This is a genomic window from Myxococcus sp. RHSTA-1-4 (assembly GCF_020037125.1).
Taxonomy (GTDB): Bacteria; Myxococcota; Myxococcia; order Myxococcales; family Myxococcaceae; genus Myxococcus.
Genome location: NZ_JAIQDG010000052.1, coordinates 1 through 56863 on the forward strand (window position 1 = coordinate 1; position 56863 = coordinate 56863).

General features: G+C 72.5%; 2 protein-coding genes. Both read left to right on the plus strand.

The genetic code is table 11. The features are described from left to right. The coding region (locus K8638_RS41165) for a non-ribosomal peptide synthase/polyketide synthase (protein ID WP_223760249.1) at positions 1-31557 on the plus strand (31557 nt) is incomplete at its 5' end. A gap of 599 nt (positions 31558-32156) precedes the next feature. Further along, positions 32157-56863, plus strand: a 24707-nt coding sequence (locus K8638_RS41170; RefSeq protein ID WP_223760250.1) for a non-ribosomal peptide synthase/polyketide synthase, incomplete at its 3' end; no start/stop codon positions are given.

The window sequence follows — 56863 nt, forward strand, 5'->3', positions numbered from 1 at the left end:
ACCCAGGTGTACGTGCTGGACGAGACGCTGCGGCCGGTGCCGGTGGGCGTGCCGGGTGAGCTGTTCATCGGCGGCGATGGCCTGGCCCGGGGCTACCTGGGCCAGCCGGCGCTCACCGCCGAGCGCTTCGTCCCCAATCCCTTCGCCTCCACTCCGGGTGCCCGCCTGTACCGCTCCGGGGACCGGGTGCGCTGGAAGCAGGACGGCACGCTGGAGTTCCTGGGCCGCGTGGACTTCCAGGTGAAGGTGCGCGGCTTCCGCATCGAACTCGGCGAGATCGAGGCCGCCCTGCGGGGCGTGCCGTCCGTTCGCGAGACGGTGGTCGTGGTGCGCGAGGACGTGTCCGGCGACAAGCGGCTGGTGGCCTACGTCACGCCCGCGGACGTGGACAGCGCCACGCTGCGCGAGCACCTGCGCCGGCACCTGCCGGAGTACATGGTCCCCGCCGCGTTCGTCGCGATGGAGTCCCTGCCGCTGTCGCCCAACGGCAAGGTGGACCGCAAGGCCCTCCCGGCGCCGGACTTCTCGTCCGCGTCTCCGGAGGCGATGGACATCAGCTCCCTGCCGCTGCCCCAGCAGCAGCTCGTGTCGCTGTTCCGGGAGGTGCTCAGCGTGGATCGCGTCGGTCCGCACGACGACTTCTTCGAGCTGGGCGGCCACTCGCTGCTGGCCACGCAGCTCGTCACGCGCATCCGGGCACAGTTCGGAGTGGAGCTCCCGCTCCGGACGCTGTTCGAGGCACCCACCGTCGCGCAGCTCGCGGAGCGCATCGAGGCGCTCCTGCTCCATGCGTCGCGCGCGGACATGCCGCCGCTGCTGCCCGTGCCTCGCGAGGAGGCGCTGCCGCTGTCCTTCGCGCAGCAGCGCCTGTGGTTCCTGGAGCAGCTCCAGCCGGGCCAGGCCGTCTACAACGTCCCCATCGCCCTGCGGCTGTCCGGCGCGCTGGACGTGGACGTCCTGGGACGCACCTTCGCGGAGATCGTCCGCCGGCACGAGGCGCTGCGCACCACCTTCGTCACGCGTGACGACCAGCCCCAGCAGCGCATCCACTCCGCCCCCGCGCAGTGGCCGCTGCCGGTGGAGGACCTGAGTACGCTGGACGCGTCCACGCGCGACGCCGTCCTGAAGAAGCGCCTGGCCGAGGAGGCCAACCGTCCGTTCGACCTCGCCACGGGTCCGCTGCTGCGCACGGTGCTGCTGCGCACCGGTGACTCCGAGCACGTGCTGCTGCTGAGCATGCACCACATCGTCTCGGACGGCTGGTCCATGGGCGTGCTGGTGCGCGAGGTCGCGGCGCTGTACGCGGCCCTCGCCGAGGGCAAGCCCTCTCCGCTGCCGGAGCTGCCGGTGCAGTACGCGGACTTCGCCACCTGGCAGCGCCGCTGGGGCCAGTCCGAGGGCATGAAGGCGCAGCTCGAGGCCCTGAAGTCGCGCCTCCAGGGCGTCCCCCCGCTGGAGCTGCCCGCCGAGGCCGGCCGGCCCGCGACGCGGACCGTTCGTGGCGCCAGCCAGTTCTTCACCCTGCCCGAGGAGCTGGTCCACGCGCTGGAGAAGGTGGGCCGAGAGCAGGGAGCCACCCTCTTCATGGTGCTGCTGGCCGCGTACGAGGCGGTGCTGTCGCGCTACTCGGGCCAGAAGGACTTCGCCATCGGCAGCCCGATTGCCCAGCGCACCCGTTCCGAGCTGGAGCCGCTCATCGGCTTCTTCGTCAACACGATGGTGCTGCGCTCCCGCCTGGAGGGAGACCCGACGTTCGCGGAGCTGGTGGGCCGCGTGCGCGAGGAGTCCCTCGCCGCCTACGTCCATCAGGACGTGCCGTTCGATCGGCTGGTCGAGGCGATTGGTGGGGATCGCGCGGAGGGGAGCACGCCGCTCTTCAACGTGATCTTCGCCTTGCAGAACGCGCCCATGCAGCCTCCGTCGCTGCCGGGTGTCCAGGTGGAGATCCTGCGGAGTGTCACGGACACCGCCCGGCAGGACCTGAGCCTCGCGCTGATGGAGCGTGGCGGGGCCCTGGAGGGACAGCTCGAGTACAGCCTGGACCTGTTCTCCCCTGCCTCCGCCGAGCGGCTGGTCCGGCACTTCGTCGTCCTGCTGGAGGCCGTGGCCCGGAACGCCACGGCCCGTGTCAGCCAACTGCCGCTGATGGACGAGGCCGAGCGCGCACAGGTGCTGTCCGCCTGGAATGGCACCGCGGTGGACTACCCGCGTGACGTGCCCGTGCACGCGCTCTTCGCGCGGCAGGCGGCCCGTGCGCCCGATGCCGTGGCCCTGGGGGGCGCGCGCGCAGTCACGTACGGGGAGCTGGAGACGCGGGCCAATCAGCTCGCGCACCACCTGCGCACGCGTGGCGTGCGTCCGGGAGCCCGCGTCGCACTGTGCGTGGAGCGCTCGCCGGAGCTCATCGTCGGCATGCTCGGCATCCTCAAGGCCGGCGCCGCCTACGTGCCGGTGGATGCCCACCACCCCGTTGAGCGCATCTCGTGGGTGCTGCGCGAGGCCGGCGTCAACGTCGTCCTCACCCAGCAGGCGCTGATGGACTCGCGGAGCGGAGCTGGCACCGTCGCTCAGCCGTCCGTGGCGGGCTCGGCGAGTGCAGCCGGCGCCGTCACCCAGCAGTCCCTCGGGGACGTGCTGCGCGAGGCTGGCCGCTCGTGCGTCCTGCTCGACACCGAGTGGAGCGCCATTGCCTCCCAGCCTGGCACCGCGCCCGACGTGCGCGTGGACTCGGACGCGCTGGCGTACGTCATGTTCACCTCGGGAAGCACCGGCCGCCCCAAGGGCGTGTGCGTGCCCCACCGGGGCGTGGTGCGCCTGGTGCTGGGCACCCGCTTCATCCGCCTCGGCCCCGACGAAGTCGTCCTCCAGCTCGCGCCTGCCGCCTTCGACGCCTCCACCCTCGAAGTCTGGGGCGCGCTGCTTCACGGCGCCCGCCTGGTGCTGGCCCCGGCCGGACAGCTCTCTCTGGAAGACCTCGCCGCCCTGCTGGTGAAGGAGCGCGTCAGCACCTTGTGGCTGACGGCCGCCCTCTTCGAGCAGATGGCGCTGCACCAGGGCGCGGCCCTGGCCAGGGTGCGCCAGGTGCTGGCCGGCGGCGACGTGCTGCCCGTCCAGCGCGTGCGCGAGCACCTCTCCCGCCTGCCCTCGGGCGCGCTGCTCGTCAACGGCTACGGCCCCACGGAGAACACCACCTTCTCCACCACTCACTCCCTCTCGTCCTCGGACGACGTGGGCCGCTCGGTGCCCATTGGCCGCCCCATTTCCAACTCCACCGCGTACGTGCTGGATGCCTCCATGCAGCCGGTGCCTCCGGGAGTCCCCGGTGAGCTGTACGTCGGCGGTGACGGCCTGGCCTGGGGCTACCTCAACCGCGCGGACCTCACGGCCGAGCGCTTCGTCCCCCACCCCTTCTCCTCTGCCCCCGGTGCTCGCCTGTACCGCACCGGCGACATGGTGCGCTGGAAGGCTGACGGCTCGCTGGAGTTCCTCGGCCGCACCGACTTCCAGGTGAAGGTGCGCGGCTTCCGCATCGAGCTGGGTGAAGTGGAGGCCGCCCTCCGCCAGTTCTCCGGCCTCCAGGAGACGGTGGTGGTGGCCCGCGAGGACGTGCCCGGCGACAAGCGCCTGGTGGCGTACGTGGTGCCTTCGACTCCGGGCGTGGACTCCGAGGCCCTTCGCGCCTTCGTCCAGCGGCAGTTGCCCGAGTACATGGTGCCCTCGGCCTTCGTCGAACTGGCCGCCCTGCCCCTCAACGCCAACGGCAAGGTGGACCGCAAGGCCCTCCCCGCGCCGGTGGCTCCAAGTGCCTCGGCACCCGCCGTCCCCGAGCGCATGACCCCGTTCCAGCAGCGGGTCGCGGGCCTCTTCCGCGAGCTGCTCCGGGTCGACCACGTGGGTCTGCACGACGACTTCTTCCGCCTGGGTGGCCACTCGCTGCTGGCCACGCAGCTCGTCTCCCGCCTGCGGTCCACCTTCCAGGTGGAGCTGCCCCTGCGCGCGCTCTTCGGCGCCCCCACCGTGGCCCGCGTCACGGAGTTCGTGGAGGAGCAGTTCCTCGTCCGCACCCCTGAGGCGTCGAAGACGCCCCCGCTGCGTCCGGTTCCCCGCGACGGTGACCTGCCCCTGTCCTTCGCGCAGCAGCGCCTGTGGGTGCTCGACCAGGTGCAGCCCGGCGGCACCAACTACAACATCGGCGCCGCGCTCCGGCTGGAGGGCGCGCTCGACATCGAGGCGCTGCGCCGCGCCCTGGAGCACCTCGTCGCACGCCACGAGTCCCTGCGCGCGACGTTCGCGATGAAGGACGGCCAGCCCGTCCAGGTCCTCCACCCGCTCACCGCCTGGACGTTGCCCGTCACCGACTTGGAGGCCACGCCCCCCGAGCAGCGCGAGGCGGAGGCACGCCGGCTCGCCAACGAGGAGGCAGGCAAGCCCTTCGACCTGACCGCCGGGCCCGTGTTGCGCACGCGGCTCCTGCGGCTGGACGCGGAGCACCACGTCCTGCTGCTCGTCATGCACCACATCGTCTCCGACGGGTGGTCGCTCGCGGTCATGGTCCGCGAGGTGGCCGCGGCCTACGAGGCCTTCGCCGCCGGCAGGGCCCCCATGCTGCCGCAGCTGCCGGTGCAGTACGCGGACTTCGCCGCGTGGCAGCGCCAGTGGCTCCAGGGAGACGTGCTCGCCCGCGAGGTCGAATGGTGGAAGGGACAGCTCGCCGGGGCCCCACAGGTCCTGGAGCTGCCCACCGACAAGGCGCGGCCCGCCATCCGCACTCCGCGCGGGGCGATGCTGCCCGTCCATCTGCCGAAGGAGCTCGTCTCGCGCCTGCTGTCGCTCGCGCGGAACGAGGGCACCACGCCCTTCATGGCCCTGCTGGCCGCGTGGCAGGTGGTGCTGTCGCGCTACAGCCGCCAGGAGGAGCTGCTCGTCGGCTCGCCCATCGCCGGCCGCCGCCATGGCGAGCTGGAGGGGCTCGTCGGCTTCTTCGTCAACACGCTGGTGCTGCGCGCCCGCGTGCGTCCGGGGGACTCGTTCCGCGCGCTGTTGCGCCAGGTGCGAGAGACCACCCTGGCCGCGTTCGAGCACCAGGACCTGCCCTTCGAGAAGCTCGTCGAGGAGCTGAGTGTCGCGCGCGACCTGAGCCGCAACCCGCTGGTGCAGGTCATCTTCGCCCTCCAGAACACGCCCACGGAGGAGATGCGCGTACCGGGCCTCACCCTGCGCCCCATCGACGTGGACAACGCCACGGCCCGGTTCGACCTGGGCCTCACGCTGGGCGAGGCCCCCGACGGGCTGCGCGGCGTCATCGAGTACAGCACCGACCTGTTCGAGGCCCCCACCGTGGCCCGCCTCGCCGGTCACCTCCGCACGCTGCTGGAGGCCGCCGTCTCCACGCCGGACCGTCCGCTGGCCACCCTGCCCCTCCTCACGCCCGGGGAGCGCCAGCAGGTCCTGGTCGAGTGGAACGACACCGTCCGCCCGTACCCCTCCAACGTCACCATCCCCGAGGCCTTCTCGCGGCACGCCACCCACCGCCCGGACGCCATCGCGCTCGAGTGCGGCGAGGAGCGCGTCACGTACGGCCAGCTCGAGACGCGGGCCAACCGGCTGGCGCACCTGCTGCGCTCGCACGGCGTGGGCCCCGAGACGCGCGTGGCCGTGAGCCTGGAGCGCGGCGTCGAGCTCATCGTCTCGCTGCTGGCCATCCTCAAGGCGGGCGGCGCGTACGTCCCGCTGGACGCGGCGTACCCCGCGCAGCGGCTGGCCCACATGCTGGAGGATGCCCGCCCGAAGCTGCTGCTCACCACGCGCACCGTGCGCGGGCTGCTCACCCTGCCGGACGATGCACCGCCGAGCCTTTTCGTGGAGGAGCTGTCGCTGGAGACCCAGCCCGCCACGCCTCCGGCCTCCGGCGCCGGGCCGCGCGATGTGGCCTACGTCATCTTCACGTCGGGCAGCACCGGCCGGCCCAAGGGCGTCGCCGTCGAGCACCGGGGCATCCTGCGCCTGGTGCACAGCGAGCCCTACGCCAGCTTCGGCATGAAGGAGACGGGCATCCTCCTCGCGCCCATCTCCTTCGACGGCTCGGTGATGGAGATGTGGACTCCGCTGCTGCACGGCGGCCGGCTCGTCATCCTCCCCGCGCAGGCCGCGGCGGGGGACCTGGACGCGCTGGGACAGGTGGTGGAGCGCCACGGCGTCACCTTCATCCACCTGCCCGCGGGCCTCTTCGCGCAGCTCGTGGACTACCGGCCCGACATCCTGGGCCGCGTGCGGGAGATCCACGTCGGCGGTGACGTCCTCTCCGCGCCCCACGCCCGCCGCGCGCTGGAGTCGCTCCACATCCCCATCACCAACGGCTACGGCCCCACCGAGGGCTCCGTCGTCGCCTCGTCCTTCCGGATGGAGAGGCCCGAGCAGGTGGGGAGCTCCGTTCCCATCGGCGGGCCCCTGGCCAACACGCAGACGTATGTGCTGGACGGGCAGCTCCAGCCCGTGCCGGTGGGCGTGGCCGGCGAGCTGTTCATCGGCGGCGACGGCCTGGCGCGCGGCTACGTGTCGCGTCCGGACCTCACGGCCGAGCGCTTCATCCCGAACCCGTTCGCCACCACGCCCGGCGAGCGCCTCTACCGCACCGGCGACCTCGTGCGCTGGCGCGCCGACGGGGCCCTGGAGTTCCTGGGCCGCGCCGACCACCAGGTGAAGGTGCGCGGCTTCCGCATCGAGCTGTCCGAGGTGGAGTCCGCCCTGCGCGCTCTGCCGGGCGTCCACGAGGCGGTCGCCGTGGTGCGCGAGGACGTGCCCGGCGACAAGCGGCTCGTGGCCTACGCCATGGCGCGCGAGGGCCAGACGCTCGACAACACCACCCTGCGCACCGGGCTCCGCCAGCGGCTGCCCGAGTACATGGTGCCGTCCGTCTTCGTGGTGCTCCCGGCCCTGCCGCTGAACACCAGCGGCAAGGTGGACCGCAAGGCACTGCCGGCGCCGGACGCCGCGTCCACCGGCCGTCAGGGCCGCTTCGTGGAGCCCGCAAACCCGCTGGAGCAGCAGCTCGCGGCCCTCTACGCCCGCGAGCTGGGCACCGGCCGGGTCGGCGTGCACGACCACCTCTTCGAGGAGCTGGGCGGCACGTCGCTGTCCGTGGTCCGCATCGCCGCGCGCCTTCGCGAGGAGCTGAAGCGCGAGGTGCCCGTGGTGTGGCTCTTCGAGCACCCCACCGTCCATGACCTCGCCCAGCGCCTGGAGCGCGAGGCGGGCACGGCCACCGAGGCGAATCCGCCGAAGCCCGCGCCCGGCCACCAACCGCGCCCGGTGACGGCCGCCCCGTCCGGGTCAGGCGCAATCGCCATCGTCGGCATGTCCGGCCGCTTCCCCGGCGCCGGCTCCGTCCAGGAGTTCTGGCGCAACCTGCGCGAGGGCATCGAGTCCATCTCCCACTTCTCCACCGAGGAGCTGGAGCACATGCCGGGCCTGCCGGACGGCATGGAGCTGTGGCAGCACCCGGACTTCGTCGCGGCGGGTGGTGTGCTGGAGGGCGTCGAGCGGTTCGACCACGCCTTCTTCGACATGTCCCTGCGCGAGGCGCAGTGGATGGACCCGCAGCAGCGGCTGTTCCTCCAGTGCGCGTGGAGCGCGCTCGAGGACGCCGGCATCGACCCGGACCGGTTCCCCGGCGCCATCTCGCTGTACGCGGGCGCCATGGACTCCGGCTACACGGACGCGGTGCGCTCGACGGTGCCGCTGGATGCCGCGGCCCTCTTCGAGTTGTACGGCACCGCCACCCACGTGAGCCTGGCCACGAAGACGTCCTACAAGCTGGGGCTCACCGGTGAGAGCACGCTCGTCTACACCGCGTGCTCCACCGGCCTGGTGGCCATCCACCTCGCCTGCCAGAACCTGCTGGCGGGCCGGTCCGACGTGGCGCTGGCCGGCGCGACGCGCATCGCCGTGCCGCAGCGCACGGGCTACGTCTGGCAGGAGGGGATGATCTTCTCCCCGGACGGGCACTGCCGCGCCTTCGACGAGAAGGCCCAGGGCACCGTCTCCGGCAACGGCGTGGCCTCCGTGGTGCTCAAGCGGCTGGAGGACGCGCAGCGCGACGGCGACTCCATCTACGCGGTCATCCGGGCCACGGCCACCAACAACGATGGCCGCAACAAGTCCGGCTTCACCGCGCCCAGCGTGCAGGGCCAGGCCGCCGTCGTCAGCCAGGCGCTGGCCCTGGCCGGCGTGGAGCCGAAGAGCATCAACTACGTGGAGACCCACGGTACCGCCACGCCGCTGGGTGACCCCATCGAGGTGGCGGCGCTCCAGCGCGCGTACGGCCTCGGGGCCGAGCACCGGGGCACCATCGCCCTGGCCTCGCTGAAGACCAACGTCGGCCACATGGACACGGTGGCGGGCCTCGCTGGCGTCATCAAGGTCGCGCTGTCGCTGCACCACGGAGAGATTCCTCCGAGCCTGCACTTCGAGCGCCCCAACCCGCAGATCGACTTCGATTCCGGTCCCTTCTTCGTCAATACATCCCTGCGGCCGTGGCCGAGGGGCGAGACGCCGCGGCGCGCGGCGGTCAGCTCCTTCGGCATTGGCGGAACCAACGCCCACGCCGTGCTCGAGGAATCCCCCATGTCGTCTCAGAGCGGCTCCACCCGGCGCTCCCATCAGCTCGTCACGTTGTCCGCACGCTCGCCCGAGGCGCTGGAGGCTGCCTCCCGGCAGCTCGCCACGCACGCGGAGGCCAGTGCCGCGGACCTGTCCCTGGCGGACGTGGCCTTCACGCACGCCGTGGGCCGCAAGGTCTTCGAGCACCGCCGTGCCGTCGTGGCGGCGGATGCGGCGGACCTCGTGAAGCAGCTCCGCAAGCCGTACACCGCGGTGAAGGTGAAGGACGAGGCGCGCCGCCGCCGCGTGGCCTTCGTCTTCCCGGGCCAGGGCGCCCAGCAGATGGGCATGGGCCGCGAGCTGTACGAGGCCGAGCCCGCCTTCCGTGCGCACGTGGACGCGTGCCTCGCGCTGCTGGACGAGCCGCTGCGCACCAGGGTGAGCACGTTGCTGCGGGCCGAGCCGGGGGCGAAGGACGCGGAGACGGCCGCGCTGCTGGCGGACACCCGCGTGGCACTGCCGGCGCTGTTCACGGTGGAGTACTCGCTGGCGCGCACGTGGATGGACTGGGGCCTCGAGCCCCACGCCGTGCTGGGCCACAGCTTCGGTGAGTACGCCGCCGCGTGCCTGGCGGGCGCGCTGCCGCTGGAGGACGCGCTGAAGCTGGCCGCCGCCCGCGGCGAGCTGATGCACCGCATGCCCCCGGGCGCCATGCTCGCGGTGGCCACGTCCGAGTCGCAGGTGCTGCCGCTGCTGTCCGGCCGCCTGGAGATGGCCGCGATCAACGCGCATGACCGCTGCGTCGTCGCCGGCCTCGTGGACGAGGTGGAGCGGCTCCAGGAGGAGCTGAAGCGCAGGGGTATCGGCGCGGTGCGCATGCCGGCGCCCCATGCCTTCCACTCGGCGGACGTGGAGCCGCTGATGCCGGAGCTGGAGCGGGTGGTGGCGTCGCTGCGCCGCTCCGAGCCCACGGTGCGCTACGCGTCCAGTGTCACGGGCACCTGGGCGAAGCCGGGCGCCCTGGCCGAGCCGCGCTACTGGGCGGACCAGATGCGCCAGCCGGTGCGCTTCTCCGAGGCCGTGGGCGCCCTGCTGGAAGAGGGCTGCAGCCTCGTGCTGGAAGTGGGCCCGGGTCAGGACCTCACGCCGCTGGTGCGCTCGTGCCTGGGACAGGACCGTGAGCGCGTGAAGGCGCTGGCCACGCTGCGGCGTGGCGGGTCCACCACGGAGCACGCGGGCTTCCTCCAGGCCGTGGGCGAGCTGTGGACGCTGGGCGTGGAGGTGGACTGGTCCGCCTTCTACGCCCACGAGCAGCGCCTGCGCCTGCACCTGCCCACCTACCCGTTCCAGGAGAAGCGCTGCTGGGTGGACGCGAAGCCGGCGCAGGCGCAGCCGAATGTGCAGCCGGCGCAGGCGCTCACGCCGGGCAGCGGGGCGCGCGTGGCCCAGGGCAGCATGGTGGTCACGCCCGCCGGTCATGCGTCCGCTCCCGTGTTCACGCAGTCTCCGCAGCCGGGCGCGGTCGCTCCGACTCCGAGCCCCTCGTCGGCGCCCGTGTTCGCCCAGCCCGTGGTGCCCCAGGGCACCATGGTGGTCACGCCCGCGGGCCATGCATCCGCTCCGATGTTCACGCCGCCGGGCATGGTCGCTCCGACGGCTGGCCCGACGTCGGCGCCCGTGTTCGCCCAGCCCCTGGTGCCCCAGGGCCGCGTGGCCGTCTCGCAGGACGGACAGACCTCGGGGGCTGGCCTCACGTCGCCAGCGGTGATCGCGTCCCCGGCCCCGGGCGCTCCAACGCAGCCTCCGGCGCTTCCGCCGGTCCAGGCAGCCGCGACGCTTCAGCCGCGGGGAGACACTGCTCCCGTGTCCCCGCGGACGGCGCCGGTCCATGCGTCCGCGCCCGTGCCGCAGGCGCTGCCGCCGCTCCAGGCGCCCTCGACGCTGCAGCCGCGTTTGGCCTCCGCTCCCGTGCAGGCACCGGTGGCCGCCGAGTCCGCCCCGGACGTGCCCGTCCGTGAGGACGCGCCGCGCGGCGCCACCGAGGAGCGCGTGGCCGCGATGTGGCGTGATCGCCTCGGTCTGGACTTCGTGGGCCGCGACGACAACTTCCTGGAGATTGGCGGCAACTCGCTGATGGCCGCGCAGTTGCTCAACCAGCTCCGCGACACCTTCGGCGTGCAGCTCCCCCTGGCGGCCCTCTTCGAGGCCCCCACGGTGGCCGGCATCGCCGAGCGCCTGGAGCCCCTGCTGCGTCAGGCCGCGCCCGTGGAGCAGACCCGCGAGCTGCCCCTCGTCCCGCTCCCGCGCACCCAGGAACTGCCTCTCTCCTTCGTCCAGGAGCGCGTGTGGCGCCTGGAGCAGCACCTGCCCGGCCTCTCCGCGTACACCATCCCCTTCGTCCTCCGGCTCGAAGGGACCGTGGACCTGGACATCCTGCACCGGAGCATCCAGGAGATCGTCCGCCGTCACGAGGCGCTGCGCACCACCTACGACGTGGTGGACGGCCGTCCCGTGCAGCGCTTCCACCCCGAGTTCCACATCCCCCTCGACGTGGTGGAGGTCTCGGGCTCGCCCGAGCAGCGTGAGGAGGAGGCCATGCGGGTCGCTCGCGAGGACGCGGCGCGCCCGTTCGACCTGGTGAAGGGCCCCGTCATGCGGACCACGCTGGTCCGGCTGGACGAGAAGCTCCACATCCTGGTGGGCACCATCCACCACGTCGTCTGCGACACGCTGTCCATCGCCCTCTTCGTCCACGAACTGGGCCAGCTCTACACCGCCTTCCGCCAGGGCCAGCCGTCTCCCCTGCCCCCGCTGCCCGTGCAGTACGCGGACTTCGGCGCGTGGCAGCGCCGCACCGTCGCCGAGCGCCTGCTGCCCGAGCAGGAGCAGTGGTGGCGCAACCGCCTCGCCGGGATGCCGCGCCGCATCGACATGCCCACGGACCGGCCGCGCCCGGAGCGCTGCCCGCTCACCTCGAAGCGCATGACGGTGGACCTGCCTTCCGCGCTGGCGCGGGAGGTGCTGGCGTTCGGCAAGCGTGAGAACTTCACCGCGTACATGACGGTGCTGGCCGCGTGGAAGACGCTGCTGCACCGCTACAGCGGGCAGGCGGACATCATCGTCGGCACGCCCATCGCCAACCGCACCCGGCCGGAGCTGCTGCCGCTCATCGGCTACGTGGCCCACTCGGCCGCGTTCCGCACCAGCTTCGCGGGCGACCCGACCTTCCGCGAGCTGCTCGGCCGCGTGAAGCAGGAGGTCTCCGAGGTCCAGTCCCGTCCGGACGTGCCCTTCGAGTTCCTGGTGGAGGAGCTCGTCCCGGGCAAGGACATCGGCAGGGATCGCATCACCGACTCCGTCTTCGTGTACCACGCCGTGGGCGCGGCCGGCCCGCAGGCGCTGGAGCTGTCCGGCGTGCGGGCCTCGCTGATGGAGATCCGCAATGCGCCCGTGCAGTGGGGCGCCACGCTGTCCGAGCTGACGCTCGTGCTCTCCGAGGACAACGGCCGCATCGTCGGCGCGCTGGAATACGCCACCGAGCTGTACGACGAGGCCACCGCCCGCCGCCTGGTGGAGCACCTCTATGTCCTGATGGCCGCCGCCGTGGCCCGGCCGGACGAGCGCATCTCGCGCCTGCCCCTCGTCACCGAGGCGGAGCGCCGCGCCTGGCCCGCGCCCCGTCCCACGCTCCCGTCCGCCGCCGTCCCCGCGCTGCTGGCCGAGCGTGCCCGCCGGAGCCCGGAGGCCGTGGCCACCGTCCAGGGTGCGCAGTCGTGGACCCGGGCCGAGCTGTCCGCCCGGGCTCACGCCGTGGCCGCGCGCCTGCGGACGCTCGGGCTGGGTGAGGGGCAGCCGGTCGCGGTGTGCCTGGAGCCCTCGCCCATGAAGCTGGCCGTGCTGTGGGGCGTGATGGAGGCCGGCGGCGCCGTGGTGACGCTCGGCCCCACCGACCTGGGCGGCCTGTCCGCCTACGCGCCCGAGGGTGCCGCCTCGCCGCTGCTCGTCACGTGGCGCGGGGTCGCCACCGCGGCCCGGCTCGAGGCCGCGCGGGTGCTGTACGTCGATGACCTCCGCGACGTCTCCGGCCTGGAAGTCCCGTCGTCCGCCGGAGCCGGCTCGCTCGCGTGGCTGCTGCCCGCGGGCGCCGGCAGGCCCGCGTGGACGCTCGACCACACCGCGCTGGCGGAGCTGTTCGGCGAGATGGACGGCCGGCTGCGCCCCACCGAGGGTGGCACCTGGCTGGCGGCCGTCGATTCCTCGACGGAGCGCTCGGAGTTGGAGTCGGTGTGGGCGCTCTCGCGCGGCCTGCGCGTGGTGTTCCCCTCCGAGAAGGTGCGCGCCCGGCTGGTGCGCCTGAGCGGCGGCGGTCCGCGCACGCGTGCCCTGGACCTGAGCCTGCTGTACTTCGCCAACGACGAGGACACGCTCACCGGTCCCAAGTACGAGCTGCTGGTGGAGGGCGCGAAGTTCGCGGACGCCAACGGCTTCCACGCGGTGTGGACGCCCGAGCGCCACTTCCACGCGTTCGGCGGTCTCTACCCGCAGCCCGCCGTCGTGGCCGCGGGCCTGGCCACCGTCACGCGCAACCTGGGCCTGCGCTCCGGCAGCGTGGTGCTGCCGCTGCATGACCCGCTGCTCATCGCCGAGCAGTGGTCCGTGGTGGACAACCTCTCCAACGGCCGCGTGGGCCTGTCGGTGGCCACGGGCTGGCACGTGCAGGACTTCACCTTCAACCCGCCCGCGTACGAGGACCGGCGCAACATCCTGATGCGCAACCTGGAGACGCTGCGCGCCATCTGGCGCGGCGAGAAGCAGCGGCGTCCGGGCGGCGCCGGCACCACCGTGGAGGTGGGCCTGCGCCCGAAGCCGGTGCAGAAGGAGCTGCCCGTGTGGCTCACCGCCACGTCCAGCCCGGAGACGTTCCGGATGGCGGGCGAGATTGGAGCGGGCCTGCTCACGGGCCTGCTGGCGCACTCGCTGGAGGAGATGAAGCCCAAGGTGGCGCTCTACCGCGAGGCGTGGCGCCGCAACGGCCACCCGGGCCGGGGCCACATCACCTGCATGGCGCACACCTTCATCGGTGACGACGAGCAGGAGGTGCTGCGCACGGTGCGCAAGCCGCTGCTGACGTACTTCCGGGGCTCGGCGGACATCATCGCCAGCCTGCTGTCGGCGCAGGGCTACAAGGGGGAGGTCGACAAGCTCTCCGAGGACGACATCAACGCCATGCTCGAACACTCGTTCGAGAACTTCGCGTTGGCCACGGGCCTCATCGGCACGGTGGAGAGCGGCCTGAAGCGGCTGCACGCCATGCGCGACGCGGACGTGGACGAGGTGGCCTGCCTCATCGACTTCGGCGTGGACACGCCGGTGGTGCTGGACAGCCTGCGCCGGCTGGCGAAGCTCCGCGAGCGCATGGAGGCCGAGGCGTCCGTGCACCAGGAGCAGGTGCTGGTGGAGGGTGAGCAGGGCGTGGGCGAGCTGCTGGAGCTGGCGCGCGAGTCCCGCGCGGTCGTCCTGCACGCCTCCGCGCGCCTGGCCCGCACGCTGGTGGAGATGCCCGGCGCCCGCGAGTCGCTGGGGAGCGTGGGAGCCCTGGTCCTCGATGGGGCCTCGGCGGAGCTGGCCACGGCCCTGCACAAGGCCGCGGGCGTGGAGGTGCTGCTCGCGGGTGGCGCCACCGAGGGCGCCCTGCTGCCGAAGGGCCCGGGTGAGCGCGTGCCCGCGGGCCTCCAGGCCTGGGTGCTGGACGAGGCCGGCCAGCCCGTGCCCCTGGGAGTCGTCGGTGAGCTGGCGCTGGAAGGCGCGGGCCTGCCGCGGGGACTCTGGCGCGCGGCCGAGGAGGAGCGCCGCCGGCTGGTGCCCCACCCGCTCGGTGCTTCGCGCAAGCTCTACCGCACGGGCCGGTACGCCCGCCTCCGCGCGGACGGCCGCGTGGAGACCGTGAACCCGCCGGCCGCCAAGGCGCCCATGCCTTCCGCGCCGGCCGCGAAGACGCCCGCGCCCCAGGCGCCGCGTCCGCCCGCCCCGGCGGCTCCCGCGCCGCGCACGGCCACCGCACCGGGCGCGCCGCCGCCCATTCCGCGCGCGCCGAGGAATGGCCCCCTGCCGCTCTCCTTCGCGCAGCAGCGGCTCTGGTACCTCCAGCAGCTCGAGCCGGGCAACACGGCCTACAACAACGCGGCCAACTTCCGGCTCCAGGGCCCGCTGGACCCCGCGGCGCTCCAGGCCGCGCTGGACGAGCTGGTGCGCCGTCACGAGGTGCTGCGCAGCACGTACACCCTCACGGACAGCGGCGCCGCCGTGCAGATCATCCATCCGGGGGGCAGCCTGCCCATGCCGCTGGAGGAGGTGCCCGGTGCCACGCGTGAGGAGCGCGAGGCAGCGGTGGTGCGGATGTGCCAGGAGCACTCCGCCCTGCCCTTCGACCTGGAGAAGGGCCCCGTGGTGCGCGCGAAGCTGCTGCGCCTGGGCGCCGAGGACCACGTGCTCAGCCTCATCCTCCACCACGCCGTCTCCGACGCGTGGTGCAACATGGTGCTCGCGCGTGAGCTGACGGTCCTCTACGCCTGCTTCGGCGCGGGCCTGCCCTCGCCGCTGCCCGAGCTGCCCGTGCAGTACGCGGACTACGCCGCGTGGCAGCGCAACTACCTGGAAGGCGCGGTGCTGGACGAGCAGCTCCGCTGGTGGAAGGACCAGCTCCTCGGCGTCCCGGCGCTGGAGCTGCCCACCGACAGGCCCCGTCCCGCGGTGCAGTCGTACGCGGGCGACCTCTACCGCTTCGAGTGGCCGAAGGACCTCGCCGAGCCGCTGCTGGCGCTGGGCCGCCGCGAGGGCGCCACGCCCTTCATGGTGATGATGGCGCTCTACCAGCTCCTGCTGGGCCGGTACTCGGGCCAGGAGGACTTCGCCATCGGCACGCCCATCGCCGGCCGCTCGCGCCCGGAGGTGGAGGGGCTCATCGGCTGCTTCCTCAACACGCTCGCCTTCCGCACGCGGCTGTCCGGGACGCCCAGCTTCCGCGAGCTGCTGGCCCGCGTGAAGCAGCAGGCGCTCGGTGCCTACGCGCGCCAGGACGCGCCCTTCGAGCGGCTGATGGAGCTGCTCCAGCTCCCGCGCGACCTGAGCCGCACGCCGGTGTTCCAGGTCATCCTCAACGTCATCAACACGCCCGAGGCGGACGCCACCTCGCAGACGCTCCAGCTCAGCTCGGTGGAGGTGCCCGTCAACTCCGCCAAGTTCGACCTGGGCCTGGAGATGTGGGAGCACCGCAACGGGATGACCGTCCGCTTCGAGTACTCCACGAGCCTCTTCGACCGGGCCACCGTGGAGCGCATGGCGGAGCACCTCACCCTGCTGGCCCGCACCGTGGTCGCCTCGCCGGACCTGCCGCTGCCGCTCCTTCCGCTGCTGACGGAGGGCGAGCGCCAGCAGGTGCTGGTGGACTGGAATGACACCGCCTCCGACTACCCGCGCGAGGCGTGCATCCATCACCTGTTCGAGCAGCAGGTCTCCCTGCGCCCGAACGCCATCGCCCTGGAGTTCGGTGAGCAGCGCCTGACCTACGCGCAGCTCGACATGCGCGCCAACCAGCTCGCCCACCTGCTGCGGCTGCACGGAGTCGGCCCGGACGCGCTGGTGGCCGTGTGCCTGGAGCGCTCGGTCGAGCTCATCGTCTCGCTGCTGGCCATCCTCAAGGCCGGCGGTGCGTACCTGCCGCTGGACGCCTCCTATCCGGCACAGCGGCTGGCCTTCATGCTGGAGGACGCGCCGCCCCGGATGCTCATCACCTCGCGCGCGCTGCGCACCGGCCTGCCCGTGCCGGAGCCGGTGCCGTGCCTGCTGGTGGAGGACATGCACCTGGACATGCTGCCGCGCTCGCGGCCGGTGTCCGGTGCCACGTCCCGGCACCTCGCCTACGTGGACTTCACGTCGGGCAGCACCGGCCGGCCCAAGGGTGTGGCGGTTGAGCACCGGGGCGTCATGCGCCTGCTGCACGGCGCGAAGTACGCGCACCTGGGGCCGGAGGAGACGTTCCTCCTCATCGCCCCCATCTCCTTCGACGCCTCCACCCTGGAGGTCTGGGGTCCGCTGCTCTTTGGCGGTCGGCTCGTCGTCTTCCCGCCCCAGTCGCCCAGCGACCTGGAGCTGCTGAGCAGCGTGCTCCAGCGCCACGGGGTCACCACGCTCCACCTCACCTCGGGTCTCTTCTCCCAGGTGGTGGACTTCAAGCCCGAGGCGCTGCGCGGCGTGCGCCAGCTCCTCACCGGCGGCGACGTCGTCTCGGCGCCGCACGTCCGGCGCGTGGTGGAAGGAATGGGCATTCCGGTGACGGCCTGCTACGGCCCCACGGAGTCCACGCTCTTCACCTCCACGTACCGCATGTCACACGCGGCCCAGGTGGGGGCCTCCATTCCCATCGGCAGGCCCATCGCCAACACCCAGGTGTACGTCCTGGACGAGCACCTGCAGCCCGTGCCCTCGGGCATCCCCGGCGAGCTGTTCATCGGCGGCGACGGCCTGGCGCGCGGCTACCTCTCACGCTCGGACCTCACCGCCGAGCGCTTCATCCCCAACCCCTTCAGCACCACCGCCGGTGAGCGCCTCTACCGCACCGGCGACAAGGCGCGCTGGAGGACGGACGGGGTGCTGGAGTTCCTCGGCCGCATCGACAACCAGGTGAAGGTGCGCGGCTACCGCATCGAGCTGGCCGAAGTCGAAGCGGCGCTGCTGACGCACCCGGGCGTGCGTGAAGCGGTGGCCGTGGTGCGACAGGACACCCCGGGCGACAAGCGCCTGGTGGCCTACGTCACCGGCGACGCGGGCCCGCTCGACTCCACGGAGCTGCGCAACCATGTGCAGGCGAAGCTGCCCGAGTACATGGTGCCCTCCGCCGTGGTGCACCTGGGCGTGCTGCCCCTGACGGCCAACGGCAAGGTGGACCGCAAGGCCCTGCCCGCGCCGGACGCCTCGGTGGCGCAGCGCGGCCGGTACGTGGCCCCGAGTACCCCCACGGAGCAGACGCTGGCGGACCTGTTCGCCCAGCTGCTGGGAGTCAGCCGCGTGGGCACGCAGGACAGCTTCTTCGAGCTGGGCGGCCACTCGCTGCTGGCCACGCAGCTGGTGGCCCGCCTCCGCGCCACCTTCGGAATGGAGCTGCCCCTGCGCGCCCTCTTCGAGGCGCCCACCGTGGCCGCCCTCGCCGAGCGCCTGGACTCCCGCCAGGGGCAGGCCACCGGCGCCTCGCGCGCGGTGCCGCCGCTGACCCGCGCGGACCGGTCTTCCGCGATGCCCCTCTCCTTCGCCCAGCAGCGGCTGTGGTTCATCGGCCAGCTCGGCGCCGGGGCCAGCGCGTACAACATCCCCATGGCCATGACGCTGGAGGGCACGCTGAATGCCGGCGCGCTCCAGCAGAGCTTCGACGAGCTGGTGCGCCGCCACGAGGCGCTGCGCACCACGTTCCGCGCGGAGAATGGTGAGCCCTTCCAGGTCATCCACCCGGCGACGTCGCTGCGCATCGAATCCGTGGACCTGACGCGCCTGGACGCCTCGCTGCGTCAGCCCGAGGCCCAGCGGCTGGCCACGGAGGAGGCCCGCCGCCCGTTCGACCTGGTCAACGGCCCGCTGGTGCGCGCCCTCCTGGTGAAGGTGGAGGAGCAGCGTCACCTGCTGGTGCTGAACCTGCACCACATCATCTCCGACGGCTGGTCCACGGGCGTGCTGGTGCGCGAGATGGCCGCCCTGTACGCGGCCTTCAGCCAGGGCCAGCCCTCGCCGCTGCCGGAGCTGCCGGTGCAGTACGCCGACCACGCGGTCTGGCAGCGCAACTGGCTCCAGGGCGAGGTCCTGGACGAGCAGCTCGGCTACTGGCGGAAGCAGCTCGCGGGCGCTCCGGCGCACATCGAGCTGCCCACGGACAAGCCGCGCCCGCCGCGGCAGTCCTTCCAGGGCGCGCCCCTGCTGCTGAACCTGTCCCGCGAGCTGAGCGAGGCGCTGGAGGCCCTGGCGAAGCGAGAGGGCGCCACGCCCTTCATGGTGCTGCTGGCCGCCTTCCAGGAGCTGCTGCACCGCTACTCCGGGCAGGACGACGTCTCCGTCGGCTCGCCCATCGCCGGCCGCCGCCATGCGGAGGCCGAGGCGATGATCGGCTTCTTCGCGAACACCCTCGTGCTGCGCACGCGCGTGAAGGACGGGGCCTCGTTCCGTGAGCTGCTGGCCCAGGTGCGCGACACCACCCTGGGCGCCTACGAGCACCAGGACCTGCCCTTCGAGAAGCTGGTGGAGGACCTGCAGCCGGCGCGCGACCTCAGCCGCACGCCGCTCGTGCAGGTCATCTTCGCCCTCCAGAACGCGCCGATGCCCGAGCTGTCCCTGCCCGGGCTGACGATGCGCGCCCGTGAGCCGGACCACGGCCTCACCCGCTTCGACCTGGAGCTGACGTTCCAGCGCACCGCGGAGGGCTTCCACGGCGGCTTCAACTACGACACGGCGCTGTTCGAGCGGTCCACCATCGCCGGCATGGCCGAGCACCTCCGCGTGCTGCTGGAGGCCGCCGTCGCGTCGCCCGAGCTGCCGCTGTCCCGGCTGTCCATGCTCACCCGCGAGGAGCGGGCCCAGGTGCTGTCCTCCTGGAATGACACCGCGGTGGACTACCCGCGTGACGTGCCCGTGCACACGCTCTTCGCGCGGCAGGCGGCCCGTGCGCCCGATGCCATGGCCCTGGGTGGCGCGCGCGCAGTCACGTACGGGGAGCTGGAGACGCGGGCCAATCAGCTCGCGAACCACCTGCGCTCGCGTGGCGTGCGTCCGGGGGCCCGCGTCGGCCTGTGCGTGGAGCGCTCGCCGGAGCTCATCGTCGGCATGCTCGGCATCCTCAAGGCCGGCGCCGCCTACGTGCCGGTGGATGCCCACCACCCCGTTGAGCGCATCTCGTGGATGCTGCGCGAGGCCGGCGTCAACGTCGTCCTCACCCAGCAGGCGCTGGTGGACTCGCGGAGCGGAGCTGGCTCCGTCACCCACCAGCCTGTGGCGGGATCGCCCAGCGGAGCCGGTACCGTCAACCATCCGTCCGTGGCGGGCTCGCTGAGCGGAGCTGGCACCGTCGCTCAGCCGTCCATGGCGGGCTCGCGGAGCGGAGCCGGCGCCGTCACCCAGCAGTCCCTCGGGGAGCTGCTACGCGAGGCCGGCCGCTCGTGCGTCCTGCTCGACACCGAGTGGAGCGCCATCGCCTCCCAGCCCACCACCGCGCCCGACGTGCGCGTGGACACGGACGCGCTGGCGTACGTCATGTTCACCTCGGGAAGCACCGGCCGCCCCAAGGGCGTGTGCGTGCCACACCGGGGCGTGGTGCGCCTGGTGCAGGGCACCCGCTTCATCCGCTTCGGTCCGGACGAAGTCGTCCTCCAACTGGCCCCTGCCGCCTTCGACGCCTCCACCCTCGAAGTCTGGGGCGCGCTGCTTCACGGCGCCCGGCTGGTGCTGGCCCCGGCTGGCCAGCTCTCGCTGGAGGACCTCGCCTCGCTGCTGGTGAAGGAGCGCATCAGCACCCTGTGGCTGACGGCCGCCCTCTTCGAGCAGATGGCGCTGCACCAGGGCGAGGCCCTGGCCAGGGTGCGTCAGGTGCTGGCCGGCGGCGACGTGCTGCCCGTCCAGCGCGTGCGCGAGCACCTCTCCCGCCTGCCCTCGGGCGCGCTGCTCGTCAACGGCTACGGCCCCACGGAGAACACCACCTTCTCCACCACGCACTCCCTCACGTCCTCGGACGACGTGGGCCGCTCGGTGCCCATTGGCCGGCCCATTTCCAACTCCACCGCGTATGTGCTGGCCGGGGACATGCAGCCGGTGCCGCCGGGAGTCCCCGGTGAGCTGTACGTCGGTGGCGATGGCCTCGCCTGGGGCTACCTCAACCGCGCGGACCTCACGGCCGAGCGCTTCGTACCCCACCCCATCTCCTCTGCCCCCGGCGCTCGCCTGTACCGCACCGGCGACATGGTGCGTTGGAAGGCAGACGGCACGCTGGAGTTCCTCGGCCGCACCGACTTCCAGGTGAAGGTGCGCGGCTTCCGCATCGAGCTGGGTGAAGTGGAGGCCGCCCTCCGCCAGTTCTCCGGCCTCCAGGAGACGGTGGTGGTGGCCCGCGAGGACGTGCCCGGCGACAAGCGCCTGGTGGCGTACGTGGTACCTTCGACTCCGGGCGTGGACACCGAGGCCCTTCGCGCCTTCGTCCAGCGGCAGTTGCCCGAGTACATGGTGCCCTCGGCCTTCGTCGAATTGGCCACCCTGCCCCTCAACGCCAACGGCAAGGTGGACCGCAAGGCCCTCCCCGCGCCGGTGGCCCCGGTGGCTTCCGACGGCCAGGACGTCGCGCCTCGCAACGAGCTGGAGACGCGGCTGGCCGCCATCTTCGCGGAGGTGCTGCACCTGGAGAAGGTGGGCATCCACGACGACTTCTTCCGGCTGGGAGGCCACTCACTGCTGGCCACCCAGGTGGTGTCGCGCATCCGCGCCGCGCTGGACCTGGAGCTGCCGCTCAGTGAGCTGTTCTCCTCGCCCACCGTGGCGGGCCTCGCCGCTCGCCTGGGCTCCGCCCGGGGCACTCGCGCCCCGGCGCTCACTCGCGCGGCTCGCACGGGCGCTCTGCCGCTGTCGTTCGCGCAGCTCCGGCTGTGGTTCATCGACCAGCTCCAGCCGGGCAACTCGCTCTACAACGTCCCGCTGGCCCTGAAGCTGGAGGGCACGCTGGACGAGACGGCGCTGCAGCGCAGCTTCGACGAGCTGGTGCGCCGCCACGAGTCGCTGCGCACCACCTTCCGCTCCGTGGCGGGCCAGCCCGTGCAGGACATCCGCCCGGCGCTGCTGGTGCCGCTGCAGAAGGTGAACCTGTCGAAGATCGAAGAAGACGACCTGCGGCAGGCCGAGGCGGTGCGCCTGGCGACGGAGGAGTCCCGCAAGCCCTTCGACCTTGCCCGGGGCCCGCTGCTGCGCACGCTGCTGCTGAAGCTGGGCGCGCGGGAGCACGTGCTGGTGCTGCACCTGCACCACATCGTCTCGGACGGCTGGTCCATGGGCGTGCTGGTGCGCGAGCTGACGGCGCTGTACGAGGCCTTCCGCCGCAACCAGCCCTCGCCGCTGCCGGAGCTGCCGGTGCAGTACGCCGACTACGCCGTCTGGCAGCGAAACTGGCTCCAGGGCGAGACGCTGGACAAGCAGCTCGCCTGGTGGAAGCAGCAGCTCACCGGCGCGCCCCACGCGCTGGACATCCCCACCGACAAGGCCCGCCCGGCCGTCTTCACCCACAAGGGTGCGACACTCCAGGTGCGCCTGCCGCTCGGGCTGACGCAGAAGGTGGAGGCCATGGCCCAGCGCGAGGGCGTGACGCCCTTCATGCTGCTGCTGGCCGTCTTCCAGACGCTGCTGCACCGCTACTCGGGCCAGGACGACCTGCTGGTGGGCTCGCCCATCGCCAACCGCAACCAGGGGGACACCGAGGGCCTCATCGGCTTCTTCGTGAACACCCTGGTCCTGCGCGCCCGCTTCTCTCCGGCGCTCACCTTCCGCGAGCTGCTCGCGCAGGTGCGAGACATCACCCTGGGCGCCTTCGAGCACCAGGCCGTGCCCTTCGAGAAGCTGGTGGAGGAGCTGCAGCCCACGCGCGACACGAGCCGCACGCCGCTGTTCCAGGCGATGTTCGCCATGCAGAACGCCCCGGTGCCGGAGCTGGTGCTGCCGGAGCTGTCCGTGCGTCCGGCGGACGTCGAGGACAACGGCGTCGCCCTGTACGAGTGGAGCCTGGACCTGTTCCGGCCCGCCGAGGGCTTCGTCGGAACGCTCAACTACTGCACCGACTTGTTCGAGCGCGCCACGGCCGAGCGCTTCTTCGAGCACTTCCGCCAGTTGCTGGAGGGCGTGCTGGCGCGGCCGGATGCCCGGGTGGACGGCCTGCCCCTGCTCGCGGCCGAGGAGCGCCAGCGGCTGCTGGTGGAGTGGAACGGCACGCGCGAGGAGCTGCCCCGCGACGCCCGCATCCACGCGCTGTTCGAGGCGCAGGTGGCGAGGACGCCGGAGGCCGCGGCCGTGGTGGCCGGCGGCACGACGGTGACGTACCGCGAGCTGGACGCCCGGGCCAACCGCCTGGCGCACCGGCTGCGGGAGCTCGGCGTGGGTCTGGAGACCCGCGTGGCCGTGTGCGTGGAGCGCTCGGTGGAGCTGATGGCGGCGCTGCTCGGTGTGCTCAAGGCCGGTGGAGCCTACGTGCCGCTGGACCCGGAGTACCCGGCGGAGCGGCTGGGCTTCATGCTGGAGGACAGCGGCGCGCGCGTGGTGGTGGCGCGCAATGCGTTCCGCCAGAAGCTGGGCGACGCGCCGGGACGCGTCTGGGTGGACGTGGACGCGCTTCCGGAAGCGGGCAACCTGCCCGTCACCGGAGCCGTGGTTCCTCCCGAGGCGGCGGCGTACGTGCTCTACACCTCCGGCTCGACGGGACGTCCCAAGGGCGTGGTGGTGCAGCACCGCTCGCTGGTGAACTTCACCCGCGCGGCGTGGCGGGCCTTCCCGGTGGAGCCGGGAGACCGCGTGCTCCAGTTCGCCTCCATCAGCTGGGACACCAGCGCGGAGGAGATCTACCCGTGCCTCACGCGCGGCGGCACGCTGGTGCTGCGCACGCCGGAGATGCTGGACGTGCCGGACGCCTTCCTCGCGAAGGTGGAGGCGGCGGGAGTGACGCAGCTCAACCTGCCCACGGCCTTCTGGCACGAGGTGGTGGCCAGCCTGGACGAGGGCAAGGCGAAGCTGCCGGCGGGCCTGAAGTGGGTGGTCATCGGCGGTGAGCGGGCGGTGCCCGAGCGCGTGGCGCAGTGGCGCCGCCGCGTGGGCAGCGCGGTGCCGCTGCTGAACACCTACGGCCTCACCGAGGTGACGGCGGTGGCCACGTCGGTGGACCTGGCGTGCGCGAACGAGCCCGTGATGGACGGCCGCGAGGTCTCCATCGGCCGGCCGCTGACGAACGTGTTCCTGTACGTGCTGGACAAGGACCTCGTGCCGGTGCCCACGGGCGTCATCGGTGAGCTGTTCATCGGTGGCGAGGGCGTGGCGCGTGGCTACCTCGGCCGGCCGGACCTGACGGCGGAGCGCTTCGTCCCCAGCCCCTTCGGGAACGGAGAGCGGCTGTACCGCACGGGTGACCAGGCCCGCTGGAGGCGGGACGGCGGCCTGGAGTACCTGGGCCGCGGTGACACGCAGGTGAAGCTGCGCGGCATCCGCATCGAGCTGGGAGAAATCGAGGCCGCGCTCCGGGCGCAGGCGCCGGTGCGCGAGGCGGTGGTGCAGCTTCGCGAGGACGCCCCCGGTGACAAGCGCCTGGTGGCGTACGTGATTCCCAGCACGGAGTCGGGTGAGAACGCCCTGGACGTCACCGGCCTGCGGGCCGCGCTGCGGCAGCACCTGCCCGAGTACATGGTGCCCGCGGCCTTCGTGGCGCTCACCGCCCTGCCGCTCACGCCGAACGGCAAGGTGGACCGCAAGGCGCTGCCCGCGCCGGAGGCCTCCCAGCTCCAGTCCGCGGAGGCCCACGAGCCTCCCGCGACGCCGGTGGAGGTCCGCCTCGCGGAGCTGTGGCGGGAGCTGCTGCGCGTGCCCACGGTGGGCCGCCGGGAGAACTTCTTCGAGCTGGGCGGCCACTCGCTGCTCGCCACGCAGCTCGTGGCGCGCATCCGCGCCGCCTTCGACGTGGAGCTCAGCCTGCGCACCCTCTTCGAGGCGCCCACCGTGGCCGCCCTCGCCGAGCGCATCCAGGCCGCCACGTCGGGCGGCGAGCTGCCCGCGCTCACTCGCACGGGCGGAGAGGGCCCGCTGCCGCTGTCCTTCGCGCAGCAGCGCATGTGGTTCCTGGACCAGCTCCAGCCGGGGCAGGCCCACTACAACATGCCCTCGGGCCTGCGCCTGTCGGGCACGGTGGAGTTGAGCGCGTTCCAGCGCGCCGTCGATGCGCTGGTGCACCGTCACGAGTCGCTGCGCACCACCTTCCACTCCGAGGGCGGTGAGCCCTGCCAGGTCATCCACCCGGCCACGTCCCTGAAGGTGGAGGTGGTGGACCTGTCGGGCCTTCCGGGCGAGGCGTACCGCCAGTCCGAGGCGGTGCGGCTCGCGAACGAGGACGCCCAGCGGCCCTTCGACCTGTCCACGGGCCCGCTGCTCCGCATCACCCTGCTGAAACTGGCGCCGGCCGAGCACGTGCTGCTGATGTGCATGCACCACATCATCTCCGACGGCTGGTCCACCGCCGTGCTGGTGCGCGAGCTGGCCGCGCTGTACGAGGCGTTCCGGACCGATCAGCCCTCGCCGCTGCCCGACCTGCCGATGCGGTACGCCGACTACGCCCTCTGGCAGCGCAACTGGCTGCGAGGCGACACGCTGGCGGCCCAGCTCGGCTGGTGGAAGGAGCAGCTCGCGGGCGCGCCCCACGCGCTGGAGCTGCCCACCGACAAGCCGAGACCGGCGACGCCCACCCACCGCGGTGCCTCGGTGCACGTGCACCTGCCGCTCGGGCTCTCGCAGGCCGTGGAGGCACTGGCCCAGCGCGAGGGCGTGACGCCCTTCATGCTGCTGCTGGCCGCCTTCCAGACGCTGCTGCACCGTCACTCGGGGCAGGAGGACGTGCTGGTGGGCTCGCCCATCGCGGGCCGGCGCCATGCGCAGACGGAGGGCCTCATCGGCTTCTTCGTCAATACGTTGGTGCTGCGTGCCCGCTTCCCCCGGACGCTCAGCTTCCGGGAGCTGCTGGCCCAGGTGCGGAGCACCACCCTGGGCGCCTATGAGCACCAGGACATGCCGTTCGAGCGCCTCGTCGAGGAGCTCCAGCCGCAACGGGACCTGGCCCGCACCCCGCTGTTCCAGGCCCTCTTCGTCCTGCAGAACACGCCGGATGCGGAGCTGGAGCTGCCGGGACTGTCGTTCCGCGGCGTGGAGCTGGAGAACACGACCAGCCGCTTCGAGCTGGAGCTCAGCCTCACGCGCACGCCGGACGGCTACCGCGGAGGCCTGGCCTTCAACACGGACCTGTTCGAGCCCGCCACGGCCGAGCGCTGGGTCCACCACCTGCGCCTGCTGCTGGAAGGCGCGCTGGCCGCTCCGGAGGCGCCCCTTTCCCGAATCGAGCTGCTCACCGGTGACGAGCGCCGGCGGGTGCTCGTGGACTGGAACGAAACGCGCGCCGAGTACCCGGCCAGCACCATCCCCGCGCTCTTCACCGCCCAGGCCCGGCGCACGCCGGACGCGGTCGCCGTCGAGTTCGAGGGCCGCACCCTCACCTACGCGGAGCTGGACGCGCGCTCCAACCAGCTCGCGCGGCACCTGCTCGCGCTGGGCCTGAAGCCGGAGTCCCGCGTCGGGCTGTGCCTCCCGCGAAGCCTGGAGATGGTGGTGGGCCTGCTCGGCATCCTCAAGGCCGGCGGCTGCTACGTGCCGTTGGATCCGGCCACTCCGGCCCGTCGCCTGGCGTTCATGTTCGAGGACTCGGACGTGGCCGCGGTGCTCACCTCGCAGCCGCTGGAGGGCGTGCTGCCTCCGGGGACGCGGTCCATCGTGCGCCTGGACTCCGGCTGGGAGTCGATTGCGCGCCGGCCGGTGGACGCGGTGGAGGTCCCCGTGGGCTCGGACCACCTGGCCTACGTCACGTACACCTCGGGCTCGACGGGCATGCCCAAGGGCGTGGCCGTGCCCCACCGGGGCGTGCTGCGCCTGGTGTTCGGCATGCCCGCCTGGCGGCTGGGGCCCGGCGAGGTCGTCCTTCAGCTCTCGCCGCTCGTCTTCGACCCCTCCGTCCTGGATATCTGGGGGGCCCTGCTGACCGGTGCCCGGCTCGTCGTCTACCCGCCGCGGACTCCGGACGTGGAGGAGCTGGCACGGGTCATCGTCGAGCACCGCGTCTCGATGCTCTGCAGCCCCACGGCCCTGTTCGACCAGCTCCAGCAGCACCACCCCGAGGACCTGGCCCGCGTGGCCCAGGTCCTGGCCGGTGGCGAGGCGATGCCCGCCCCACGCGCGCGTGAGCGCCTGGCCCAGGGCCTCCCGCTGATCAACGCCTACGGGCCCACGGAGAGCACCACGGTCACCACGCTCCACCTGATGTCGCCGGGTGACGGTGTGGGGGACTCGGTGTCCATTGGCCGCCCCATCCACAACACCCGGGTGTACGTGCTGGACCGGGAGCTGCGGCCGGTGCCCGTGGGCGTGCCCGGAGAGCTGTTCATCGGCGGCGACGGCCTGGCGCGTGGCTACCACGGCCGCCCGGACCTCACCGCCGAGCGCTTCATGCCCAACCCGTTCAGCACCGAGCCTGGAGACCGGCTCTACCGCTCGGGTGACCGGGTGCGCTGGAAGGCGGACGGCACGCTGGAGTTCCTCGGCCGCATGGACTCCCAGGTCAAACTGCGGGGCTTCCGCATCGAGCTGGGCGAGATCGAAAACGTCCTGCGCGCGCACCCCGCGGTGCGCGAAGCGGTGGTGCTCGTGCGCGAGGATGTGCCGGGTGACCGGCGCCTGGTGGCCTACGTCACCGGCGGCGCGGACGCCGCCGAGCTGCGCGCGGACCTGAAGCAGCGGCTGCCCGAGTACATGGTGCCCTCGGCCATCATGTCCCTGGACGTGCTCCCGCTGACCACGAACGGCAAGGTGGACCGCAAGGCCCTGCCCGCTCCGGACGCCTCGGCGGTCCAGCGGGGCCAGTACGTCGCCCCCCGCACGCCCACCGAGCAGACGCTGGCGGACCTCTTCGCCCAGGTGCTCGGAGCCGAGCGCGTGGGAGTCGACGACAACTTCTTCGAGCTGGGAGGCCACTCGCTGCTCGCGACGAAGATGGTCGCGCGCATCCGCTCCGCCTTCGGCACGGAGCTGCCCCTGCGCATCCTCTTCGAGGCGCCCACCGTGGCCGCCCTCGCGGAACGGTTGCAGGTCACCCCGTCCGGCACCCGCCTGCCTCCGCTGACGAAGGCCCGCCGCGACGCCCCCCTGCCCCTGTCCTTCGCCCAGCAGCGCCTGTGGTTCCTGGATCAGCTCCAGCCCGGCGGCGCGCTCTACAACATGCCCATGGCCCTGCGCCTTTCGGGCAGGGTGGAGCTGGCCGCCTTCCAGCGCGCCTTCGACGAGCTGGTGCGCCGCCACGAGTCGCTGCGCACCACCTTCCACTCCGAAGGCGGTGAGCCGTTCCAGGTCATCCACCCCGCCCGCGAGGGACTCCTCCAGGTGGTGGACCTGAGCACGCTGTCCGGCGAGCAGCGCCAGTCCGAGACGCTGCGCATCGCCCTCGAGGATGCGCAGCGCCCGTTCGACCTGGCCGAGGGGCCGCTGCTGCGCGCCCAGGTCCTGAAGCTGGAGCCGGCCGAGCACGTGCTGCTGCTCAACATGCACCACAGCATCTCCGACGGCTGGTCCATGGGCGTGCTGGTGCGTGAAGTCGTCACGCTGTACGAGGCGTTCCGCCAGGGCCAGCCCTCGCCGCTGCCGGAGCTGCCGGTGCAGTACGCCGACTACTCCGTGTGGCAGCGCGACTGGCTCTCCGGGGCGACGCTGCAAGGCCAGCTCGACTGGTGGAAGAAGCAGCTCACCGGCGCGCCCCACGCGCTGGAGCTGCCCACCGACAAGCCGAGGCCGGCGGCACTGACGCACGCGGGCTCCAACGTGTCCGTGCACCTGCCGGCCGCGCTCAGCCAGGGGCTGGACGCACTGGCCCAGCGCGAGGGCGTGACGCCGTACATGCTGCTGCTGGCCGCCTTCCAGGCCGTGCTCCAGCGGTACTCGGGGCAGGAGGACGTGCTGGTGGGCTCGCCCATCGCGGGCCGGCGCCATGCGCAGACGGAGGGCCTCATCGGCTTCTTCGTCAACACGCTGGTGCTGCGCGCACGCTTCTCTCCGGCGCTCACCTTCCGTGAGCTGCTGGCGCAGGTGCGCGACACCACGCTGGGCGCGTACGAGCACCAGGACGTGCCCTTCGAGAAGCTGGTGGAGGAGCTGCAGCCCACGCGCGACCTGGGCCGTACGCCGCTGTTCCAGGCCCTCTTCGTCCTGCAGAACACGCCCGACGCCGGGCTGACGCTGCCGGAGCTGGCGATCCGGGGCGTGGACGTGGAGCACACGGCCGCGCGCTTCGAGCTGGAGCTTGGCCTGTCGAGGACGCCGGAAGGCTACGTCGGCGGGCTGGTCTTCAGCACGGAGCTCTTCGAGCGCTCCACCGCCGAGCGCCTCATGGCGCACCTCCAGCTCCTGCTGGAAGGGGCCCTGGCCTCGCCGGAGGCTCCGCTGTCCGCCCTGCCCTTGCAGACGGCCGAGGAGCGCCAGAAGGTGCTGGTGGAGTGGAACGGCGCCGCCGCTGACTTCCAGCGCGACGCCTGCCTCCACACCCTCTTCGAGCAGCAGGCGCGCCGCACGCCGGACGCCCCCGCGGTTCAGCTCGGGGACACGGTGCTCTCGTACGCGAGGCTCAACGCGCGCGCGAACCAGCTCGCCACGCACCTGCGCTCGCTGGGCGTGGGCCCCGACGTCACCGTCGGCCTGTGCCTGGAGCGTACGCCCGAGGCCCTCATCGCCCTGATGGCGGTCCTCAAGGCCGGTGGCGCCTACGTGCCCATCGACCCGGCGGCCCCCGCGCAGCGCAAGTCCTTCGTCCTCCAGGACTGCGGCGCGTCCGTGCTGCTCACCGTCCAGCACCTGGCTGACGCGTGGAAGCCCGAGGTGCGCCACCTGCTCTGCCTCGACACCGAGGCGGCGCGCCTGGCCGCCCTGCCCCAGCACGACGTGCCGTCCTCCGCCCGCGCGGAGAATCTGGCCTACGTCATCTACACGTCCGGCAGCACGGGCACGCCCAAGGGCGTGATGGTGCAGCACCGCTCGGTGCTCGGCCTGCACGAGGCCACCGCCCGCGCGCTCTACGCGGGCCTGCCCCAGGACATGAGGCTCAGCCTCAACGCGCCGCTCTACTTCGACGTCTCCGTCGAGCAGCTCATCCACCTGGCCGACGGCCACTGCCTGTGCCTGCTGCCGGACGACACGCGCAAGGACCCGGAGGCCATGCTGGCGTGGCTCCAGCAGCAGCGCGTGGACGTGCTCGACTGCACGCCCGCGCAGCTCACGCTGTTGCTCCAGGCCGGACTGCTGGAAGCCACCCACGTGCCGCGCATGGTGGTGTGCGCGGGCGAGGCCATGGACCTGTCGCTGTGGAAGTCCCTGTCGCGCACCCCTCGCACGCGGGCCTTCAACGCCTACGGACCCACGGAAGCCACCGTGTACGCGACCACGTGGCGCGTGCAGGACTCGTCCATCGCGGTGCCCGTCATCGGCCAGCCGCTGCCCAACACCCAGGCCTACGTCCTGGATGAGCAGCTCCGGCTCGCGCCGCTGGGCGTGCCCGGAGAGCTGTACCTCGCGGGCGAGGGCCTGGCGCGCGGCTACCTGGGCCGTCCGGCCCTCACCGCCGAGCGCTTCGTCCCCAACCCCTTCAGCACCGAGCCCGGCGCACGGATGTACCGCACCGGCGACAAGGCGCGCTGGAGGGCGGACGGCACGCTGGAGTACCTGGGCCGCCTGGACTTCCAGGTGAAGGTGCGTGGCTTCCGCATCGAGCTGGGTGAAATCGAAAACGTCCTGCGGACCCACCCGTCGGTGAAGGACGCCGTGGTGCTCGCACGCGAGGACGTGCCCGGCGACAAGCGCCTCGTCGCGTATGTGGTGAGCGCGCAGTCCGCGGAGCTGACCGCGACGCTGCGGGCCCACGCGCAGCAGCACCTGCCCGAGTACATGGTGCCCTCGGCCTTCCTGGCCCTCTCCGCCCTGCCTCTCAACGCCAACGGCAAGGTGGACAGGAAGGCCCTGCCCGCGCCTCAAGCCCTGGAGACTCCCGCCACGGCCCATGTCGCGCCCAGGGACCCGCTGGAGCTCACCCTGGCGCGCGTCTGGGAGCAGGTGCTCGGAGTCCAGCCGGTGGGCGTGCGCACCAGCTTCTTCGAACTGGGTGGCCACTCGCTGCTGGCCGTGCGCCTCATGGCCGCCATGCGCCAGGCCACGGGCCGTCAGCTCCCCCTGGCCGCCCTCTTCCAGGCCCCCACCGTCGAGCAGCTCGCCGCACTGCTGCGCCGTCAGGACTCCGGCACGTCCTCGCCCCTGGTCCCCTTCGGCACACAGGCCAACACCGGCAAGGCGCCCGTCTTCTTCGTCCACCCGGTGGGCGGCAACGTCCTCAGCTACGCCGAGCTGGCGCGGCTGCTCGGCACGGAACGGCCCTTCTATGCCTTGCAGGCACGCGGCCTGGACGGCACCACCGCGCCCTTGAGCACCGTGGAGGAGATGGCCGCCGAGTACGTCAAGGCCATCCGCTCCGTGCAGCCCTCCGGGCCCTACTTCCTGGGCGGCTGGTCCATGGGCGGCGTCATCGCCTACGAGATGGCGCACCAGCTCCGCGCCAGCGGTGAGCAGGTGGCGCTCGTGGCGATGATTGACTCCTACGTCCCGGCCATCACGTTGGCGAAGGAGCCGGAGCCGGACCGCATGCAGCTCGCGTTCATGTTCGCCCGGGACATGATGGGTGCGTCCCTGGCGGACCTGCCTCTCGACCTGGAGAAGCTCACGGGCCTGGAGCCGGACGCGATGCTGGAAGAGCTGCTGCGCATGGCCGCGAGCGCGGGAGCCCTGCCGCCGGGAACGGACGCCGAGCACGTGCGCGCCCTGTTCCGGGTGTTCGAGGCCAACCTGCTCGCCTCGCGGCGCTACGAGGCTCCGGCCACCCAGGGCCGCGTGGTGCTCTTCAAGGCCACGGACGACGCGGAGGGCCTGCCCCAGGACGGCGGCTGGAAGGTGCTGGTGGGCGACGCGCTGGAGCAGCACCTGCTGCCCGGCGACCACTACAGCCTGCTACGGGAGCCCGTGGTCCGCGACCTCGCGGAGCGCCTCCGCGAAGCGCTGAAGACCGGGCAGTAGACCTCCTCGGCGCAGGTCTCACTCCCGCCGCCTGGCCTGTCAGGCGGCGGGAGTCGCGGAGACCGGGGATGTTTCAGTCCTCCCGGAGCGCCAGGGCTCGGGGGCTTGATAAATGAAAACACCTCCTGTCAAGCCCACCCTGCTCGCCTGCCGGTTTTCCTGGCTGGTTGCGTTGATTTAACGGGCACCGGATTCTTATTCTTCGGCGAAGATCCGGCGCCTCCATGAGTTTCCTGAGACCCATAAAATCTCGCGCGGCTTGGAGCCCCGAGCCGCTGGCCTGCACCTTCCTGAAAGCTCAGGAGGACGTGCCGCTGGACATGGCGGACCTGGGCCGCGGAGCCACCGGCTCAAAACGGCTCATGATGTGTCGTCCCGTCCTCGCTGCCAGGCGGCCATGAAGGCTGGAGCCCGGCCCCATCAAGGCGGGCTCCGAGCCTTCCGTGGACAGCCCCCGCCGCCGGCCGAAGCCCGCCGCGCGGCGCCTGTACGAGGGGACCTGGCCGCTCCCCACCTCCGACTCCGGTCCGCCGGGCAGCGGCAACAAACCGCCGTCGCCTGCCCTACCCACACGCAACGTCGATCGCTCGAGAACAGCCATGAGCCGTAGCGGAACTGAGATTGCCATCATCGGTATCGCGGGGCACTACCCCCGGTCGGAGCGCATCAGCGACTTCTGGCGGCAGGTGAGAGACGGCACCGAGCTGGTGTCCTTCTTCACGGAGGAGGAGCTGCTGCGCCGGGGCCTGCCCGCCGAGCTCGTCCGTGATCCGCGGTTCGTGAAGGCCGCCGCGTTCCTTGAGTCCATGGAGCACTTCGACGCCACCTTCTTCGGAGTCCCTCCGAAGGAGGCCGCGCTGATGGACCCCCAGCACCGTCACTTCCTGGAGTGCGCGTGGGAGGCGCTGGAGGACGCCGGCTACAACCCGCAGGGCGTGCCCGGGCGCGTGGGCGTCTACGCCGGCGCCGCCATGGACACGTACCTGCTCTACAACCTGATGCGGAACCCGGTGGCCCTCGCCACCGATCCGCTTCAGCTCCAGCTCGCCAACGACAAGGACTACCTGGCCACGCGCGTCAGCTACAAGCTGAACCTGCGCGGCCCCAGCCACCTGGTCCAGTCGGCCTGCTCCTCGTCGCTGGTGGCCACGCACGTCGCCTGCCAGGCCCTGCTCAACGAGGAGTGCGACGTCGCCCTCGTCGGTGGCGCCTCGGTGCTCGTCCACACCCGCAATGGCTACCTGCACACCGACGGCGGTGTGCAGTCCGTTGACGGGCACTGCCGCAGCTTCGACGCGGACGCCTCGGGCACGGTGCTCGGCAGCGGCGTGGGCTGCGTGGTGCTCAAGCCGCTGGACCGCGCCCTGGAGGACGGAGACACCGTCTACGCCATCATCCTGGGCACCGCGATCAACAACGACGGCAGCCAGAAGGCAGGCTTCACCGCTCCGAGCACCGAGGGCGTGTCCTCGGTGGTGCAGGAAGCCCTGGGCGCCGCAGGCGTGGAGCCGGAGTCCATCGGCTACGTCGAAGCCCATGGCACGGCGACCCGGCTGGGCGACCCGATAGAAGTCCAGGGGCTGACCAAGGCCTGGCGCAAGTACACGCGCAAGAACCAGTTCTGCGCCCTCGGCTCGGTGAAGACGAACGTGGGGCACCTGGACGCGGCCTCGGGTGTCACCGGCCTCATCAAGGTGGCGCTCGCGCTGCGCGACGGCGTGCTGCCGCCCAGCCTGCACTTCAAGCGGCCCAACCCGGCCCTGGACCTGGCCAACTCGCCCTTCTACGTGAATGACCGGCCGCGGCCCTGGGAGCGCCCCCAGGGCGAGCCCCGGCGCGCGGGCATCTCCTCGCTGGGCATCGGCGGCACCAACGCCCACCTCATCCTGGAGGAGCCGCCCCCGCGGGAGCCCTCGGCCCCCGCGGAGCCGCACCAACTGCTGGTCCTCAGCGCGCGCACGCCCGCCGCGCTGCAGCGGGCCACCGACAACCTCGCCCGTCACCTTCAGGAGCAGCCCGAGCTGAACCTGGCGGACGCGGCGTACACGCTGCGGACGGGGCGCCAGCACTTCGACCACCGGCGCTTCTGCGTCGTCCGGGACGCGCAGGATGCGCTCGCGGCACTGTCCTCTCCGGAGCGGCTGCCCACGCGCCAGGTGGCGGGCCAGCGCCCCTCGGTGGCCTTCCTCTTCTCGGGACAGGGCTCGCAGTACGCGGGCATGGCCGCGGGCCTGTACCGGCGCGAGCCGGTGTTCCGCGAGCACTTCGACGCGTGCGCGGAGCGGGTGCGCACCGTGCGGGGGATGGACCTGCGCGCGCTCGTCATGGGCGAGGGCACGGGCGCCGACGAGCGGCTGAAGGCCACGGAGTGGACGCAGCCGGCCCTCTTCGCCGTGGAGTACGCGCTGGCGCGCCTGCTGATGCACTGGGGCGTGCGGCCGGGCGTCATGCTGGGACACAGCGTCGGCGAGTACGTGGCCGCATGCCTCGCGGGCGTCTTCTCGGTGGATGACGCGGTGTCGCTGGTGTGCGAGCGGGGCCGGCTGATGGCGAGCCTGCCCCCGGGCGCGATGACGTCCGTGCCGCTGGCCGAGGACGCGGTGCTGCCGCTGCTGGATTCGGAGCTGTCGCTCGCCGCGGTGAACACCCCCGGGCGCTGCGTGGTGGCCGGGCCCCTGCCGGCGGTGGAGGCCTTCGAGCGTCGCATGGAGGAGCGCGGCCTCAAGGCGCGCCGCCTGCAGACGTCGCACGCCTTCCACTCGGCCATGATGGACCCCATCCTGGCGGAGTTCACCCGCGCGGTGGGTGCCGTCGAACGCAAGGCGCCGAAGCTGGAGGTGCTCTCCAACCTCACCGGCAAGCCCCTGACGGCCGAGGAGGCGACGTCCCCGGACTACTGGGCCCGGCACCTGCGCGGCACGGTGCGCTTCTCCGCGGCGGTGGCGGAGCTGCTGCGCAAGCCGGACCGCCTGCTCCTGGAGGTGGGGCCCGGCAACGCGCTGACGGCCTTCGCGTTGCAGCACCCGGAGCGGGCCGCGGGCGTCGTCGTGTCGCCCACGCTGCCCCATGCCATGGAGCGCGAGCGCGACGTGCCCGTGTTGCTGGAGGCGGTGGGCAGGGCATGGCAGGCGGGCGTCGACGTGGACTGGAAGGCCTTCCAGGGGCGCGCGCGGCGGCTGCGCGTCCCGCTGCCTCCCTATCCCTTCGAGCGGCAGCGCCACTGGCTGGAGCCCACCTCCACCTCGGGGGGCGCGCTTCCGGGAGCCCTCCTGACCCGGAGCGGCTCCGAGACGTCCGGCGCCAGCGAGCCCCTCGCGGCCTCCGCGGAGGGAAGCGCCGCGAGCGGCAACCGCCCGGAGCTGTTCGCGGCCTATGTCGCGCCGCGCGACGAGCTGGAGAAGGCGCTGTGCCAGGTCGTGGGTGAGCTGTTCGGCATCCACCCCATCGGCATCGACGACAGCTTCTTCGAGCTGGGCGGCAACTCCCTGCTGGCCACCCGGTTCGTCTCCCGCCTGCGCTCCGATTTCGGCGTGGAGCTCCCCCTGCTCACCCTCTTCGAGGCGCCCACCGTGGCCGCGCTCGCTCCTCACGTGAGCGCCGCGCAGCGGCGTGGCGACATCGCCCGGTTGCCCCCGCTGGTCCCCGCGCCCCGCACCGGCCCGCTGCCGCTCTCCCTCGTCCAGCAGCGCCTGTGGCTCCTCGACCAGCTCGCGCCGGGCACCGCGACGTACAACATGCCCGCCGCCCTGCGGCTCTCCGGAGCGCTGGACGTCGAGGCCCTGCGCCGCGCCTTCGAGGAGCTGGTGCGCCGCCACGAGTCGCTGCGGACCACCTTCCCGCGGCACGAGGGCTCGCCCCACCAGCTCGTCCACCCGCCCGCGGCCTGGAGCCTCCCGCTGGTGGACCTCGGCCCGCTGCCCGAGGCGCAGCGCGAGGCCCGTGCGCGCGAGCTGGCCATGCAGGACGCCCAGCGGCCCTTCGTCCTGGACTCCGGCCCGCTGCTGCGCACGCAGTTGCTGAAGCTGGAGCCGCGGGAGCACGTGCTGCTGGTGTGCATGCACCACATCGTCTCCGATGGCTGGTCCATGAGCGTGCTGGTGCGTGAGGTGGTGGCCCTCTACGAGGCCTTCCACCAGGGCCGGCCCTCGCCGCTTCCGGAGCTGCCGTTCCAGTACGCCGACTACGCCATCTGGCAGCGGGGCTGGTTGCAGGGGTCCACCCTCCAGGCCCAGCTCGACTACTGGCTCCAGCAGCTCGCCGGCGCTCCACACCTGCTGGAGCTGCCCACCGACTTCCCCCGCCCCGCGGTCCAGAGTCACCGCGGCGCCTCCCTTCCCGTCCACCTTTCCGCTCCGGCCTCCCAGGCACTCAAGGACCTTGCCCACCAGCACGGCGCCACGCCTTTCATGGTGCTGTTGGCCGCCTGGCAGCTGCTCCTCTCCCGCTACTCCGGCCAGGACGACGTCCTCGTCGGCTCTCCCATCGCCGGGCGCACCCGCTCCGAGCTCGAAGGACTCATCGGCTTCTTCGTCAACACGCTCGTCCTGCGCTCCCGCATCGACTCACGCGCCTCCTTCCTGGAGCTGCTCGCCCAGGTCAAGCAGACGACGCTCGCCGCCTTCGCCCATCAGGACGTCCCCTTCGAGAAGCTGGTGGAGGAGGTTCGCCCCGAGCGCAACACCGCCCATCCGCCCCTCGTCCAGGTGCTGCTGACGCTCCAGAACACGCCGGCGGCGTCCCTCGACGTCGCGGGGCTGACGCTTCGGCAGCTTCAGTCCGACAGCGCCTCCGCCATGGTCGACCTCTCCCTCCTCCTGGAGGACGGGCGGGAGGGCTTCACCGGCCACCTCAACTACAGCACGGACCTGTTCGACCCGGGCACGGTGCTGAACCTGGTGCGCCACTTCACCGTGCTGCTGGAGTCAATCCTCGCCGCGCCGGAGCGCCGGCTGGGCGACCTGTCCCTGATGACCGAGGTGGAGCGCCGGCAGGTGGTGGAGGAGTGGAATGCCACGGCCAACGGCGACAGTGAGGCGTCCCTGCCCGCGCTCTTCGCACGGCAGGCCGCGCGCACCCCCGAGGCCGTGGCGCTGGTCTCCGGGGACGCGGAGCTGACGTACGCGCAGCTGGACGTGCGCGCCAACCAGCTCGCGCACCACCTGCGGAGCATGGGCGTGCTGGCCGGTGCCCGCGTCGCCGTGCGCCTGGAGCGTTCGGTGGACCTCATCGTGGGCCTGCTGGGCATCCTCAAGGCCGGCGCGGCCTACGTGCCGCTGGACGGGAGCTGGCCCGCCGAGCGCGTGTCCTTCGTGGTGCGGCAGGCCGGGGCCGGCGTGCTGCTGACCCACTCGAACGTGGCGGAGGAGCTGCCGGAGCTGGGCTGCGTCCTGCTGGTCATGGACGAGGAGGCCTCGCGCATCGCCCGGCAGCCGGAGTCTGCGCCCGAGGTGGACGTGGGCGGGGAGAACCTCGCGTACGTCATGTTCACCTCCGGGAGCACGGGCCAGCCCAAGGGCGTGTGCGTGCCACACCGGGGCGTGGTGCGCCTGGTGCAGGTGGGCACGTTCATGGAGTTCGGGCCCCGGGCGGTCTGGCTGCAAGCGGCGCCGGTGGCCTTCGACGCGTCCACGCTCGAAATCTGGGGCGCGCTGCTGCATGGCTCGAAGCTGGTGCTGGCTCCGCCCGGTGCCCTGTCACTGGAGGAGCTGGGCGCGCTGCTGGTGCGCCACCAGGTCACCTCGCTGTGGCTGACGGCGGCGCTGTACGAGCAGATGGTGGCGAACCAGCCGCGGGCCCTGGCCGGAGTGCTTCAGGTGCTGGCCGGCGGCGACGTGCTGCCGGTGCAGCGGGTGAAGGAGCATCTGGCCCTGATGCCCCAGGGCGCCGTGCTCATCAATGGCTACGGCCCCACCGAGAACACCACCTTCTCCACCGCGCACATCATGTCGGCGGGAGCCGCGGTGGGCCGCTCGGTACCCATTGGCCGGCCCATCGCCGACTCCACCGCGTACGTGCTGGACACCTCCATGCAGCCGGTGCCGCCGGGAGTCCCCGGTGAGCTGTACGTCGGTGGCGACGGCCTGGCCTGGGGCTACCTCAACCGGCCGGACCTCACGGCAGAGCGCTTCGTGCCGCATCCCTTCGCCAGGAGGCCCGGCGCACGGCTGTACCGCACCGGGGACAAGGTGCGCTGGACGGACGACGGCACGCTGGAGTTCCTCGGCCGCACCGACTTCCAGGTGAAGGTGCGCGGCTTCCGCATCGAGCCAGGCGAGGTGGAAGCAGCGGTGCGCCAGGCCTCCGGGGTGAAGGAGGCGGTGGTGGTGGTGCGCGAGGACGTGCCGGGCGACAAGCGCCTGGTGGCGTACGTCGTGCCGGCGGACGCGGAGCAGGGGCTGGAGGTCTCGGCGGTGCGCGCCTTCGTGGCGAAGCAGTTGCCGGAGTACATGGTGCCCTCGGCGGTGGTGACACTGAATGCCCTGCCCCTCAACGCCAACGGCAAGGTGGACAGGAAGGCCCTGCCCGCGCCGGACTCCGGAGGCTCGGAGCCGGGGGCCTTCGTCGCCCCCCGCACGGAGGCCGAGGAGAAGCTGGCGGCCATCTTCGCCAGCGTCCTGGGCCGCGAGCGGGTGGGAATCCACGACGACTTCTTCGAGCTGGGCGGCCACTCGCTGCTGGCCACGCAGGTGGTGACGCGCATCCGCGCCACCTTCAACCTGGAGCTGCCGCTGAGCGAGCTGTTCGCCAGGCCCACCGTGGCGGCTCTCGCCGAGCGCCTCGGGACCACCCAGGGCGGCACTCGCGCTCCCCCCATCACCCGAGCGCCCCGCACGGAGGCGCTGCCGCTCTCCTTCTCCCAGCAGCGGCTGTGGTTCATCGATCAGCTCCAGCCGGGCGACACCCTCTACAACGTGCCCCTCGCCCTGAACCTGGAGGGCACGCTGGACGAGTCCGCCTTGCAGCGCAGCTTCGACGAGCTGGTGCGCCGCCACGAGTCGCTCCGCACGAGCTTCCATACCGTCGAGGGACAGCCCGTACAGGAGATCCATCCCGCCGCCGCGGTACCCATGGCGCGGGTGGACCTGTCGGACATCGAGGACCCGGCCGCGCGGCGGGCCCAGGCGGAGCGCCTGACCCATGAGGAATCGCGCCGTCCCTTCGACCTGACCCGGGGCCCGCTGCTGCGTCTCCTGCTGCTGAAGCTGAGCGCGCGGGAGCATGTGCTGGTGCTCCACCTGCACCACATCGTCTCCGACGGCTGGTCGCTCGGGGTGCTCGTCCGCGAGCTGACGGCGCTTTACGAAGCCTTCCTCGCGGACCAGCCCTCGCCGCTGCCGGAGCTGCCGGTGCAGTACCCGGACTACGCGGCATGGCAGCGCGCCTGGCTCCAGGGCGACACGCTGCGCGAGCGGCTCGGGTGGTGGGAGCGGCAGCTCGCGGGCGCGCCGCAGGTGCTGGAGCTGCCCACCGACAAGGCACGCCCCGCCGTTCTCTCCCACCGCGGCTCCATGCTGCCCGTGCACCTGCCGCTCCCGCTCGCAGAGCAGGTGGAGGCGCTGGCCCAACGTGAGGGCGTCACGCCCTTCATGCTGCTGCTGGCCGCATGGCAGACGCTGCTGTATCGCTACTCGAACCAGGACGACCTGCTGGTGGGCTCGCCCATCGCCAACCGCAACCAGGGTGACACCGAGGGCCTCATCGGCTTCTTCGTCAACACCCTGGTGCTGCGCGCCCGCTTCACGCCGGAGTTCACGTTCCGCCAGCTCGTGGCCCAGGTGCGCGACACCACCCTGGGCGCGTACGAGTACCAGGACGTCCCCTTCGAGAAGCTGGTGGAGACGCTGCAGCCGCAGCGGGACATGAGCCGCACGCCGCTCTTCCAGACCATGTTCGCCCTGCAGAACGCTCCGGTGCCGGAGCTGTCGCTGCCGGAGCTGTCCGTGCGTCCGGCGCTCTTCGTGGACAACGGCGTGGCGCAGTTCGAGCTGACCCTGAGCCTGAATCGGTCCGCGGAGGGCTTCACCGGGGCGCTCAACTACAACACCGAGCTGTTCGAGGAGAGCACCGCGGCGCGGTTGATCACGCACCTGCGCGTGCTGCTGGAGACGGTACTCGCCGCGCAGGACGTCCCGCTGTCCCGGCTGCCGCTGCTGACCGGCAGCGAGCGCCAGCAGGTCCTCGTCGACTGGAACGACACGCGCGCCGACTACCCCTCCACCGCCACCATCCACCAGCTCTTCGCCGCCCAGGCCCGCCGCACCCCCGACGCCGTCGCCGTCGAGTTCCTCGGCCAGACTCTCACCTACGCCCAGCTCGACGCCCGCTCCAACCAGCTCGCCCGCTACCTGCTCTCCCTGGGCGTCGGGCCCGAGTCCCGCGTCGGCCTGTGCCTGCCTCGCAGCCTCGAAATGCTCGTGGGCCTGCTGGCCATCCTCAAAGCCGGTGGCGCCTACGTGCCGTTGGACCCGGCCGCTCCCGCCCAGCGCCTGGCCTTCCTCTTCGAGGACTCCGACGTCGCCGCCGTGCTGTCGCTGGAGCCGGTGGCTCGCGCGCTGCCGCCCCACTCGCGCCCCACCGTCCTGCTCGACTCCGCCTGGGAGCGCATTTCCCAGCAACCCGCTGACGCGGTGACGGTGCCCTCCAGCGCCGAAGCCCTCGCCTACGTCACCTATACCTCCGGCTCCACCGGCACTCCCAAGGGCGTCGCCGTCCCCCACCGTGCCGTGCTTCGCCTCCTGTCCGGCATGCCCTCCTGGCACCTGGGGCCCGACGAGGTCGTCCTCCAGCTCTCTCCCCTCGTCTTCGACCCGTCCGTCCTCGAAGTCTGGGGCGCGCTGCTCAGTGGCGCACGCCTCGTCGTCTACCCGCCGCACACCCCCGACGTCGAGGAGCTCGGCCGCCTCCTCGTCGAGCGCCGTGTCTCGGTGCTCAGCATGGCCACCGCCCTCTTCGACCAGCTCCAGCAGCACCAGCCCCACGCCCTGGCCCACGTGCGCCAGGTGCAGGCCGGCGGCGAGGCCATGCCCGTGCAGCGCGTGCGTGAGCGGCTGGCCCAGGGCCTGCCCCTCATCAACGCCTACGGCCCCACCGAGAGCACCACCATCACCACCCTCCACCTGCTTCAGCCGGGTGACTCGGTGGGGGCCTCGGTGCCCATTGGCCGCCCCATCCTCAACACCCAGGTGTACGTGCTGGACGAGGCCCTCCAGCCGCTGCCGGTGGGCGTGCCCGGTGAGCTTTTCATCGGCGGCGACGGCCTGGCGCGCGGCTACCACGGCCGGCCGGCCCTCACCGCCGAGCGCTTCGTGCCCAACCCCTTCAGCCCCCAACCCGGAGCGCGGATGTACCGCTCGGGTGACAGGGTGCGCTGGAGGGCGGACGGGACGCTGGAGTTCCTCGGCCGCCTGGACTCGCAGGTGAAGGTGCGCGGCTTCCGCATTGAATTGGGCGAGGTGGAGGCGGCGCTGCGCTCTCACGCGGCGGTGGCCGAAGCGGTGGTGGTGGTGAGGGAGGCGCGGCCCGGCGACAAGCGGCTGGTGGCCTACGTCACCCAGGCCGCCTCGCGGCAGGAGGCGCTCGACGCCGAGGTGCTGAGGACGTGGCTGCACCAGCGGCTGCCGGAATACATGGTGCCCTGGGCCATCGTCCCGCTGGAGGCGTTGCCGCTGACGCCCGCCGGCAAGGTGGACCGCAAGGCCCTGCCCGCGCCGGACGCGCCGGTGTCCAGCCGTGGGGAGTACGTGGCGCCGCGCACGCCCACGGAGCAGACGCTGGCGGAGCTCTTCGCCCAGGTGCTGGGCGTGGAGCGCGTGGGCGCGCAGGACGACTTCTTCGCGCTGGGCGGTCACTCGCTGCTGGCCACGCAGTTGGTCTCTCGCGTGCGCTCCGCCTTCAAGACGGAGCTTCCGCTGCGCGCCCTCTTCAGCGCGTCCACCGTCGCCCGCCTCGCCGAGCAGGTGGAGGCAGCGCTCCTCTCGCGAGCCCAAGCGCCCGGGACGCCACCGCTGTTGCCCGCTCCCCGCGACGGAGACCTGCCGCTGTCCTTCGCCCAGCAGCGGCTGTGGGTGGTGGACCAGGTGCGTCCCGGCGGCAGCGACTACAACATGTTCGCCGCGCTCCGCCTGGAGGGCGCGCTGGATGCGGAGGCGCTGCGCCGCTCGCTGGAGTACCTCGTTGCCCGGCACGAGGCCCTGCGCACCACCTTCGTGCTGAAGGCGGGGCAGCCCGTCCAGGTGCTCCACCCGACCGCGGACTGGACGCTTCCACTGACCGACCTGGGCGGCCTGCCGCCCGAGGCACGTGACGCCGAGGCGCGGCGGCTCGCCACCGAGGAGGCCGGCAGGCCCTTCAATCTGGGCACCGGCCCGCTGCTGCGCGCGCGGCTGATCCGCCTGGACGCGGCGCAGCACCTGTTGGTGCTCGTCATGCACCACATCGTCTCCGACGGCTGGTCCATGGCGGTGATGGTGCGCGAGGTGGCGGCGGCCTACGAGGCCTTCTCCGCGGGCGGGACGCCCACGCTCCCGGCGCTGCCGGTGCAGTACGCGGACTTCGCGGTGTGGCAGCGCGGATGGCTCCAGGGAGACGTGCTCGCGCGGGAGGTGGCGTGGTGGAAGGAGCAGCTCGCCGGGGCGCCGCTGGTGCTGGAGCTGCCCACCGACAAGCCGCGGCCTTCCATCCTCTCCGAGCGGGGCTCTGCCCTGCCCGTCCACCTGCCCCGTGAGCTGTCCGAGCGGGTGGCCACCCTCGCGCGCCAGGAGGGCAGCACGCCCTTCATGGTGCTGCTGGCCGCGTGGCAGGTGGTGCTGTCGCGCCACAGCCGGCAGGAGGACCTGCTCATCGGCTCGCCCATCGCCGGCCGCCGCCAGGGCGAGCTGGAAGGGCTCATCGGCTTCTTCGTCAACACGCTGGTGCTGCGCGGCCGAGTGCGCGCGCGGGACTCCTTCCGCGAGCTGCTGCGACAGGTGCGGGAGACCACCCTGGGGGCGTACGAGCACCAGGACATCCCCTTCGAGAAGCTGGTGGAGGAGCTGCACCCCCAGCGCGACCTGAGCCGCAACGCGCTGGTGCAGGCCGTCTTCTCGCTGCAGAACATGCCCACGGGCGAGCTGAAGGCGCCGGGCCTCACCCTGCGCCCGGTGGACCTGGACAACGCCACCGCCCGCTTCGAACTGAACCTCACGCTCACCGAGTCGCCGGACGGACTACGCGGCTTCCTCGAATACAGCACCGACCTGTTCGAGGCCCCCACCGTGGCCCGCATGGCCGGCCACCTGCGCACGCTGCTGGAGTCCGCGGTCACCACGCCTGACCGGCCCCTGAGCACCCTGGAGCTGCTCACCCCCGCCGAGCGCCGGCAGGTGCTCACGGAGTGGAACAGCACCGGCTTCGACTACCCGCGCGAGGCCTGCATCCACCACCTGTTCGAGCAGCAGGTCTCCCTGCGCCCGGATGCCATCGCCCTGGAGTTCGGGGAGCAGCGCCTCACCTACGCGCAGCTCGAGGCGCGTGCCAACCAGATGGCGCACCTGCTGCGCTCACACGGAGTGGGCACGGACTCGCTCGTGGCGGTGTGCCTGGAGCGCTCGCTGGAGCTGGTCGTCTCGCTGCTGGCCATCCTCAAGGCAGGTGGCGCCTACGTGCCGCTGGACGCGTCGTACCCGGCGCAGCGGCTGGCCTTCATGCTGGAGGACGCTCCGCCGCGGCTGCTACTCACCTCGCGCGAGCTGCGCTCCCGGCTGCCCGTCGCTGAGTCCGTGCCATGCCTCTTCGCGGAGGAGCTGCGTCTGGAGGGCCAGCCCACGTCCGCGCCCGGCGTGCCGGTGGGCCCGCGCAACCTCGCCTACGTGGACTTCACCTCTGGCAGCACGGGGCGCCCCAAGGGTGTGGCCGTGGAGCACCGGGGCGTGCTGCGCCTGCTGCACGGCGTGGACTACGTCCACATCGGGCCGGACGAGACGTTCATGCTCGTCGCCCCCATCTCCTTCGATGCCTCCACGCTGGAGATCTGGGGCGCGCTGATGTTCGGCGCCCGCCTCGCCGTCTTCCCGCCGCAGCCCCCCAGCGACCTGGAGCTGCTGAACACCGTGCTCAAGCGCCACGGCGTCACCACGCTCCACCTCACCGCGGGTCTCTTCTCCCAGGTGGTGGACCACAAGCTCGAGGCACTGCGTGGCTTGCGGCAGCTCCTCACCGGCGGCGACGTCGTCTCGGCGCCGCATGTCCGGCGCGTGCTGGAGACGCTGCGCGTACCCGTCACCAATGGCTACGGCCCCACGGAGAACACCGTCTACACGAGCTGCTTCCGGGTCGAGCGTCCGGAGGACGTGGGCGCCACCCTGCCGATCGGCGCGCCCATCGCCAACACGCAGGTGTACGTGCTGGACGCGGACATGCGGCCGGTGCCCATCGGCGTTCCGGGGGAGCTGTTCATCGGCGGTGAGGGCCTGGCCCGCGGCTACCTGGCCCGGCCGGACCTCACCGCCGAGCGCTTCGTCCCGAACCCCTACTCGCCCACGCCCGGCGAGCGCCTCTACCGTACCGGTGACCTCGTCCGCTGGCGTCCCGACGGCCGGGTGGACTTCCTGGGGCGCATCGACACCCAGGTGAAGGTGCGCGGCTTCCGCATCGAGCTGGCCGAGGTGGAGGCCGCCGTCCTGTCCCACCCCGCCACGAGGGAGGCCATCGTGGTGGTGCGCGAGGACGTCCCCGGCGACAAGCGCCTCGTTGCCTACGCCGTCCTCACCACGCCCCAGGCCGTGGACGCCGCGGCCCTGCGCGAGCACCTGCGCCAGCGGCTCCCCGAGTACATGGTGCCCTCGGCCTTCGTGGTGCTGCCCGCGCTGCCGCTGAGCCCCAACGGGAAGGTGGACCGCAAGGCCCTGCCCGCGCCGGCCTCCACCGGAAGCCAGGGGCGCTACGTGGAGCCGGCCAATCCGCTGGAGCAGCGGCTCGCGGTCCTCTACGCCCGCGAGCTGGGCGCCGACCGGGTCGGCGTCAATGACCACTTCTTCGACGACCTGGGCGGCACGTCCCTGTCCGTGGTGCGCATCGCCGCGCGCCTGCGCGAGGAGCTGAAGCGCGAGGTGCCCGTGGTGTGGCTCTTCGAGCACCCCACCGTCCACGGCCTCGCCCAGCGCCTGGAGCGCGAGGCGGGAGCGGAGCAGAAGCCCGCCCTCGAGTCCCGTCCACGCACCCGTGGAGGCTCCGAGGCCGCCGGCTCGGGGCGCATCGCCATCGTCGGAATGTCGGGCCACTTCCCCGGTGCCGCGTCCGTGGAGGAGTTCTGGAACAACCTGCGCGAGGGCATCGAGTCCATCTCGCGCTTCTCCCAGGAGGAGCTGGAGCACGCGCCGGGACTGCCCGAGGGCATGGAGCTGTGGCAGCACCCGGCCTTCGTCCCCGCGGCGGGCGTGATCGACGGCATCGACGAGTTCGACCACGCCTTCTTCGACATGTCGCTGCGCGAGGCGCAGTGGCTGGACCCGCAGCAGCGGCTCTTCCTCCAGGTCGCGTGGAGCGCGCTCGAGGACGCCGGCATCGCTCCCTCGCGCTACCCCGGCGACATCTCGCTGTACGCGGGCGCCACGGGCTCCGGCTACACGGAAGCCGTCAGGGAGACCCTGCCGCTGGACGGCGCCGCGCACTTCGAGCTGTACGGCACCGCCACGCACGAGAGCCTGGCCACGAAGACGGCCTTCAAGCTGGGCCTCACCGGTGAGAGCACGCTCGTCTACACCGCGTGCTCCACCGGCCTGGTGGCCATCCACCTCGCCTGCCAGAACCTGCTGTCCGGTCTGTCCGACGCGGCCGTGGCGGGCGCCGTGCGTGTCAACGTGCCGCAGCGCACCGGGTATGTCTGGCAGGAAGGGATGATCCTCTCCCCGGACGGGCACTGCCGCGCCTTCGACGCGAAGGCCCAGGGCACCGTTCCCGGCAACGGCGTGGCGGCCGTGGTGCTCAAGCGCCTGGAGGACGCCCAGCGCGACGGCGACTCCATCTATGCCGTCATCCGGGCCACGGCCACCAACAACGATGGCCGCAACAAGTCCGGCTTCACCGCGCCCAGTGTGAAGGGGCAGGCCGCCGTCATCACCCGGGCCCTCACCCACGCGGGCGTGGAGCCGAAGGACATCGGCTACGTGGAGGCCCACGGCACCGCGACGCCGCTGGGTGACCCGATTGAGGTGGCCGCGCTCCAGCGCGCGTACGGCCTCGGGGCCGAGCACCGGGGCACCATCGCCCTGGCCTCGCTGAAGACCAACGTCGGCCACATGGACACGGTGGCGGGCCTCGCTGGCGTCATCAAGGTCGCGCTGTCGCTGCACCACGGAGAGATTCCTCCGAGCCTGCACTTCGAGCGCCCCAACCCGCAGATCGACTTCGATTCCGGACCCTTCTTCGTCAACACATCCCTGCGGCCGTGGCCGAGGGGCGAGACGCCGCGGCGCGCGGCGGTCAGCTCCTTCGGCGTTGGCGGAACCAACGCCCACGCCGTGCTCGAGGAATCCCCCATGTCGTCCCAGAGCGGCTCCACCCGGCGCTCCCACCAGCTCGTCACGTTGTCCGCGCGCTCGCCCGAGGCGCTGGAGGCGGCGTCGCAGCGGCTCGCCACGCACGCCGAAGGCACCGGGGCAGCGCTGCCGCTGGCGGATGTGGCCTTCACGCACGCCGTGGGCCGCACGGACTTCGAGCACCGGCGCGCGGTGGTGGCCCGGGACATGGGCGACCTGGCCCGGCAGCTCCGCAAGCCGTACACGCCGATGAAGGTGAAGGACCTGGAGGCGGCGCGCCGTCTCCGCGTGGCCTTCGTCTTCCCGGGCCAGGGCGCCCAGCAGCCAGGCATGGGCCGCGAGCTGTACGAGGCCGAGCCCGCCTTCCGTGCGCACGTGGACGCGTGCCTCGCGCTGCTGGACGAGTCGCTGCGCGCCAGGGTGAGCGCGTTGCTGCGGGCCGAGCCGGATGCGAAGGACGCGGAGACGGCCGCGCTGCTGGCGGACACCCGCGTGGCGCTGCCGGCGCTGTTCACGGTGGAGTACTCGCTGGCACGCACCTGGATGGACTGGGGGGTGAAGCCGTACGCGGTGCTGGGCCACAGCTTCGGCGAATACGCCGCCGCGTGCGTGGCGGGTGTGCTGCCCCTGGAAGACGGGCTGAAGCTGGCCGTGGTGCGCGGTGAGCTGATGCACCGCATGCCCCCGGGCGCCATGCTCGCGGTGGCCACGTCCGAGGCCCAGGTGTCGCCGCTGCTGTCCGGCCGCCTGGAGGTGGCCACCGTCAACGCGCCGGACCGGTGCGTGGTGGCGGGTCCCGTGGACGAGGTGGAGCGGCTGCGCGAGGAGCTGAAGCGGCGTGGCGTGGGGGCGGTGCGCATGCCGGCGCCCCATGCCTTCCACTCGGCGGACGTGGAGCCGCTGATGGCGGAGCTGGAGCGGGCGGTGGCGTCGCTGCGCCGCTCGGAGCCGGCGCTGCGTTATGCCTCCAGCGTCACCGGCACCTGGGCGACGCCGGGAGCCCTGGCCGAGCCGCGCTACTGGGCGGCCCAGATGCGCCAGCCGGTGCTCTTCACCGGCGCGGTGGGGGCCCTGCTGGAGGAGGGCTGCGGCGTGCTGCTGGAGGTGGGGCCCGGCCAGGACCTCACGCCGTTCGTGCGCTCGTGCCTGGGACAGGACCGTGAGCGGGTGAAGGCGCTGGCCACGCTGCGGCGTGGCGGCTCCACCACGGAGTACTCGGGCCTGTTGCAGGCCATGGGCGAGCTGTGGGCCGTCGGCCTGGAGCTGGATTGGGACGCTTTCTACGAGCACGAGCAGCGCCTGCGCGTGCACCTGCCCACCTACGCCTTCCAGAAGAAGCGCTGCTGGGTGGAACCGCGCGCCGCCGCTCCGGCCCGGCCGGTGCTCCCCACCGGGGCTCCGGCCCTCCCCGCTTCGGCTCCGACGCCCACGGCCGCCGCGGCTCCGACGCCTGAGCGGGGCGCTCCCGTGTCCGGCGCCGTGCGCGCCCCCGCGGCTCCGGCGTCCCCGTACGCCACGACCGTGCCCGCCGCGGTGACCGCCGGTGCCGGGACCGCCGCCTCCGCTTCGCCGTCAACGTCCGTGCCCCCCGCGGCCCCCGCCTCGGCGGGCCCTGCCCGTGAGGACGCACCGCGCGGAAGCACGGAGGAGCGCGTGGCCGCGCTGTGGCGCGAGCGCCTGGGCCTGGACTTCGTCGGCCGCGACGACAACTTCCTGGAGATCGGCGGCAACTCGCTGATGGCCGCGCAGCTGCTCAACCAGCTCCGCGATACCTTCGGCGTCCAGCTCCCCCTGGCGGCCCTCTTCGAGGCCCCCACGGTGGCCGGCATCGCCGAGCGCCTGGAGCCGCTGCTGAAGCAGGCCCCCGCCGCGCAGCCGACCCGCGAGCTGCCGCTGGCGCCGCAGCCCCGCACCCGCGAGCTGGCCCTGTCCTTTGTCCAGGAGCGCGTCTGGAAGCTGGAGCAGTACCGGCCCGGGCTCTCCGCCTACATCATTCCCGTCGTCATCCGCCTGGAGGGCGCCGCGGAGGTGGAGCCCCTGGAGCGAGCCCTCCAGGAGATCATCCGCCGCCACGAGGCGCTGCGCACCACCTACGACGTGGTGGATGGCCGTCCTGTGCAGCGATTCCACCCGCACGTGCACGTCCCGCTGGTGAAGGTGGAGCTCACCGGCACACCCGAGGAGCGCGAGGCCGAGGCCATGCACCTGGCCCGAGAGGATGCGGCGAAGCCGTTCGACCTGGTCAACGGCCCCGTCCTCCGCACCACGCTGCTGAAGCTGCGGCCCGACGTGCACATCCTGCTGGTGGCCGTCCACCACATCGTCTTCGACACGCTGTCCGCATTCATCTTCGTCCAGGAGCTGAGCCAGCTCTACACCGCCTTCCGCCAGGGCCGGCCCTCTCCGCTGCCGCCCCTGCCCGTCCAGTACGCGGACTTCGGCGAGTGGCAGCGCCGCAACATCGCCGAGCACCTGCTGCACGAGCAGGAGCAGTGGTGGCGCCAGCGGCTGGCCGGCCTGCAGCGACGGATCGATCTGCCCACCGACAGGCCCCGGCCCACCGAGTGCCCGCTCACCTCGGAACGCATGGTGGTGAGCCTCCCGCCCGCGCTCGCCCGGGAGCTGCTGGCGTTCGGCAAGCGTGAGAACTTCACCGCGTACATGACGGTGCTGGCCGCGTGGAAGACGCTGCTGCACCGCTACAGCGGGCAGACGGACATCATCGTCGGCACGCCCATCGCCAACCGCACCCGTCCGGAGCTGCTGCCGCTCATCGGCTACGTGGCCCACTCGGCCGCGTTCCGCACCAGCTTCGCGGACGACCCGACCTTCCGCGAGCTCCTCGCACGCGTGCGCCAGGAGGTGGCTGACACCCAGGCCCGCCCGGACGTGCCCTTCGAGTTCCTGGTGGAGCAGCTCCTCCCGGGCAAGGACATCGGCAGGGCGCGCATCACCGACTCCGTCTTCGTGTACCACAGCAACAACAACGCCGGCGGCGACGCGTCCGTCGACATGACGGGCGTGCGGGCCTCCGTCATCGAGGTGCCGGGCACTCCCGTCCAATGGGGCGCCACGCTGGCGGACGTGACGCTCATCCTCACCGAGGAGCCCGGTCACATCTACGGCGCGCTGGAGTACGCCACCGAGCTGTTCGACGAGGCCACCGCCCGGCGCATGCTGGAGCACCTCCTGGTGCTGCTGGCCGCGGCCCTGGCGGCACCGGATGAGCGGGTCTCCCGGCTCCCCCTCGTCACCGAGACGGAGCGGCGCGCCTGGCCGCTGCCGCGGTCCACGCCCGCCTCCGCCTCCGTGTCCTCGCTGCTCGCCGGGCGTGCGCGCCGCACGCCGGACGCGGTGGCCACCACCCAGGGCGGGCGGATCTGGACGTGGGCGGAGCTGTCCACCCGGGCCGGCAATGTGGCCGCGCGCCTGCGGGCGCTCGGCGTGCGCGCGGGAGAGCCGGTCGCGGTGTGCCTGCGGCCCTCTCCGGAGAAGCTGGCCACCCTCTGGGGCGTGCTGGAGGCCGGTGGCGCCGCGGTGGCGCTCGGCTCGTCGGACCTGGGTGCCCTGGGCACCTATGCGCCGGAAGGCGCCGTCGCGCCGCTGCTCATCACCTGGCGCGGCGCCGTCCACCCCGTGAAGCTGGACGCGTCGCGGGTGCTGTACGTGGAGGACGCGCTGGAGCCCGCCGTCGCGCCGGCCTCGCTGAGTCCCGCGATGCCGGCGCCGGACGCCCTGGCCTGGCTGCTGCCCGCGGGCTCCGGCAGGCCCGCATGGTCCTTCAGCCACCAGGCCCTGGCGGAGCTGTTCACCGCGCTGGACGGGCGGCTGCGCCCCTCCAAGGGCGGCACCTGGCTGGCCGCCGTGGAGACCTCCGCGGAGCGGCCGGAGCTGGAGTCGCTGTGGGCCCTCACCCGCGGCCTGCGCGTGGTCTTCCCGTCCGAGCAGATGACGGCGCAGCTGGTGCGCCTGGGCGGTGGGGGTCCTCGCACGCGCGCCATGGACCTGAGCCTCAGCTACTTCGCCAACGACGAGGACTCGATGACGGGTCCCAAGTACGAGCTGCTCTTCGAGGGCGCGAAGTTCGCTGACACCAACGGCTTCCACGCGGTGTGGACGCCCGAGCGGCACTTCCACTCCTTCGGCGGCATCTATCCCCAGCCCGGCGTCATCTCCGCCGCGCTGGCCGCCGTCACGCGCAACCTGCGCCTGCGCTCCGGCAGCGTGGTGCTGCCGCTGCACGACCCCATGCTCATCGCCGAGCAGTGGTCCGTGGTGGACAACATCTCGGGTGGCCGGGCGGACCTGTCCATCGCCACCGGCTGGCACGTGCACGACTTCATCTTCAACCCGTCCGCGTACGAGGACCGGCGCAACATCCTGCTGCGCAACCTGGCCACCCTGCGCGCGCTGTGGCGCGGGGAGAAGCTCCGGCGCAAGGGCGGCGGCGGAGTCGACGTCGAGGTGGGCCTGCGCCCGAAGCCGGTGCAGAAGGAGCTGCCCATCTGGATGACGGCCACCGCCAACCCGGAGACCTTCCGCCTGGCGGGCGAGATGGGCGCGGGCGTCCTCACGGGCCTGTTCGCGCACTCGCTGGAGGACCTGAAGCCGAAGGTCGCGCTGTACCGCGAGACGTGGCGCCGCAACGGCCACCCCGGCCGGGGCCACATCACCTGCATGCTCCACACCTTCATCGGTGAGGACGAGCAGGAGGTGCTGCGCCTGGTGCGCAAGCCGTTGCTGTCCTACTTCCGTGGCTCGGCGGAGATCACCGCCTCGCTGCTGGCCGCGCAGGGGCACCAGGGGGAGATCAACAAGGTGTCCGAGGAGGACATCAACGCGCTGCTGGAGCACGGCTTCGAGCACCACGCGATGAGCACGGGCCTCATCGGCACGGTGGAGAGCGGGCTGCGGCGCCTGCAGGAGGTGCGCGAGGCGGACGTGGACGAGGTGACGTGCCTCATCGACTTCGGCCTGGAGACGCCGGTGGTGATGGAGGGCCTGCGCAGGCTGGCCCAAATCCGCGAGCGGATGGTGGCCGAGGCGTCCGTCCGCCAGGAGCAGGTGCTGGTGGAGGGCAGCCAGGGCGTGGACGAGCTGCTGGCGCTGGCGCGCCAGTCCGGAGCCGTGCTGCTGCACACCTCGGCGCGGCTGGCGCGCACGCTGGCGGAGCTGCCAAAGGCCCGCGAGTCGCTGGGGACGGTGGGGGCGCTGGTTCTGGAGGGCGCGTCACCGGAGCTGGCCACGTCACTACACAAGGCCGCGGGCGTGGAGGTGCTGCTGGCGGGCGACGCCGTGGAGGGGGCGCTGCTTCCGCGTGCCCCGGGTGAGCGCGTGCCGTCGGGCCTCCAGGCCTGGGTGCTGGACGAGGCCGGCCAGCCGGTGCCGGTGAATGTCGTGGGCGAGCTGGCGCTCGAAGGCGCCGGGGTGCCAGGGGGCCTGTGGCGCGCGGCCGAGGAGGAGCGCCGCCGGCTGGTGCCCCACCCGCTCGGCGCTTCCCAGAAGCTCTACCGCACGGGCCGGCATGCCCGCCTGCGCGCGGACGGCCGCGTGGAGTCCGTGAACCTTCCGGCCGCCAAGGCGCCCATGCCTTCCGCGCCGGCCGCGAAGATGCCCGCCCCTCAGGCGCCGCGTCCGCCCGCCCCGGCGGCTCCGGCGCCTCTCACGGCCACCGTGCCGGGCGCGCCGCCGCCCATCCCGCGCGCGCCGAGGAACGGCCCCCTGCCGCTGTCCTTCGCGCAGCAGCGGCTCTGGTACCTGCAGCAGCTGGACCCGGCGAGCACGGCGTACAACAACGCGTCCTACTTCCGGCTCCAGGGAGTGCTGGACACCCGGGCCCTGCAGGCCGCGCTGGACGGGCTGATGGAGCGGCACGAGGCGCTGCGCACGACGTACGCGCTCACGGAGCGCGGCGCCGTGCAGGTCATCCACCCCACAGGCACCCTGCCCATGCCCATGGAGGACGTTCCCGGCGCCACGCCCGAGGAGCGCGAGGCGGCCCTGCTGCGCCGCTGCGTGGAGCACTCGCGCTTGCCCTTCGACCTGGAGAAGGGCCCCGTGGCCCGCGCGCTGCTGCTGCGCATGGGCCCCGAGGACCACGTGCTCAGCCTGGCGATGCACCACGTCGTCTCCGACGCGTGGTGTGGCTTCATCGTGGCCCAGGAGCTGCCCATCCTCTACGCGTGCTTCAGCGCCGGCCTGCCCTCGCCGCTGCCGCCGCTGCCCGTGCAGTACGCGGACTACGCGGCGTGGCAGCGCAACTACCTGGAAGGCACGGTGCTGGACGGGCAGCTCCACTGGTGGAAGGAGCAGCTCGCCGGGACGCCCGCCCTGGAGCTGCCCACGGACCTGCCGCGCCCGGCGGCCCAGTCCTACTCGGGTGACACGTACCGCTTCGAGTGGCCGCGCGAGCAGTCCGAGCCGCTGCTGGCGCTCGGCCGCCGCGAGGGCGCCACGTCCTTCATGGTGATGATGGCGCTCTACCAGGCGCTGCTGAGCCGCTACGCGGGCCAGGAGGACTTCGCCGTGGGCACCCCCGTCGCCGGCCGCAACACGCCGGAGGTGGAGGGCCTCATCGGCTGCTTCGTCAACACGCTCGCGTTCCGCTCGCGTCTGTCCGGGGCGCCCAGCTTCCGGCAGCTCCTGGCCCGCGTGCGCAAGCAGGCGCTGGACGCCTACGCGCATCAGGACGCCCCGTTCGAGCGCCTCATCGACCTGCTGGGCGTTCCGAGGGACTTGAGCCGCACGCCGGTGTTCCAGGTCATGCTCAACGTGCTCAACACGCCGGCCATGGAGGCGAAGTCGCCCACCCTGCGGCTGAGCGCGGTGGAGGTGCCCTCGGGGACGGCGAAGTTCGACCTGGGCCTGGACGTCTGGGAGCGCCGCGAGGGGCTCGCCTTCAGCATCGAGTACGCCACCAGCCTCTTCGAGAAGGCCACCGCGCAGCGGCTGGCCGGGCACCTGGCCGTGCTGGCCCGTGCCGTCGTCGAGTCGCCGGACACCCCGCTGCCCCTGCTGCCCCTGCTCACGGACGCGGAGCGCCGGCAGGTGCTGGTGGAGTGGAACGACACGCGCGTGGACTACCCGCGCGACGCGAGCATCCACCAGCTCTTCGAGCGGCAGGCCACCCTCACTCCCGGCGCCATCGCCGTGGAGTACGAGGGCCAGCGCCTCACCTACGCGCAGCTCGACGCCCGCGCCAACCAGCTCGCGCACCACCTGCGTTCGCTGGGCGCCGGCCCCGAGTCCCTCGTCGGCGTGTGCATGGAGCGCTCGCTGGAGATGGTGGTGGCCCTCTTCGGCGTCCTCAAGTCCGGCGCGGCCTACGTGCCCATGGACCCGGCGTACCCGAGCGAGCGGCTGGCGTGGATGCTCGAGGACACGGCCGCGCCGGTGATTCTCCTCCAGCAACACCTGAGCGGCATGCTGCCGCCCCACTCGGCCCGGGTGCTGTTCCTGGACTCCGAGTGGGCCACCGTGGCGCGCCAGCCCGACTCCCGCCCTGCCCCGCTGGCCGGACCGGAGGCGCTGGCCTACGTCATCTTCACCTCCGGTAGCACCGGCCGCCCCAAGGGCGCGATGAACGCGCACGCGGGCGTCGTCAACCGCCTGTTGTGGATGCAGCAGCAGTACGGCCTCACCGCGGCGGACACGGTGCTGCAGAAGACGCCCTTCAGCTTCGACGTGTCGGTGTGGGAGTTCTTCTGGCCGCTGATGACGGGAGCGCGGCTGGTGGTGGCCCGTCCGGGCGGGCACCAGGAGCCGGACTACCTGGTGCGCGTCATGGCCGAGCAGCGCGTCACCACGGTGCACTTCGTGCCGTCCATGCTGCGGGCCTTCGTGGAGGAGCCGGGGCTGGAGCGCCTCCCCCACCTGCGCCGCGTGGTGTGCAGCGGCGAGGCACTGCCGGCGGACGTGGTGCGCCGGGCGTACGCGCGGCTCCCGGTGGCGGAGGTGCACAACCTCTACGGCCCCACCGAGGCGGCGGTGGACGTCACGTACTGGGCGTGCCCGCGTGGGGAGTCGCGGCGGAGCATCCCCATTGGCCGGCCCGTGGCCAACACCCGCATCCACCTGCTGGACCGACATGGCCAACCGGTGCCGCCGGGTGTGTCCGGGGAGCTCTACATCGGCGGCGTACAGGTGGGCCGTGGCTACTGGCGCCGGCCGCAGCTCACCGCCGAGCGCTTCGTTCCGGACCCGTTCAGTGACACGCCGGGCGCGCGCCTGTACCGCACGGGCGACGTGGCACGCTGGCTGCCGGACGGCACGGTGGAGTACCTGGGCCGCGCGGACTTCCAGGTGAAGCTGCGGGGCTTCCGCATCGAGCTGGGTGAAATCGAGAGCGCGCTGCTGGCGTGGCCCGGCGTGCGCGACGCGGTGGCGGTGGTGCGCCAGGACGCGGCCGGCGATCAGCGCCTGGTGGCCTACGTCACAGGCGACGGCGGGACGCTGGACGAGGCGGCGCTGCGGGCCTCCCTGCTGAAGCAGCTGCCCGAGTACATGGTGCCCTCGGCCTTCGTGCACCTGGGAGCGCTGCCGTTGACCCCCAGCGGCAAGGTGGACCGCAAGGCCCTGCCCGCCCCGGAGGCCTCGGTGGCGAAGCGCGGCCAGTACGTGGCGCCGTCCACGCCCACGGAGTCCGCACTCGCGGAGATCTTCTCGCAGGTGCTGGGCGTCACGCGCGTGGGAGTCCACGACAGCTTCTTCGAGCTGGGCGGCCACTCGCTGCTGGCCACCCAGGTGGTGGTCCGCGCCCGCGCCGCGCTGGGCGTGGAGCTGGGCCTGCGCACCGTCTTCGAGGCGCCCACCGTGGCCGCGCTCGCCGCGCGCCTCGATGCCACGCGAGAGCCCGTGCGCCCGGCGCTCGCCGTGCCTCCGCTGACGCGCGTGGACCGGGGCTCGGCGCTGCCCCTGTCCTTCGCCCAGCAGCGGCTGTGGTTCTTCAGCCAGCTCGGCACCGCGGACAGCCTCTTCAACCTCCCCTTCGTCCTGAAGTTCGAGGGCGAGCTGGATGAGGCCGCGCTCCTGCGCGGCTTCGAAGAGTTGGTGCGGCGCCATGAGGCGCTGCGCACCACCTTCCGCGATGACGCGGGCCAGCCCGTCCAGGTCATCCACCCCACGGGCTCCGTGCCCGTCCAACGGGTGGACCTGTCGGACCTCCAGGACGCGTCCGAGCGGCAGGCCCGGGCGCGGGCCCTGGTGGCCGAGGAGGCGCTCCGTCCCTTCGACCTGGCCACGGGCCCGCTGCTGCGCGTGCTCCTGCTGAAGCTGGCGGCGAGGGAGCACGTGCTGGTCTTCAACGTGCACCACATCGTCTCGGACGGGTGGTCCAACGGCGTCATCGTCCGGGAGATGGCCGCGCTGTACGCCGCCTTCCGGCAGGGCCGGCCCTCGCCGCTGCCTGAACTGCCGGTGCAGTACGCCGACTACGCTGTCTGGCAGCGCAGCTGGCTCCAGGGCGAGGTGCTGGAGCGGCAGGTCGGCTACTGGCGCGAGAAGCTCGCCGGCGCCCCACACCACCTGGAGCTGCCCACCGACAAGCCGCGTCCGCCTCGGCTGACCTTCGAGGGCGCCTCGGTGCGGATGGACCTGCCCCGCGGGCTGAGCGAGGCGGTGGAGGCCCTGGCGAAGCGCGAGGGCGCCACGCCGTTCATGGTGCTGCTGGCCGCGTACCAGTTGTTGCTGCACCGGTACTCGGGCCAGGAGGACGTGCTGGTGGGCTCGCCCATCGCCGGCCGCCGGCACGCCGAGTCCGAGTCCCTCATCGGCTTCTTCGTCAACACGCTGGTGCTGCGCACCCGCCTCCAGGGCACGGACACCTTCCGTGAGCTGCTGGCACAGGTGCGCGACACCACCCTCGGCGCCTACGAGCACCAGGACCTGCCGTTCGACAAGCTGGTGGAGGAGCTGCAGCCGCCTCGCGACCCGGCCCGCGCGCCGCTCTACCAGGTCACCTTCACCCTGCAGAACGCGCCCGAGGGCGAGCTGGCCCTGCCGGGCCTGACCCTGCGCCCCCTGGAGACCGACTTCCCCGTCACCCGCTCCGAGCTGGAGCTGCTGCTGACGCGCGGCGAGGACGGCTTCACCGGCGGGTTCAACTACAACGTCGCCCTCTTCGAGCACGCCACGGTGGAGGGCATCGCCCGGCAGCTCAGCGCACTGCTGGAGGCGGCGGTGCGGTCGCCGGACGAGGTGCTGTCGAGGCTGCCGCTGCTGTCGGCCGAGGACCGCCGCCAGGTGCTGACGGCCTGGAATGACACAGCGGTCGACTACCCGCGCGATACACCCATCCATGAGCTGTTCGCGCGGCAGGCCGCCGCCACTCCCGACGCGGTGGCATTGACGTCGCGCGAGCATCGGCTCACCTATGCCGAGCTCGACAAGCGCGCCAACCAGTTGGCACGGCATCTGGTCCTGCTGGGCGTGCGTCCGGGCGCCCGGGTGGGCCTGAGCGTGGAGCGCTCGCCGGAGCTGGTGGTGGGCCTGCTGGGCATCCTCAAGGCCGGCGCCGCCTACGTGCCGGTGGATGCCAACTCCCCGGCCGAGCGCATCTCCGTCCTCCTGCAGGAGGCGGGCGTCAGCGTGCTGCTGACTCAGCAGCACCTGGCCGATGAGCTGCCGGCGCTGGGCTGCCCGCTGGTGGTGCTCGACGAGGAGTGGGACGTCATCGCCCGGCAGCCGGCCACCGCGCCCGAGGTACGAGTGGGCGGCGAGGCGCTGGCGTACATCATGTTCACCTCCGGCAGCACGGGCCGCCCCAAGGGCGTGTGCGTGCCTCACCGGGGCGTCGT